Origin of the sequence: Streptomyces sp. NRRL F-5630, from assembly GCF_000719475.1 — a bacterium.
Classification (GTDB): Bacteria; Actinomycetota; Actinomycetes; order Streptomycetales; family Streptomycetaceae; genus Streptomyces.
The window spans coordinates 1-44,026 of the sequence record NZ_JOGO01000077.1; the positions used below are offsets into that span (position 1 = coordinate 1).

At 71.8% G+C, this 44,026-nt stretch carries 43 protein-coding genes, 1 tRNA gene and 1 riboswitch; of the genes, 28 read left to right on the forward strand and 16 right to left on the reverse strand.

Annotated features, from left to right (window positions below):
* The first annotated feature begins 168 nt into the window (after positions 1-168).
* The 5 genes from IF99_RS0125670 to IF99_RS0125685 all read left to right on the forward strand — a co-directional run bounded on the left by IF99_RS0125670 (position 169) and on the right by IF99_RS0125685 (position 3,747).
* Complete coding sequence (locus IF99_RS0125670) at positions 169-1,632, forward strand: amino acid permease (protein ID WP_030999847.1); 1,464 nt, start codon at positions 169-171, stop codon at positions 1,630-1,632.
* A gap of 91 nt (positions 1,633-1,723) precedes the next feature.
* Positions 1,724-2,146, forward strand: a complete 423-nt coding sequence (locus IF99_RS0125675) for a Mov34/MPN/PAD-1 family protein (protein ID WP_030999849.1) — start codon at positions 1,724-1,726, stop codon at positions 2,144-2,146.
* Between the two features lie 148 nt (positions 2,147-2,294).
* Positions 2,295-2,399 carry a putative leader peptide gene (locus IF99_RS35645; RefSeq protein ID WP_010295339.1) on the forward strand — a complete coding sequence of 35 codons (105 nt, stop codon included), beginning with the start codon at positions 2,295-2,297 and terminating at the stop codon, positions 2,397-2,399.
* 119 nt (positions 2,400-2,518) lie between these two features.
* Positions 2,519-2,797: a MoaD/ThiS family protein gene (locus IF99_RS0125680; protein WP_030999851.1), complete on the forward strand. Its 279-nt coding sequence runs from the start codon at positions 2,519-2,521 to the stop codon at positions 2,795-2,797.
* A complete protein-coding gene (locus IF99_RS0125685; RefSeq protein ID WP_030999853.1) occupies positions 2,797-3,747 on the forward strand; it encodes a PLP-dependent cysteine synthase family protein in 951 nt (316 codons plus the stop codon). Before IF99_RS0125680 ends, IF99_RS0125685 begins: the two co-directional genes overlap by 1 nt.
* A 102-nt stretch (positions 3,748-3,849) precedes the next feature.
* On the opposite strand, the gene IF99_RS0125690 is transcribed toward IF99_RS0125685, so the two are convergent.
* Positions 3,850-4,296: a type II toxin-antitoxin system PemK/MazF family toxin gene (locus IF99_RS0125690; protein WP_030999855.1), complete on the reverse strand. Its 447-nt coding sequence runs from the start codon at positions 4,294-4,296 to the stop codon at positions 3,850-3,852.
* Positions 4,297-4,510: 214 nt separating this feature from the next.
* Here IF99_RS0125690 and IF99_RS0125695 point away from each other — a divergent pair, with 214 nt between their 5' ends.
* On the forward strand, positions 4,511-5,263 hold the full coding sequence (locus IF99_RS0125695) for an MBL fold metallo-hydrolase (RefSeq protein WP_030999857.1): 753 nt from the start codon (positions 4,511-4,513) through the stop codon (positions 5,261-5,263).
* Positions 5,264-5,447: 184 nt separating this feature from the next.
* Here the strand turns inward: IF99_RS0125695 and IF99_RS0125700 are convergent, their stop codons facing one another.
* The gene (locus IF99_RS0125700; protein WP_030999859.1) at positions 5,448-6,740 is read right to left on the reverse strand and encodes a PTS transporter subunit EIIC; all 1,293 of its coding nucleotides are present in this window, start codon (positions 6,738-6,740) and stop codon (positions 5,448-5,450) included.
* Between the two features lie 147 nt (positions 6,741-6,887).
* Between IF99_RS0125700 and IF99_RS0125705 the strand changes: the two genes are divergently transcribed.
* The 4 genes from IF99_RS0125705 to rdgB all read left to right on the forward strand — a co-directional run bounded on the left by IF99_RS0125705 (position 6,888) and on the right by rdgB (position 9,093).
* The gene (locus tag IF99_RS0125705; protein WP_008745947.1) at positions 6,888-7,121 is read left to right on the forward strand and encodes a glucose PTS transporter subunit EIIB; all 234 of its coding nucleotides are present in this window, start codon (positions 6,888-6,890) and stop codon (positions 7,119-7,121) included.
* A 66-nt stretch (positions 7,122-7,187) separates the two neighbouring features.
* Positions 7,188-7,913: a ribonuclease PH gene (gene rph / locus IF99_RS0125710; RefSeq protein ID WP_030999862.1), complete on the forward strand. Its 726-nt coding sequence runs from the start codon at positions 7,188-7,190 to the stop codon at positions 7,911-7,913.
* Positions 7,914-8,063: 150 nt separating this feature from the next.
* Entirely contained in the window at positions 8,064-8,456 is a 393-nt protein-coding gene (locus tag IF99_RS0125715; protein WP_030999864.1) for a hypothetical protein, read from the forward strand.
* Positions 8,457-8,490: 34 nt separating this feature from the next.
* On the forward strand, positions 8,491-9,093 hold the full coding sequence (gene rdgB / locus IF99_RS0125720) for an RdgB/HAM1 family non-canonical purine NTP pyrophosphatase (RefSeq protein WP_030999866.1): 603 nt from the start codon (positions 8,491-8,493) through the stop codon (positions 9,091-9,093).
* Between the two features lie 54 nt (positions 9,094-9,147).
* On the opposite strand, the gene IF99_RS0125725 is transcribed toward rdgB, so the two are convergent.
* From IF99_RS0125725 to bcp, 5 genes are all read right to left on the reverse strand, one after another.
* Positions 9,148-9,222 (reverse strand) — tRNA-Leu (locus IF99_RS0125725).
* Positions 9,223-9,237: 15 nt separating this feature from the next.
* Positions 9,238-10,062 (reverse strand): HNH endonuclease signature motif containing protein, encoded by an 825-nt coding sequence (locus IF99_RS0125730; RefSeq protein ID WP_030999868.1) that lies wholly within the window; start codon positions 10,060-10,062, stop codon positions 9,238-9,240.
* Positions 10,059-10,697, reverse strand: a complete 639-nt coding sequence (locus IF99_RS0125735) for an HNH endonuclease signature motif containing protein (RefSeq protein WP_030999870.1) — start codon at positions 10,695-10,697, stop codon at positions 10,059-10,061. The genes IF99_RS0125730 and IF99_RS0125735 overlap by 4 nt, the downstream gene beginning before the upstream one ends.
* Before the next feature lie 135 nt (positions 10,698-10,832).
* Positions 10,833-12,332 carry a glycine betaine/L-proline transporter ProP gene (proP, locus tag IF99_RS0125740; protein ID WP_030999872.1) on the reverse strand — a complete coding sequence of 500 codons (1,500 nt, stop codon included), beginning with the start codon at positions 12,330-12,332 and terminating at the stop codon, positions 10,833-10,835.
* 121 nt (positions 12,333-12,453) lie between these two features.
* Positions 12,454-12,933 carry a thioredoxin-dependent thiol peroxidase gene (bcp, locus tag IF99_RS0125745; protein WP_030999873.1) on the reverse strand — a complete coding sequence of 160 codons (480 nt, stop codon included), beginning with the start codon at positions 12,931-12,933 and terminating at the stop codon, positions 12,454-12,456.
* Positions 12,934-13,165: 232 nt separating this feature from the next.
* Here bcp and IF99_RS0125750 point away from each other — a divergent pair, with 232 nt between their 5' ends.
* The 3 genes from IF99_RS0125750 (at position 13,166) to sugE (ending at position 14,431) form a co-directional block, all read left to right on the forward strand.
* Positions 13,166-13,495: a DUF3618 domain-containing protein gene (locus IF99_RS0125750; RefSeq protein WP_030999875.1), complete on the forward strand. Its 330-nt coding sequence runs from the start codon at positions 13,166-13,168 to the stop codon at positions 13,493-13,495.
* Between the two features lie 157 nt (positions 13,496-13,652).
* A complete protein-coding gene (locus tag IF99_RS0125755) occupies positions 13,653-13,955 on the forward strand; it encodes a GroES family chaperonin (RefSeq protein ID WP_051703689.1) in 303 nt (100 codons plus the stop codon).
* 55 nt (positions 13,956-14,010) lie between these two features.
* Positions 14,011-14,075, forward strand: a riboswitch (guanidine-III (ykkC-III) riboswitch).
* A gap of 35 nt (positions 14,076-14,110) precedes the next feature.
* Positions 14,111-14,431 (forward strand): quaternary ammonium compound efflux SMR transporter SugE, encoded by a 321-nt coding sequence (gene sugE, locus IF99_RS0125760; RefSeq protein ID WP_030999879.1) that lies wholly within the window; start codon positions 14,111-14,113, stop codon positions 14,429-14,431.
* Positions 14,432-14,480: 49 nt separating this feature from the next.
* Here sugE and IF99_RS31165 read toward each other — a convergent pair whose 3' ends face one another.
* Complete coding sequence (locus IF99_RS31165; protein WP_324604393.1) at positions 14,481-17,699, reverse strand: transglycosylase domain-containing protein; 3,219 nt, start codon at positions 17,697-17,699, stop codon at positions 14,481-14,483.
* 219 nt (positions 17,700-17,918) lie between these two features.
* Here IF99_RS31165 and IF99_RS0125770 point away from each other — a divergent pair, with 219 nt between their 5' ends.
* From IF99_RS0125770 to IF99_RS0125785, 4 genes are all read left to right on the forward strand, one after another.
* Positions 17,919-18,728, forward strand: a complete 810-nt coding sequence (locus IF99_RS0125770) for an ABC transporter permease (protein ID WP_030999883.1) — start codon at positions 17,919-17,921, stop codon at positions 18,726-18,728.
* Positions 18,721-19,569, forward strand: coding sequence for an ABC transporter permease (locus IF99_RS0125775; protein WP_030999885.1), 849 nt, complete (start codon positions 18,721-18,723; stop codon positions 19,567-19,569). Before IF99_RS0125770 ends, IF99_RS0125775 begins: the two co-directional genes overlap by 8 nt.
* Before the next feature lie 143 nt (positions 19,570-19,712).
* Positions 19,713-20,702, forward strand: coding sequence for an ABC transporter ATP-binding protein (locus tag IF99_RS0125780; protein ID WP_030999887.1), 990 nt, complete (start codon positions 19,713-19,715; stop codon positions 20,700-20,702).
* Between the two features lie 51 nt (positions 20,703-20,753).
* Positions 20,754-21,425, forward strand: a complete 672-nt coding sequence (locus tag IF99_RS0125785; protein WP_030999889.1) for a DUF1707 SHOCT-like domain-containing protein — start codon at positions 20,754-20,756, stop codon at positions 21,423-21,425.
* 94 nt (positions 21,426-21,519) lie between these two features.
* Here the strand turns inward: IF99_RS0125785 and IF99_RS0125790 are convergent, their stop codons facing one another.
* On the reverse strand, positions 21,520-22,845 hold the full coding sequence (locus IF99_RS0125790; protein ID WP_030999891.1) for an SGNH/GDSL hydrolase family protein: 1,326 nt from the start codon (positions 22,843-22,845) through the stop codon (positions 21,520-21,522).
* Between the two features lie 364 nt (positions 22,846-23,209).
* Between IF99_RS0125790 and IF99_RS0125795 the strand changes: the two genes are divergently transcribed.
* Together IF99_RS0125795 and IF99_RS0125800 are read left to right on the forward strand one after the other, a co-directional pair.
* Positions 23,210-24,781: a DUF445 domain-containing protein gene (locus IF99_RS0125795; RefSeq protein WP_030999893.1), complete on the forward strand. Its 1,572-nt coding sequence runs from the start codon at positions 23,210-23,212 to the stop codon at positions 24,779-24,781.
* Positions 24,782-25,142: 361 nt separating this feature from the next.
* Entirely contained in the window at positions 25,143-26,645 is a 1,503-nt protein-coding gene (locus IF99_RS0125800) for an MFS transporter (protein WP_030999895.1), read from the forward strand.
* Here the strand turns inward: IF99_RS0125800 and IF99_RS0125805 are convergent.
* On the reverse strand, positions 26,624-28,453 hold the full coding sequence (locus tag IF99_RS0125805) for a discoidin domain-containing protein (RefSeq protein ID WP_234340852.1): 1,830 nt from the start codon (positions 28,451-28,453) through the stop codon (positions 26,624-26,626). The genes IF99_RS0125800 and IF99_RS0125805 overlap by 22 nt on opposite strands.
* 366 nt (positions 28,454-28,819) lie before the next feature.
* On the opposite strand from IF99_RS0125805, the gene IF99_RS0125810 reads away from it, so the two are divergent.
* Positions 28,820-29,128, forward strand: a complete 309-nt coding sequence (locus IF99_RS0125810) for a hypothetical protein (RefSeq protein WP_030999899.1) — start codon at positions 28,820-28,822, stop codon at positions 29,126-29,128.
* 82 nt (positions 29,129-29,210) lie between these two features.
* Here the strand turns inward: IF99_RS0125810 and IF99_RS34145 are convergent, their stop codons facing one another.
* The gene (locus IF99_RS34145) at positions 29,211-29,354 is read right to left on the reverse strand and encodes a hypothetical protein (RefSeq protein ID WP_158716656.1); all 144 of its coding nucleotides are present in this window, start codon (positions 29,352-29,354) and stop codon (positions 29,211-29,213) included.
* Positions 29,355-29,550: 196 nt separating this feature from the next.
* Positions 29,551-29,937 carry a hypothetical protein gene (locus tag IF99_RS34150; protein WP_158716657.1) on the reverse strand — a complete coding sequence of 129 codons (387 nt, stop codon included), beginning with the start codon at positions 29,935-29,937 and terminating at the stop codon, positions 29,551-29,553.
* 1,259 nt (positions 29,938-31,196) lie between these two features.
* Between IF99_RS34150 and IF99_RS0125825 the strand changes: the two genes are divergently transcribed.
* The 4 genes from IF99_RS0125825 to IF99_RS0125840 all read left to right on the forward strand — a co-directional run bounded on the left by IF99_RS0125825 (position 31,197) and on the right by IF99_RS0125840 (position 36,788).
* Positions 31,197-31,934 carry a hypothetical protein gene (locus IF99_RS0125825; RefSeq protein WP_030999903.1) on the forward strand — a complete coding sequence of 246 codons (738 nt, stop codon included), beginning with the start codon at positions 31,197-31,199 and terminating at the stop codon, positions 31,932-31,934.
* Between the two features lie 114 nt (positions 31,935-32,048).
* The gene (locus IF99_RS0125830; RefSeq protein WP_030999905.1) at positions 32,049-33,482 is read left to right on the forward strand and encodes a hypothetical protein; all 1,434 of its coding nucleotides are present in this window, start codon (positions 32,049-32,051) and stop codon (positions 33,480-33,482) included.
* A complete protein-coding gene (locus IF99_RS0125835; protein ID WP_030999915.1) occupies positions 33,479-35,302 on the forward strand; it encodes a DEAD/DEAH box helicase in 1,824 nt (607 codons plus the stop codon). The genes IF99_RS0125830 and IF99_RS0125835 overlap by 4 nt, the downstream gene beginning before the upstream one ends.
* A gap of 136 nt (positions 35,303-35,438) precedes the next feature.
* A complete protein-coding gene (locus IF99_RS0125840; protein ID WP_030999917.1) occupies positions 35,439-36,788 on the forward strand; it encodes a DNA cytosine methyltransferase in 1,350 nt (449 codons plus the stop codon).
* On the opposite strand, the gene IF99_RS32920 is transcribed toward IF99_RS0125840, so the two are convergent.
* Together IF99_RS32920 and IF99_RS0125845 are read right to left on the reverse strand one after the other, a co-directional pair.
* A complete protein-coding gene (locus IF99_RS32920; RefSeq protein ID WP_078655279.1) occupies positions 36,726-37,205 on the reverse strand; it encodes a very short patch repair endonuclease in 480 nt (159 codons plus the stop codon). The genes IF99_RS0125840 and IF99_RS32920 overlap by 63 nt on opposite strands.
* 20 nt (positions 37,206-37,225) lie before the next feature.
* On the reverse strand, positions 37,226-38,290 hold the full coding sequence (locus tag IF99_RS0125845) for a hypothetical protein (RefSeq protein WP_030999919.1): 1,065 nt from the start codon (positions 38,288-38,290) through the stop codon (positions 37,226-37,228).
* 163 nt (positions 38,291-38,453) lie between these two features.
* Here IF99_RS0125845 and IF99_RS0125850 point away from each other — a divergent pair, with 163 nt between their 5' ends.
* Positions 38,454-38,732, forward strand: a complete 279-nt coding sequence (locus IF99_RS0125850) for a DUF6412 domain-containing protein (protein ID WP_030999921.1) — start codon at positions 38,454-38,456, stop codon at positions 38,730-38,732.
* 169 nt (positions 38,733-38,901) lie between these two features.
* Complete coding sequence (locus IF99_RS0125855) at positions 38,902-39,723, forward strand: YidC/Oxa1 family membrane protein insertase (protein WP_030999923.1); 822 nt, start codon at positions 38,902-38,904, stop codon at positions 39,721-39,723.
* Between the two features lie 172 nt (positions 39,724-39,895).
* Here IF99_RS0125855 and IF99_RS0125860 read toward each other — a convergent pair whose 3' ends face one another.
* On the reverse strand, positions 39,896-40,381 hold the full coding sequence (locus tag IF99_RS0125860; protein ID WP_030999925.1) for a heme-degrading domain-containing protein: 486 nt from the start codon (positions 40,379-40,381) through the stop codon (positions 39,896-39,898).
* A complete protein-coding gene (locus IF99_RS0125865) occupies positions 40,378-41,475 on the reverse strand; it encodes a Gfo/Idh/MocA family oxidoreductase (RefSeq protein WP_030999927.1) in 1,098 nt (365 codons plus the stop codon). Before IF99_RS0125865 ends, IF99_RS0125860 begins: the two co-directional genes overlap by 4 nt.
* A 68-nt stretch (positions 41,476-41,543) precedes the next feature.
* Here IF99_RS0125865 and IF99_RS0125870 point away from each other — a divergent pair, with 68 nt between their 5' ends.
* Both IF99_RS0125870 and IF99_RS0125875 read left to right on the forward strand, forming a co-directional pair.
* The gene (locus IF99_RS0125870) at positions 41,544-42,854 is read left to right on the forward strand and encodes an ROK family transcriptional regulator (RefSeq protein ID WP_051703688.1); all 1,311 of its coding nucleotides are present in this window, start codon (positions 41,544-41,546) and stop codon (positions 42,852-42,854) included.
* Between the two features lie 81 nt (positions 42,855-42,935).
* Positions 42,936-43,997: an alcohol dehydrogenase catalytic domain-containing protein gene (locus tag IF99_RS0125875; RefSeq protein WP_030999931.1), complete on the forward strand. Its 1,062-nt coding sequence runs from the start codon at positions 42,936-42,938 to the stop codon at positions 43,995-43,997.
* Positions 43,998-44,026: the final 29 nt, after the last annotated feature.

Here is a 44,026-nt window from a genome sequence, read left to right on the forward strand (position 1 = left end):
CCGCCCGGCCGTCCCGCCCGCACCCCGCCGGGACTCCCTCCCTCACCCGCCCGGCTCACCTCCTGCGCCGCCCCCTTCACGCGTACGAGTGCCACTCCTCACGCCCTGTCACCCTTTATCCGCATAAAGTGGTTATCTGATCTCCTCACCGGGAGAGAGGCGCGACACATGACGTCCACACAGGTCGGCACACCCGGCGAAGAGCCGGCGGAGCCGGTGGAGGCGGCGGGGAAGACGGAGAGCGCCGAGGGGTACCGCCGGGCGCTCGGCGCGCGGCAGATCCAGATGATCGCCATCGGCGGCGCGATCGGCACCGGGCTCTTCCTCGGCGCGGGGACCGCCATCTCCAAGGCGGGCCCGAGCCTGATCCTCGCCTACGCGGCGGCCGGGCTCGTCATCTACCTCATCATGCGGGCGCTCGGCGAACTCCTCCTCTACCGCCCCGTCTCCGGCGCCTTCGCCGAGTACGCGCGGGAGTTCCTCGGCCCCTTCTTCGGCTTCGTCACGGGCTGGACCTACTGGCTCGGCTGGGTCATCACCGGCATCACCGAGGTCACCGCCGCCGCCAAGTACATGACCTTCTGGTGGGCCATCCCGCAGTGGGCCTCCTCGCTCGCCTTCACCGTCCTCCTCTTCGGCGTGAACCTGATCTCCGTGAAGCTCTTCGGCGAGCTGGAGTTCTGGTTCTCGATGGTCAAGGTCACCGCGATCGTCGGCATGATCCTCATCTGCCTCGGCATCCTGACCCTCGGCTTCTCCGACGCGGGGCGGAGCGCGAGCGTCGCCCACCTGTGGGACGACGGCGGCCTCTTCCCGCACGGGCCGGGCGGCACCCTCATGACGCTCCAGATCGTCATGTTCGCCTTCTTCGCCGTCGAACTCGTCGGCGTCACGGCGGGCGAGTCCGAGAACCCGGAGAAGAACCTCCCGAAGGCGATCAACACCGTCCCCTGGCGCATCGCCGTCTTCTACATCGGCGCGCTGATCATGATCCTCTCCGTCGTCCCCTGGAGGAACTTCCAGCCGAACGTCTCGCCGTTCGTCGCCGCCTTCGAGCGGATGGGACTCGGCATCGGCGCGGCCGTCGTCAACTTCGTCGTCCTCACCGCCGCGCTCTCCTCCTGCAACTCCGGCATGTACTCGACGGGCCGCATGCTCCGCGACCTCTCCCTCAACCGCCAGGGCCCCACCCTCTTCGCCCGCCTCACCCGCACCGGGACCCCGCTCCTCGGCACCGCCTTCTCCGCGGCCCTCATGCTCCTCGGCGTGTGGGTCAACTACCAGTGGCCCGGCAAGGCGTTCCAGTACGTCATGTCCCTCGCCACCGTCTGCGCCGTGTGGGCCTGGATCATGATCCTGCTCTGCCAGCTCCGCTACCGCCGCAAGGTCCAGCGCGGCGAACTCCCCGCCTCCTCCTTCCCCGCCCCCGGCGCCCCCTTCACGAGCCTGTTCGCGCTCGCCTTCCTCCTCCTCGTCCTCGTCCTCATGGGCTTCGACAAGGACGCCCGCATCGCCCTCTACGCGGCCCCCCTCTGGGGCGCGCTCCTCATCGGCGCCTACCGCGTCCACCTCGCCCGCGCCCCGTACGTCCGGCCCCCGGACCCGGAGGAGACGGCCCCCGCCGAGGTCTGAGCACCGGCACGTCCCAGGTGGCGAGCGGGCCCGTCCAGCATCCGGGAAGGGCCCACCCGTACGCGCGTACGGTCCGTCTAGGCTGGCCCCCATGCTGACCCTGACCCAGGAGCTGTACGACCGGATCGTCGCCCACGCGCGCGCCGACCACCCCGACGAGGCGTGCGGCATCGTCGCGGGACCCGCGGGCAGCGACCGCCCCGAGCGCTTCGTCCCCATGCTCAACGCGGCCCGCTCGCCCACCTTCTACGAATTCGACTCCGGCGATCTGCTCCGCCTCTACCGCGATCTCGACGACCGCGACGAGGAGCCCGTGATCGTCTACCACTCGCACACCGCGACCGAGGCGTACCCCTCGCGCACGGACATCTCCTACGCGAACGAGCCGGGCGCCCACTACGTCCTCGTCTCCACCGCCGACACCGACGGGGCGGGCCCCTTCCAGTTCCGCTCGTACCGCATCGTGGACGGCGTGGTCACCGAGGAGGACGTGAAGGTCGTCGCGGGGTACTGAGACGCGGCACGGTACAGGGGCGTCCGGCGTACGCGACGCCCCTCGGCCGCACGGGCCGCAGGCGCCACGCGCCAGCATGTGAACGCCGGGCGTCCGCGCCTCGGGACACCCCTCGGGGAACCGGGCCGGGAATCGTTACGATGCCCCCATGGTTGACCTCGACGTGCGTACCCAGGAGCCGGGCACCCCGCTGCTCACGGCGCGTCGCCACGTCGATCTCTGTCGCGTCGCCGGCGCCCTCTGTCCGCGCTGAGCGCTGATCTCCCGCGCGCGGTGCCGGTCCCGGCGCGCGCACGCACCACGGCGCCCCACCCCGTACCACCGCAACGAGGCGCCCCCGCGCGCCCACGACCTCCCGAAAAGGAGACCGCCATGGCCATCGAGGTCCGCATCCCGACCATCCTCCGCACCTACACCGACGGCGCCAAGGCCGTCGAGGGCAGCGGGGACACGCTCGCCGAGCTCTTCGCCGACCTCGACAGCCGCTACGCCGGCATCCAGGAGCGCATCGTCGACGGCGGCAAGCTCCGACGCTTCGTCAACGTCTACCTCAACGACGAGGACGTCCGCTTCCTCGACGGCATCAGCACCAAGCTCAGCGACGGCGACAGCGTCACGATCCTGCCCGCCGTCGCCGGCGGCGCCCGCTGATGCGGTACGAGAACGCTCTCGCCGCTGTCGGCAGCACCCCGCTCGTCCAGCTCCCCCGGCTCTCGCCGGGGGAGGGCGTGCGACTGTGGGCCAAGCTGGAGGACCGCAACCCCACGGGGTCCGTCAAGGACCGGCCCGCGCTCCACATGGTCGAGCGGGCCGAGAAGGACGGGCGGCTCACGCCGGGCTGCACGATCCTGGAGCCCACGAGCGGCAACACCGGCATCTCGCTCGCCATGGCCGCCAAGCTCAAGGGCTACCGCATGGTCTGCGTCATGCCCGAGAACACCAGCCAGGAGCGGCGCGACCTCCTCGCCATGTGGGGCGCCGAGATCATCTCCAGTCCCGCCGCGGGCGGCTCCAACACAGCCGTACGGGTCGCCAAGGACCTCGCCGCGGAGCACCCCGACTGGGTCATGCTCTACCAGTACGGGAACCCGGACAACGCGGGCGCCCACTACGCCACGACGGGCCCCGAACTGCTCGCCGACCTGCCCTCGGTCACCCACTTCGTCGCCGGGCTCGGCACCACCGGCACCCTCATGGGCGTCGGCCGCTACCTGCGCGAGCGGAAGCCGGACGTCAGGATCGTCGCCGCCGAACCCCGCTACGACGACATCGTCTACGGCCTCCGCAACCTCGACCAGGGCTTCGTCCCCGAGCTGTACGACGAGAGCGTCCTCACCACCCGCTTCTCCGTCGGCTCCGCCGACGCCGTCACCCGCACCCGCCAACTCCTCCAGGAGGAAGGCATCTTCGCGGGCATCTCCACCGGCGCCGTCCTCCACGCGGCCATCGGCGTGGGCAAGAAGGCCGTCAACGCGGGCGAAGAGGCCGACATCGCCTTCGTCGTGGCGGACGGCGGCTGGAAGTACCTCTCGACCGGCGTCTACACGGCCCCGACGACGGAAGAGGCGATCGCGACGCTCCAGGGCCAGCTCTGGGCCTGAGCCCGGCTCCGGGGCCGAGCGGTCCCCCCGCCGAGGGCGCTCGCCGCAGCGGGGCCACGCAGGAGGGTGGGTGCGGAGGGGAGGAGCGGGCGGCCGCCCCCTTCAGCCCTTCCGCACCCGCTCCCACACCCCCGCGTCCACCGCACCCGCCCGGCGCCGGAAATCGCGCAGCGGCACCTTCCGCCGCTCCCGCGTCTCCAGGTAGCTGCGCCGCCCCTCGCGGTCGTCCACCGCACCGGGCGGCAGCGCCACCACCCCGTCCCGCTCCGGATGCTGACGGCTCGTTATCTTCATGACCCGCGCCGCGCGCGGCCCCACCGACAGCACCAGGCAGGGCCGGTCCTTCGCTCCGGGCCCGTCCTCGAAGGGCACGAGCGCCCACCAGATCTCGCCCGGCCGCGGCTCCCGCACCCGCGCCCCGCCGGGCCCCCGAGGCGGACGCCGCCGCCCGCGCGGCCCCCGGCCACCGCGCCCCCACGCGTCGACGAGCGACACGAGCAGCCCGAGCACCACCACACCGGCCAGCAGCCACCACCACGACACACCCATACCGCGACGGTACCCGCGCCCCAGCCCCCTACCCGGACCCCGCCCGGGAACCGGGTCAGCCTCAGGGGATCACCCGCACCCCTCACGGGTGGACTTGCCGGTGACTTCTCCCACAACCCGCCGCAGGCGTGAAGCCGCCCACCGGCACTCCCCGTACGCTCGACGGATCGCACCCGCACCCCGCTCACCCCGTCCGCGCGGAGGTTCCCGCTTCATGAAGCTCACCGTCGTCGGCTGCTCGGGATCGATCCCGTCCGTGGACTCGCCCTGTTCCAGCTACCTCGTAGAGGCCGACGGCTTCCGGCTGCTCCTCGACATGGGCAACGGCGCCCTCGGCGAGCTGCAGCGCCACATCGGCCTGAACGAACTCGACGCCGTCGTCCTCAGCCACCTGCACGCCGATCACTGCATCGACATGTGCGCGTACTTCGTCGTGCGCTACTACAACGCCGACCCCCTCACCACTACGCCGCTGCCGGTGTACGGCCCCGACGGCACCGAGGAACGCCTCACCGCCGCGCACGGCGACACCCCCACGCGCTCCGCGATGGCCGAGGTCTTCGACTTCCACACCCTCAAACCCGGCAGTTTCCGCATCGGCCCCTTCACCGTCCACGCCGAGCAGGTCCGCCACCCCGTGGAGGCGTACGGGTTCCGCGTCGAGCACGAGGGCCGCTCCCTCACGTACTCCGGGGACACGGGGCCGTCCGCCGCGCTCGACCAACTCGCCGCCGACAGCGACCTGTTCCTGTGCGAAGCCGCCTTCACGGACGGCAAGGAGGAGATCCCCGACCTCCACCTCAACGGCCGCGAGGCCGGCGAGAGCGCTCAGCGCGCGAGCGCCCGCCGCCTCGTCCTCACCCACATCCCCCCGTGGACCGACCCCCAGCTCAACCTGACGGCCGCGCGCGAGGTCTACCAAGGCCCGCTCGAACTGGCCCACACGGGCGCGGTGTACGAGATCTGAGCGGTACGAGCCCACCGCCGGGACGGGCGCGGGTACGGGGCAGCTCCCAGCAGCCGCGCCCGCACCGGCCGCCCGCGCCCGCACCGGCCGCCCGCGCCCGCACCGGCCGCCCGCGCCCGTCGCCCCCGCCCGCCCGCACTCGCCGCCCCGGCCCGTACCGCCCCCGGCCCGTACCGCCCCCGCCTCACGCCCGCGTCTCGTCCTCCAGCTCCTCCTCCGGCTCCCGCCCCGGCGTCTTCAGGTCGAACCGCGTGATCGCGAAGCGGAACACGGCGTAGTACACGACCGCCGCACACGCCCCGATGATCAACAACAGCCATGGTTTCGTCGCGAGCGACCAGTTGATGACGTAGTCGATCAACCCCGCCGAGAAGCTGAAACCGTCCTTCGCGCCCAGCGCCCACGACACCGCCATCGAGACACCCGTCAGCACCGCGTGCACCGCGTACAACAACGGCGCCACGAACAGGAACGAGTACTCGATGGGCTCGGTGATACCGGTGACGAACGAGGTCAGCGCGACCGACAGCATCAGCCCGCCCACCTCCTTGCGCCGGTGCGGCTTCGCGCAGTGCGTGATCGCCAGCGCGGCGGCCGGCAGCGCGAACATCATGATCGGGAAGAACCCGGTCAGGAACTGCCCCGCGCTCGGGTCGCCCGCCAGGAAGCGGTTGATGTCCCCGTGCACGACGTCCCCGTCCGGCGCCTTGTACTCCCCGAACTGGAACCACACGAACGTGTTCAGGAACTGGTGCAGCCCCACCACGAGCAGCGCCCGGTTCGCCACCCCGAACACCCCCGACCCCCACGCCCCCGCGTCCGACAGCCACTGCCCGAAGCTCGTCAGCCCGTCCCCGATCGGCTGCCACGCCCACGCCGCGAGCCCTCCGAGCAGCAGCCCGATGAACGCCATCAGGATCGGCACGAGCCGCCGCCCGTTGAAGAACCCCAGCCAGTCCACGAGCTTCGTCCGGTAGAACCGCCGCCACACGTACGCCGAGATCAGCCCGATCACGATCCCGCCGAAGACCCCCGGGTTCTGGTACGTCGCCGCCGTGAACGCCCTCCCGGAGTAGTCGACGCAGCCGCCGTCCACCGCCACCTGCCCCCTCGGGCAGGCCACCGGGAACGCCTGGAGCACCGCGTAGAAGACCAGGAACCCCGTCACCGCCGCCAGCGCCGTCGAACCGTCCGACTTCTTCGCCATCCCGATCGCGACACCCACACAGAACAGCAAGGGCAGCCCCAGCGTGGAGTCGAGCAGCGCCCCGCCCGCCGCGTCGATCACCTTCGCGACGTTCGTCCACCCCAGCCCGTCCTGGCCGAAGACGTCCGGCTGACCCAGCCGGTTGAGAATCCCCGCCGCGGGCAGCACCGCGATCGGCAACTGGAGCGAACGCCCCATCTTCTGCAAGCCCTGGAAGAATCTCCCCCAGGGCCCCGGCCCCGCCGTCGCCGCACTCGTCGCCACGCTCATCCACAACCTCCCGTGCCGCCCGGGCCGCGCCCCTGCTGAGCGTCATGATTCGGCACCCCGGCTCCCGCCGCCCATGAAGTTGGGCCAATGGTGAGTTAACGTGACAAAACCCCCAACACGGAGCACCGGGCACAAGGAGCGTGGCGCATGGCCAGCAAGGCGGAGAAGATCGTCGCCGGACTCGGCGGCCTCGACAACATCAGCGACATCGAGGGCTGCATCACCCGGCTGCGCACCGAGGTCTACGACGCCTCCAAGGTCGACGAAGCCGCGCTCAAGGCCGCCGGCGCCCACGGCGTCGTCAAGATGGGCACCGCCATCCAGGTCGTCATCGGCACCGACGCCGACCCCATCGCGGCGGACATCGAAGACATGATGTGACCAGCCCTCCCGGTGACGTGGGGGACGCGGAACAGGCGTCCCCCGCGACCAACTAGGCTCAGCCGCATGTCACGCATCGACGGCCGCACCCCCGACCAGCTCCGCCCCGTCTCCATCGAACGCGGCTGGAGCAAGCACGCCGAAGGCTCCGTCCTCGTCTCCTTCGGCGACACCCGCGTCCTGTGCACCGCCTCCTTCACCGAAGGCGTGCCCCGCTGGCGCAAGGGCAGCGGCGAGGGCTGGGTCACCGCCGAGTACGCGATGCTCCCGCGCGCCACCAACACCCGCGGCGACCGCGAGTCCGTCCGCGGCAAGATCGGCGGCCGCACCCACGAGATCTCCCGCCTCATCGGCCGCAGCCTGCGCGCCGTCGTCGACACCCGCGCCCTCGGCGAGAACACCGTCGTCCTCGACTGCGACGTCCTCCAGGCCGACGGCGGCACCCGCACCGCCGCCATCACCGGCGCGTACGTCGCCCTCGCCGACGCCGTCCGCTGGGCGCAGGGAAAGAAGCTCGTCAAGGCCGGACGCGTCCCGCTGCGCGACACCGTCTCGGCCGTCTCCGTCGGCATCATCGACTCCGTCCCCTACCTCGACCTGCGGTACGAGGAGGACGTGCGCGCCGAGACCGACATGAACGTCGTCCGCACCGGCGACGGCCGCTTCGTCGAGGTCCAGGGCACCGCCGAGGCCGCGCCCTTCGACCGCGCCGAACTCGACGCGCTCCTCGATCTCGCGAGCGCGGGCTGCGCGGACCTGGCGGCCCTCCAGCGCGAGGCGCTCGAAGCCTGAGCCGACCGCCCAGGTAAAGAGAACACCAAGCGAAGGACGGGCCACGGGCAACCGAACACCCGTCCACGGCGTCATCCCGCATGACGGAGACCCCGGGGGAGCCCACTCCTCCGGGTCTCGACCGCCGTGGACGAAAGGGACCGCCCGCTCATGCCCGCGCACCGCCGAGCCCGCCGCACCGCCGCCGCCCTCCTGCTGGCCGCCCTCCCGCTGCTGGGCCTCACCGCCTGCGACGCGGCGCGGAAGGCGCTCGACTGCGTCCACACCGCCGACACCATCGCGGACCACGTCACCAACCTCCAGCAGTCCGCCGACAGCCTCGGCGACGACCCCCTCGACCCCGACACCGAACTCGCCGCCATCGACAAGGACCTCGGCGCCCTCCGCAAGAAGGCGGAAGACGCGGACCTGAAGCAGGCGCTCGACGGACTCGGCGAGGCCGTCGACACGGTCCGGGCCGATGTCGCGAGCGGCGACGAGACACCCGACCTCGACCCGCTCACCGACGCGGCGGGCGAGCTGACGAAGGTCTGCACCCCGTGACCCGCGCGGTCACCGCTGCGGAATACTGGCGTCCATGACCCGTCTCATCCTCGCCACCCGCAACGCCGGCAAAGTCACCGAACTCCACGCCATCCTCAACGAGGCGGGGCTCGGGCACGAACTCGTGGGAGCCGACGCGTACCCGGAGATCCCCGACGTCAAGGAGACGGGCGTCACCTTCGCCGAGAACGCCCTCCTGAAGGCGCACGCCCTGGCCCGGGCGACGGGCCTCCCGGCGGTGGCGGACGACTCGGGCCTGTGCGTCGACGTCCTGAACGGCGCCCCCAGCATCTTCTCCGCCCGCTGGTCCGGCCGCCACGGCGACGACGAGGCCAACCTCCGCCTCCTCCTGGCCCAGCTCTCCGACATCGCCCCCGAACACCGCGCCGCCGGCTTCGCCTGCGCGGCGGCCCTGGCCCTCCCGGACGGCACGGAACGCGTGGTCGAGGGCCACCTCCGCGGCACCCTCCGCCTCGAACCGGCGGGCACGAACGGCTTCGGCTACGACCCGATCCTCCAGCCGGAGGGCCTCGACCGCACCTGCGCCGAACTGACCCCGGCCGAGAAGAACGCGATCAGCCACCGGGGCAAGGCGTTCAGGGCACTGGCGCCGGTGGTGCGGGAACTGGTGGGCTGACGCCAGTCGGCGGTACGACGAAGGGGCGCCTCGTTGAGGCGCCCCTTACGTATGTGAACCCGATGGGATTCGAACCCATGACACCTGGGACCTAAACCCAGTCCCTCTAGCCAGCTGGGGTACGGGTCCAGCGTCAGACTTGTATCACCTCCTGGCCCTACCGGCAAAAGTGGCGGTCTGGCTGTGGCAGTTGGGACACAGGTACCGCAGGTTCTCCGCCCGGTTGTCCCGCCAGTCGCCGTTGACGTGGTCGATCTCGCACACCAGCGGGCGACCCCGGTACCGCTTCCCCAGCCCGCACTTCTCACAGACGTGCGGACGGCCGATCTCGCTCAGGGCGCGGCGGAGCATCTCGCCCGAGGTACGTCCTGCCGTCGGCGGTTTGACGACGAGCACGGCCGATGCGGGGGTGCGCCGGCGGGGCACGCCTCTCCGGCTTGCCTGGCCCAGGAAGTGGGCCGTGGAGATGCCGTTCCGCTCACATGCCTCCCGCAGGCGTCGGCGCGTACCCGCGTGAGGCTCCAGGCCGAGCAGACGGAGCGCTTCGGCCGCGGACCGGGCCCCGGAAACCGCCGTGCGCACGCTGTCCGGCGAGAGATCCGCCGTGGACGCGTTCTTGCGCGGGAGGTGCGAGATGTCGATGCCGAACTGTTCGAGGCGCTTGCGGACGAGGCTGTAGGGGATGTCGCCCTCCGGGAGTCCCAGCCGGGTGCCGACTTCCCGCAGGCTTCTCGCCCCCTTGACGGCTTCGGCCAGGGCTTCGCGGGTGTACGCCACGGGTTCTCTCGCCGGAAGACCGCTCGGGCGGAAGTGGCTGGTGTCGATCCCGTAGTGGCGCAGCCGCCGCTCCACGTACCGCATCACCGTCTTGGACGCCGGTGCCCCGATCCGGTCCAGCAGGTCCAGCAGACTGCCGCTGGCCGGAGCCGCGTCGGCAAGGAGGGACCGGGGGTACTTCGGGATGCTCATCGGGCGCGCTGCCTACGGCGGAAGGTGTCCGTCATCGAGTGGCAGTTCGGGCAGAGCAGCCGCAGATTCCCGATCCGGTTGTCCCGCCAGTCGCCGTTGATGTGGTCGACCTCCAGGCGCAACGGCTCGCCCATCCATTCGGGGCCGGTTCCGCAGTCGGCGCACACCTCCGCCCGGCCAGTGGCCAGGAGCGCCTGTTTGAGCCGCTGCCCGGGGACGCGGCGCGTCCTGTCCGCCTCGAAGACGAGGAGTTCTGCCGCCGTTCGCCTGCGGCCGCCCTGGCGCGGCACGCTGCCCCTGACCCGCACGAAGTGCGACGTATCGATACCGAGCTTCGCGACCCGGCGGCTGAGGTGGCTGTGCCAGCCGCCGACCTGGTCGACGCCCAGGCGGAGCAGCACCTCGTTCATGGTGCGCGAGGCCGCGACCGCCTCCGCGAGTTCCGCTCGTGTCCACCGCCCGCGTTCGTCCTCCAGCCGGTTCAGGTCGAGACCCATCACCTTCATGCGCTGCCGCAAGTACCTGCGCCGCTCCCGGTTCTCCAGGTCAACCCCCAGCCGTTCCATCACCTCCCCCAGCGTCCCCGCCCCCGTGAAGGCCCGCCGCAGCTCCTCGTCCGTGTACCTGACCGCCATCCCGCACCCCGTTCGATCGAGCGTCCGACCGGTTCAACGACGCCTGTTCGGGCCGGGTCACCCCGAACGGCGGAACGCCCCGTACCTTCACCGGTACGGGGCGTTCCGCTTGGTGCGGATCGGATCGTCGGGTCGTCAGAACTTGGGTTCCGGGGTCTGGGCGTGGACGATCTCGGCCGCCTCTTCCTCCGTCTCGACCGACGGTGGCGAGCCCGCCAGGGGCAGGTTGGCCGTCTCCTTCAGGCAGAGGACCGCGATCACGCCCACCACGGCCGCCGCCGTCGCGTAGTACGCGGGCATCAGGTTCGTGTCGAAGGCGCTGATCAGGGCGGTGATCACGAGGGGGGTCGTGCCGCCGAAGATCGAGGTGGCCAGGTTGTAGGAGACCGAGAGGGAGCCGTAGCGGACCTGCGTCGGGAAGATCGCCGGGAGTGCCGCCGACATCGTGCCGAGGAGGCAGACCAGGGAGAGGCCCAGGAGGAGCAGGCCCAGGGCGATCAGGACGACGCTGCCCTGGCGGATGAGGAGGAAGGAGGGGACGGAGAGGACCAGGAAGCCGATCATCCCGGCCATCAGGAGCGGCTTCCGGCCGAGGCGGTCCGAGAGGCGGCCCACCTGCTGGAGCAGGCACATCTGCACGACCATCACGAGGAGCAGGATCAGCAGCCCCTTGTTGGTCCCGTAGCCGAGTTCGTCGGAGAGGTACGTCGGCATGTAGGAGAGCAGCATGTAGTCGGTGATGTTGTACGCCGCGACGAGCGCGAGGCACAGCAGCAGCGGGCGCCAGTACTTCGTGAAGATCTTGCCGAGGTCGCCTGCGGCCGAGGTCTCGACCGCGTCGGCGGCCTCGCTCGCCCGTACCTGGCCGCCCTCCAGTTTCTGGAAGGCCGGGGTCTCGTCGAGTTTGACCCGCAGCCACAGGCCGATGAAGCCGAGCGGGGCGGCGACGAGGAAGGGGATGCGCCAGCCCCAGTGGAGCATCTGCTCGTCGTTGAAGAAGGTCGTCAGCAGGACGACGAGGCCGGAGGCGCCGACGTAGCCCGCGAGGGTGCCGAATTCGAGGAAGCTGCCGAAGAAGCCGCGCCGCTTGTCGGGCGCGTACTCGGCGATGAACGTCGAGGCGCCCCCGTACTCGCCGCCGGTCGAGAAGCCCTGAACGAGGCGGAAGAAGATCAGCAGGATCGGGGCCCAGATGCCGATCGTGTCGTGCGAGGGGATGAGGCCGATCGCAAGGGTGCCGACCGACATCATGATCATCGTGATGGCGAGGATCGACTTGCGGCCGATCTTGTCGCCGAGGGGGCCGAAGACGGCACCGCCGATGGGGCGGACGAGGAAGGCGACGGCGAAGGTCGCGAAGGACGAGAGGAGCTGGGCGGTGTCGTTCCCGGAGGGGAAGAACACCTTGCCCAGCGTCGCCGCGAGATAGCTGTAGATCCCGAAGTCGTACCACTCCATGGCGTTGCCGAGCATGGCCGCCTTGGTGGCCCGCTTGACCGCCGCCTCGTCGGTCACGGTGATGTCGCTGCGGCGCAGCCTGGGGTTGCGCCGTTTGTCGATCGCGCGGAAGAGCACCCGGTGGCGTCTGACCGCGGCGGGGTCCATCACCGGCTCGTCGTTGTCGGTCGCCGCCATCAGGGTGTTCCTTTCTCCGGTCCTGTTGCCAAGCTGAACACCTGCGCGCTTCCGCCGCGCTCAAACAAACTCGTTCAGGGGGCACCGATCTGGCTACGGAGAGTGAATGATGTGCCCGTTTTCAGGCGGTTTCGCTGAGACCCAGATCACGGATGATCTTCGCGACGTGCCCGGTGGCCTTGACGTTGTAGAGGGCCCGCTCGACCTTGCCCTCCTCGTCCACGACGATCGTGGAGCGGATGACGCCGGTGACGGTCTTGCCGTAGAGCTTCTTCTCGCCGAAGGCGCCGTACTCCTCCATGACCGCCTTCGACGGGTCGGAGACGAGCGTGACGCGCAGGTCCTCCTTCTCGCGGAACTTGGCGAGCTTCTCGGGCTTGTCGGGAGAGACGCCGATGACGTCGTAGCCCTCGCGGGCGAGGAGGTCCAGGTTGTCGGTGAAGTCGCACGCCTGCTTGGTGCAGCCGGGGGTGAGCGCGGCGGGGTAGAAGTACACGATCACTTTCCGTCCGCGATGGGCGGAGAGCGAGATCTCCTCGCCGTCGGCGTCCGGAAGGGTGAAGTCGGGCGCGGGGTCGCCGGGCTGAAGGCGCTCGCTCATGGGGTGGCTCCTGTTTCCGGGGTGGTTTTCGGGGTACGCCGCCGAGCCTAAGCCAGCGCACGGGCCGGCCCGGACGCGCTCGTACGGTCCCTACAGGGGGTGCCGAGGGGTGCGCGGGCGGTACAACTGACAGACTGTCGTGCGACGGGCCCCGAGCGGGGCGCGGAGAGTGCACAGGAGCGACGGGTGTCCCCGATCAAGGGCCCCGGGACACGACGACGGAGGCAACGCGGTGTCGGAAGCGGATGCCAGGACCCCTGCGGAGATCGAGGCGGACATCAAGCGCCGGCGTGTGCTGCTGGCCGAGACCCTCGACGAGATCGGGGTGCGTGTGCACCCGAAGACGATCGTGGGCGATGCGAAGGCGAAGGCGACGGCGAAGGTCGATCAGACCCTCGGACGGGCGTACGTGGAGGTGAACCGCACGCTGAGCGGAGTGCGGGCGAAGTTCGTCGACGAGGAGGGCAGCCCGCGCCTGGGGCGGATCGTGCCGGTCGCGGTGCTCGCCGTGGGCGTGGTCGGGCTCGTGGTGGTCTCCGGGCGCAAAAGCGGGAAGAAGTGACCCGCCCCGGGGAGCCGGACGCCGTTCGGTGCCCCGGGTACCGGGGTTCCGTACAGACCGTGCGGGGCCCCGGGTTAGATTTCCTGGCGTGAGCGAGAACCACGGCACGAGCCAGTCCCAGGACGCGCAGGCCCACGACGACAAGCTGCCCATCCGGATGCTGCACGACCGCGTCCTGGTGCGGAGCGACACCCCGGAGGGGGAGCGTCGCTCGGGCGGCGGGATCGTCATTCCGGCGACGGCGGCGGTGGGGCGCCGGCTCGCGTGGGCGCGCGTGGTCGCGGTCGGGCAGAGCGTGCGGACGGTGGAGGCGGGGGACCGGGTGCTCTACGACCCGGAGGACCGCGCGGAGGTGGAGGTGCGCGGGGTCGCGTACGTCCTGATGCGGGAGCGGGACCTGCACGCGGTGGCCGCGGACCGTTTCGAGGGCGCGGAGGACGCGACGGGGCTGTATCTCTGAGGTCCGTCGCGAGGGCCCCGGGGTGGTGACAGGAGTCACCGCCCCGGGGCCCTCGGTGTTGCTAGCCTCGGGAGTACCCCGACGAGACGCGCCGTACCGGGTCACGAAAGACGACGCACCCCTGTTCGCGCTCTTTCGTTCGGAGGTGTCCCGTCATGGCGTGGATCGCTGTGATCATCGCGGGTCTGCTGGAAGTGGCCTGGTCGGTCGGCATGAAGTACACGCACGGTTTCACCCGGCTCGTGCCGAGTCTGTTCACGGGCGCGGGGATCGTGGCTTCGATGCTGCTGCTCGCCCATGCGGCGAAGACGCTGCCGATCGGTACGGCCTACGGGGTGTGGGTCGGGATCGGTGCCGCGGGTGCGGCGGTGCTCGGCATGGTGGTGCTCGGTGAGCCGGCGACGGCGGCGCGGATCTTCTTCGTGTCGCTGCTCGTGGTGGCCGTGGTGGGCCTGAAGGTCACCTCGGGGCACTGAGGTGCGGGGAGCGGGCGCCGTCCATCCGGACGGCGCCCGTTCCGTGCCGTCAGCCGCCGCCCAGGAAGCCGCCCGGGGTGCCGCCGCCGGGCTGTTCCCCGCCGCCGCCCGGGTCGCCGTTGTCGCCGCCCGGGTCGGTGCCGCCGGGGTCGGTGCCGCCGTTGTCGCCGCCCGGGCCGGTGCCGCCGGGCCCGGTGCCGCCGTTGTCGCCGCCCGGGTCCGTGGCGCCGCCGGTCGGCTCACCGCCGCCGGGGGGCGTCACGGGCTCGCCGGGGGAAGTGCCGCCCGTGCCGCCGGTGCCGCCGGTGCCGTTCTGCCCGCCCGCGCCGTTCTGGCCGTCGTCGGCGGGGGAGGACGCCGTCGGGTCGCTCGGGCTCGTCCCCGTACTCGGGCTGTCGCTGCTGCCCGGGGCCTGCGAGACGGGCGGCTTGCGCTTGGCGCCCTTGGCGAGCTTGAGGTCGAAGTCGTGCGACTTCTGGCCCTTGAGCGCCTGCTTGACGTACTGCGACCAGATCTCGGTGGGCGGGCCGCCGCCGTTCATGCGGGCGACGCCGAGCGCTCCGTAGAGCGGGACGTGCTTGGCGGTCTTGGGGTCCTGGCCCATGACCGAGACGACCGTCGCGAGGTCGGGCGTGTACCCGGCGAAGAGCGCGGCGGTGTCCTCTTCGGCGGTGCCCGTCTTGCCCGCCGCCGGGCGGCCGGCGCCCTTGGCCGCCATGGCGGTGCCCTTCTCGACGACGCTCTGGAGGATCGACGTCGTGGTGTCGGCGGCCGTGCGCTTGACCGCCTGGGTGGTGTGGCGCTCGGGCAGGTCCACGCGCTTGCCGTCGCGGTCGGTGATCTTGAGGACGAGCTGGGCGGAGTTGTGCCTGCCGTGGTTGGCGAGCGTCGCGTACGCCTCGGTCATGCGCAGCACGCTCGGGGTGGCGGTGCCGAGTGCGATCGAGGGGTACGGGGCCAGGGACGGGGTGCCCTTGGCGAGGCCGAGGGCTTCGGCGGTCTTCTTGACCTTCGCGGGGCCGACGTCGACGGCCATCTGCGCGTACACCGAGTTGACGGACTTGTCGGTGGCGACGCTGACGGGGATGCGGCCGTAGTCGCGCTCGTCCTCGTTCTCGGGGCTGAAGGGGATGGAGCTGCCCTTCACGGGGCGTTTGCTGGTGCCGTCGTACACCGTGGCGGGCGTGATCGTCTCGCCGTCCTGCGTCGTGGAGTGGTTCTCCAGCGCGGAGGTGAAGACGAAGGGCTTGAACGTCGAGCCGACCTGGAAGTCGGCGCGGGTCGCGTTGTTCGTGTACTGCTTCACCCAGTCGATGCCGCCGTACATCGCGACGACCTGGCCGGTCTTCGGGTCGATCGAGGCGGCGCCCGCGCGGACGTTGCGGTCGGCGCGGCGGTTCTTCTTGTCGAGCTTGTCGATGAGCTGGTCGTCCACCGCCTTGACCAGGGCGTCCTGGTTCTTCTTCTTGAAGGTCGTGGTGATGCGGTAGCCCTGGTTGGTGAGGTGGTTCTTGTCGATGCCGTTCTCGGAGAGGTAGTTCTTGACGGCCTCGACGAGGTAGCCGCGCTGGCCGGAGAGCGAGGAGTTGGTGCTCGTGGGCTCCTTGGGCGTCGGGAACTCCGCCTTCGCGCGGGCGGCCGGGGTCATCCAGTGCTGCTTGACCATGCCGTCGAGCACGTAGGACCAACGGGCCTCGGCGGCGCGCTTGTTCTCGGGGTAGACGACGACGTCGTACGCGGAGGGCGCGTTGAGGAGCGAGGCGAGGTAGGCGCCCTCGGGGACGGTGAGCTGGTCGACGTCCTTGTCGTAGTAGGCGCGCGCGGCGGCCTGGATGCCGTAGGCGTTGCGGCCGAAGTAGCTCGTGTTGAGGTAGCCCTCCAGGATCTCGTCCTTGCTCTTCTCGCGGTCGAGCTTGAGCGAGATGAAGAACTCCTTGGCCTTCCGGGTGACCGTCTGGTCCTGGTCCAGGTAGTAGTTCTTCACGTACTGCTGCGTGATGGTCGAGCCGGACTGCTTGCCCTTGCCGGTCGCGGTGTTCCACGCGGCGCGGAGCATGGCCTGCGGGTCGACGGCGGACTCCGTGTAGAAGTCGCGGTCCTCGGCGGCGAGCACGGTGCGCTGGACGGACTTGGGGATCTCGGAGAGCTTCACGTTGACGCGGTTGACGGTGCCGTCGCGTGCGAGGAGGGTGCCGTCCGCGTAGTAGTAGACGTTGCTCTGGAGCTGGGCGTCCTGGTTGCCCTCGGGGATGTCGGTGGTCGCGTAGCCGATGGCGAAGGCGCCGCCGAGGAGCAGGATCAGCAGGACGAGGCCGCCGAGCGTCATGCGCCAGGTCGGGAAGAGGCGGCGCCAGCCCTTGCGCTTGCGGGACTTGCGGCCCTTCTTCTTGGGCTGCCCGGGCCCGTCGCCGTCGTCGGCGGCCATGGCGGCGGCGCCGGTGTCGCCGGGGGGCGGAGGCGTGCCGGGAGGGCTCGCGGGGGTGCCGGCCGCGGGCCCCGCCTTCGCCGGAGTGCCCTTACCGGCCTTCGAGGGGGTGCCCTTCCCGGTCTTGCCGGGACGGGCGGCGTCCTCGCCGCCGGGGACGCGCAGCTGAGTCGTCCGTTCGGCGGGGAACTCTTTCGGGGGGTCGGCGGGGGAGGGCGCGGCGGGGGCGGGCTTGTCACCGGCGGCGGGCTTGTCACCGGCGGCGGGCTTGGCCGCCGGGGTGGGCTTGGTGTCCGCAGTCGGCTTGGCGTCCGCCTTGACGCCTCCTGGTGCGGGCGCGGTGCCCGGCGCCGCCTCGTCGGGCTTGGCGGCGTCGGCGGTCTTCGCGCTTCCGGCGGCCTTCGCGTCACGTGCGGCCTTCGGGGCACCTGCGGCCTTCGGGGCACCTGCGGTCGTCGCGGCACCCGCGGGCTTCTCGCTCGCCGAGGCGTCGGCCATTCCGCCGTCGGCCTTCGCGGTCCCGGGCGCGGCGGCCCCGGCGCTCCGCGCCGTCGGGGCGTCAGACCTCGCTCCCGGTACGGGCTTCGCGGCGCGGGAGGCCCCCGCCCGCGGCTTCGCCTCCGGCTTGGCGCCCGGCTTCGTTTCCGGCTTCGCGTCCCGCTCCGTGCCCGCCGTCCCTCCCGGCGCGTCCCCCGCCGTCTTCCGCGCCCGCGCCTGTCCCTCGCGTGACTCCTTCCGCTCGTTCCCTTCGTCGCGCCGGGGTGTCCCGGCCTCTTCCGGCCGGGATGTCGTGCCGTCCCCGGTGTGGTCGCCGTCGCCGTGCTGCTGCGGCTCGTCGGTCATGTTGTGCGGAACTCCTGCTTCGCTTCGTGCACCCGGTGCCCACGTACGCACCGAGGCGCGGGGCGGTCGGAACACAGTGCCCGCCTCGGCGGCTCGTGATCCTCCCCCGTGTAAAACGCGTGGCGCGCGCGTACGGCTCCCCTCTAGGCTCGTGACTTTGGCCCGAGGGGCCGAATCCACACCATTCGCGCGGAAAATCCGCACCGAAAGAGAGGTGTCGTGCGCACCGTCCGGCTCTACGCGGCAGTCGCCGCCGGTGGTTTCCGCCGCTATGCGACGTACCGCTGGGCGACTCTCGCGGGGGTGTTCACCAACACGGTGTTCGGCGTCATTCTCGCCTATACGTATCAGGCGTTGTGGCAGGAGCGTCCCCACCTCGGCGACTACACGCTTTCACAGGCACTCACCTACGTCTGGATCGGGCAGGCGATCCTCATGACCTCCATGGTCATGGGGAACGGATTCGAGGTCGAGCTGATCGAGCGCATCCGCAGCGGCGCCATCTCCGTCGACCTCTACCGGCCGGTCGATCTCCAGTCGTGGTGGCTCGCCGGAGACCTCGGGCGGGCGGTGTTCCACCTGCTCGGGCGAGGCGTCGCGCCCTTCACGGCGGGCGCGCTGCTCTTCGACCTCGCGGTCCCGGCCGATCCGCTGCGCTGGCTCTCCTTCCTCGTCGCGGTCGCGCTCGGGGTCGTGGTGAGCTTCGCGCTGCGCTACCTCGTGGCGCTCTCCGCCTTCTGGCTGCTCCACGGCGACGGGATCACCGGGCTCCACGTCTTCGTGGCGACCTTCCTGTCCGGGGTCTCGCTGCCGCTCAACGTCTTCCCCGGCCTGCTCGGCGAGGTGGCCCGCGCGCTGCCGTGGGCCTCGCTCGTGCAGGTCCCCGCCGACGTCCTGCTCGGTACGTACGAGGGCGGCGGGCTTCTCGGCGTGTACGGCTTCCAGGCGGGCTGGGCCGTGCTGCTGCTCGCCCTCGGCCGCCTCGTCCAGTCCGCCGCGACACGCAGGGTGGTGGTCCAGGGTGGCTGAATCCGTCCAACCCGCGGCGGTTCGGGAGCGGAGCGCGCTGCGCACCGGGCTGCGTGCCTACCGGCTCGTGAGCCTCATGTGGATGCGCTCGCTGCTCGCGTATCCCCTCTCCTTCGCGCTGAACGTCTTCGCGCAGGCGGCGATCACGGGCCTCGACTTCGTCGTGGTCCTGCTGATGTTCTCGCACGTCGACGCCCTCGGCGGCTACGGCCTCGCCGACTTCGCCGTCCTGTACGGGCTCTCCTCGGTCTCCTTCGGGCTGTGCAACCTCTTCCTCGGCTCGACGCAGCGGCTCGGCCAGCGCGTGCGCGACGGCACGCTCGACGCGCTGCTCGTGCGCCCCGCCCCCGTGTTCGCGCAGGTCGCCGCCGACCGCTTCTCGCTCAACCGGCTCGGGCGCACCTTCCAGGGCCTCGCGGTGCTGGTGTACGGGCTGAGCGCGGCGGAGATCGACTGGGACCCGGGGCGGGTCCTGCTGATCCCGTACGCGGTGGTGAGCGGCGCGGCGATCTTCGGGGCCGTGTACGTGGCGGGGGCGGCCTTCCAGTTCGTGGCGACCGACGCGGCCGAGGTCGAGAACGCGTTCACCTACGGCGGGCAGACGATGCTCCAGTACCCGCCGACGGTCTTCGCCAGGGAAGTGGTGCGCGCGGTGACCTTCGTGCTGCCGCTCTCCTTCGTGAACTGGGTCCCGGGCGCGTACCTCCTGGGGCGGCCCGCGCCGCTCGGCCTGCCGGCCTGGTGCGCCCTGCTGCCGCCGCTCGTCGCCGTCGCGGCGCTCGCCCTGGCGGGTCTCGCCTGGCGCGCGGGGCTGCGGGGCTACCGCTCGACAGGGAGCTGAGGGGCGCGGCGCCGGGGCCCGGCACGCCGCGCCCTGCCGGGACGGACACAACCGTGCCGCACCGAAACCGACCCCAACCGTGCCGCACCGAGACCGACACACCGTGCCGCGCCGAGTCCGGCGCGAGAGGAAGGAAAGAGCTGGTGGAGAGCGAGCACGGGGACGACGTCATCGTCCTCGAAGACCTGCAGAAGGAGTTCACGGTCCGGCGGAAGACCGCGTTCCTGCGGTACGAGAAGCGGGCGGTGCGGGCCGTGGACGGCATCTCGTTCCGGGTGCGGCGCGGCGAGATGGTCGGGTACATCGGGCCGAACGGCGCGGGCAAGTCGACGACGATCAAGATGCTCACCGGCATCCTCACGCCCTCGGGCGGCCGGCTGCGGGTCGCGGGCTTCGACCCCTCGCGGCAGCGGCTCTCGCTGACGCGGCGGATCGGGGTCGTCTTCGGGCAGCGCACGACGCTGTGGTGGGACCTGCCGCTCATCGACTCGTACCGCCTCATGCGGCACCTGTACGACGTGCCGCTCGGGCGGTACCGCGAGACGCTCGACCGCTGCGTGGAGCAACTGGAGCTGGCGGACCTGCTGGACGTGCCGGTCCGGCAGCTGTCGCTGGGGCAGCGGATGCGCGGCGACATCGGCGCGGCGCTGCTGCACTCGCCCGAGGTGCTGTACCTCGACGAGCCGACGATCGGGCTCGACGTCTTCTCGAAGGCGCGGGTGCGCGAGTTCCTGCGCGAGCTGAACGCGGAGCAGGGCACGACCGTGCTCCTCACGACGCACGACCTCACCGACATCGAGCAGGTGTGCTCGCGGGTGATGGTCATCGACCACGGGCGGCTCGTGCACGACGGGGACCTGGCGGGGCTGCACGCGCTGGGCGAGAGCGAGCGGATGCTCGTCCTCGACCTGGAGCGCGAGCTGCCCGCGGTCTCGGTGCCCGGCGCTCGTACCGTACGCGTTGAGGGGCCCCGCCAGTGGCTCGCCTTCCCCGCCGGGGCCTCGGCCGCGCCGCTGGTGGCGCGGATCGCGGCCGACTACCCGCTCGTCGACCTCTCGGTGCGGGAGCCCGACATCGAGGCCGTCATCGCGCGGATGTACGCGCGCGGGAGGAGCGACGCCGTCACCTCGTAGGGTGGGCGCATGACTGACGAGCGGGCCGAACCACCGCCCAGGACAAAGGACATGACCACAGCGCGAGCGGACGCCCCGCTCGCCGAGGGGGAGTTGCGCGCTTCGGACGCCGACCGGGAGCGGGTGGCCGAGCGCTTGCGCGAGGCGGTCGCCGAGGGGCGCCTCGACATGGAGGAGTTCGACGTACGGCTCGGGGCGGCCTACGCGGCCCGGACGTACGGCGAACTGGTGCCGCTCACGCGCGACCTGCCGGAGAGCGGCACGAGCGTGGCACCGGCTCCCGCGGCGGCGGGGGGCCGCGTGGGGCGGGTCGGCGCGGAGGCGACCTCGCGCGGGGCGTTCGCTCTCTTCGGCGGCTTCGCGCGCCGGGGCCGCTGGGCGGTCGGGAAGGTCTTCACCGCGTTCGCGATGTGGGGCGGCGGCGAGATCGACCTCCGCGAGGCCGATTTCGAGGACCGCGAGACGGTTCTGCGCTGCCTCACGATCTGGGGCGGGATCTCGGTCGTGGTCCCGCCCGAGCTGCGCGTACGGGTCTCGGGCGTCGGGATCATGGGCGGTTTCGGCGGCGACCAGCTCTTCGACGGCCCGCCCGGCTCGCCGCAGGTCACGGTGACGGGCTTCGCGCTGATGGGCGGGGTGAACGTGCAGCGCAAGCAGCGCAAGGGCGAGAAGCGCAGGCTCAAGGAGGAGCGGAAGCGGAGGGAACTGGACGCGGAGGACTGAGAGCGGGGACGTTCCGCTCAGCGGGGCGGGACTTCCCGGCGGCTCCGCCCCGGCCCCGGCCGTCGAGCGCGGGACGGGGTGGACGCGGCGTCCCTCAGAGCTGCGCCGGCGCCGCGCCCCTCAGGTCCGCCAGGTTCACCGTCTCGGCCATCCGCTGGTATCCGGCGTCGTTGAGGTGGAGGTGGTCGCCGGAGTCGTGGGCGGGGGCCAGACGGCTGGGGCGGGCCTGGTCCCGCAGCGTCCGGTCGAAGTCGGCGTACGCGTCGAAGACGCGCCCCGAGCGGATCTGTGCGTTGACCGCCTGCCGGGTCTGCTCGCCGCGGAGCGTGAAGCCCCGGTGCCCCTCGAAGGGCATGAGCGTCGCGCCGATGACGTGCAGGCCCTTGGCGTGCGCCCGCGCGGTCAGCTCGCGCAGCCCGGCGACGATCCGCCCGGCGTCGTACTGCTGCGGGGCCCGGAGGATGTCGTTGATGCCGAGGTCGACGAAGACGGCCTTCACACCGGAGCGGCCGAGGACGTCGCGGTCGAAGCGGTCGAGCGCGGCCGGGTTGTCGGCGGGGCGGCCCGCACCGGCGAGCAGGACGCGGTTGCCGCTGATCCCCGCGTTGACGACGCTGTAGCGCGGGGCGCCCTGCTCGTTCGCGAGGCGGCGGGCGAGGCGGTCGGGCCAGCGGTGGTTGGCGCCGGAGGTGGAGCGGAGCCCGTCGGTGAGCGAGTCGCCGAGCGTGACGAGGGTCCCGGCGAGGCGGTGGCTGAGGACGTCCACGGCGGTGACGTACCGCCAGTAGGAGGACTGCGCGGTGTACGCGGCGCCGTCCGGGTCCCTCGTGCGGTCGCCCTCGGCGAGGTAGCTGGTCTGGCGGGCCTGCGCGTGGAAGGTGACGGGGCCGCTCGCGAGCGGCGAGTACGTCGTGACGAGGAGGTCCGCGTCGCCGGGGACGCTCATCCGCACCGCGTCGCTCACCCGCTGGCCGCCCGCTGGGATGACGACGGTGGTGGTGCCGCCGAAGGTGAGGCGGCGCAGTGTGCCCGCCGCGGCCGTGGGGTTTCCCGGCGCGGCGGCGAGGGCGACGGTCGCGCTCGTGATCGAGAGGGGCTGCTGCCCGTACAGGTTGGAGAGGGTGACGCGCGTCGCCTCGCCGGCGACGGAGGTGTGCACGACGTTGCGCACCGAGCGGCCCGCGAAGCCCTCCATCAGGGTGCCGGGTTCGGCCCCGCTCGGCGGCGCCGACCACGTACCGACCCAGTTCCCCGACGAGGCCGGGGCGGCCGAGCCGCGCGCGGCGGGCGGGGCCGCCGTGACCGTGTCCTCGTCCTTGCTCCGCCCGGAGCCGGTCACGAGCAGGAAGATCGCGGTCGAGCACAGCACCACGAGGGCTGTGACGGCGGCGAGCACGCCATAACCGTGACGCTTGGTCATGTGCGGGGTTTCTCCTCGGACAGCGGGAGCCCGAGGCTCCGGTCGGACGATCCCATGATGCGACATGGGTGGGGGTGGCGCTGAGCACCCCCTTCGCCCCGAGAGACGCCGGAAATCGCAGATCCGTTCCCCTGGCGCACGGGAGAGGGAGAATGAGAACGGCCCCCACCGCCCCCGAAGCCCAGCTCCGGGCGGTGCGCCGGGGGCCGCGACAGCGGGCCGGGACCGGTCACGAGGGCGAGGGAAGGGCGGCGGGGCGAGGGGGACGCAGGGGGAGGGTGAGGCGAAAATCACGGGGGCGGGACCGGCGTCCGGAACGGAACCGGGCCCCGGATCGGGAACGGCATCGGGAGCGGAGGACGGCATGGGCGGAGCTGCTGGGGGGCCGACGGGCGACGGCGGCACGGGGCCGGCGGGGAGCCGGGGGTCCGGGGACGGGACGGAGCCCGGCGGCGGGACGGGGGTGGGTGGCCGTACGGGGGCGGGCGGGCCTGTGCGGCCGGACGCGCCTGCGGGACCGGACGCTCCGTCACCCGAGGTCACTTCCTCGCCCGATGCCGCCCCGTCCCCTGACGGCGCCCCCTCACGCACAGGCTCCGCGACGGCCACCGGCGGCCCGTCCCGCAAGGGCTCCGTGGGCTCCGTCGCACGCGCGCTCGGCGGTGCCCGCAGCCCCGTCGATCTCACCCCCGCCGACCTGGAGAAGCGCCGCGGCGTGCGGCGCATGAAGTCCTTCGCGCTCGGGCTGCTGCTCTTCGTCGCGGTCGTCTACGCGCTCGCGACGTGGCTCGGACACCGGAACGCGGGCGCCTGGACCGGATACGTCGCCGCGGCGGCCGAGGCGGGGATGGTCGGCGCGCTCGCCGACTGGTTCGCCGTTACCGCGCTCTTCCGGCACCCGCTCGGGCTGCCGATCCCGCACACCGCGATCATCCCGCAGAAGAAGGACCAGCTCGGGGCCGCGCTCGGCGGCTTCGTCGGCGAGAACTTCCTCTCCGGTGATGTCGTACGGGACCGGCTGCGCGGTATCGGCATCGGGCACCGCCTCGGCGAGTGGCTCGCCGAGCCCGCGCACGCCGACCGCGTGACGGCCGAGGCGGCGACGGCGCTGCGCGGGGCCCTCACGGTGCTGCGGGACAGCGACGTGCAGGCCGTCGTCGGCGAGGCGATCACGCGGCGCGCGAAGAACGCGGAGGTCGCGCCCTCGCTCGGGCGGCTCCTGGAGCGGCTGGTGGCCGACGGCGGGCACCGCAAGCTCGTGGACCTCGTGTGCGTGCACGCGCACGACTGGCTCGTGACCCACCGGGACTCCGTCATGGACGCGGTGCAGGGCGGGGCGCCCGGCTGGACCCCCCGCTTCGTGGACAAGCGCATCGGGGAGCGCGTGTACAAGGAACTCCTCCGCTTCGTCACCGAGATGCGCGACATGCCGGACCACCCCGCGCGCGGCGCCGTCGACCGCTTCCTCGCGGACTTCGCCGGCGACCTCCAGGCCGACGGCCCGACCCGCGCCCGCGTCGAGCGCCTCAAGAACGACATCCTGGGCCGCGCCGAGGTGCAGGACCTCATCGCGACGGTGTGGGGCACGGTGCGCGGCATGATGGTCGCCGCCGCCGAGGACGAGCGCAGCGAACTGCGCCTGCGCGCCCGTACCGCGCTCCTCTCGCTCGGCAGCCGCCTGAGCGCCGACGACCGGCTGCGCGCCAAGGTCGACGGCTGGGTCGAGGGCGCCGCGGTCTACATCGTCTCGACGTACCGCACCGAGATCACCTCGCTCATCACCGACACGGTCGCGGGCTGGGACGCCGAGCACACCTCGCGCAAGATCGAGGCGAACATCGGTCGCGACCTGCAGTTCATCCGCATCAACGGCACGGTGGTCGGCTCGCTCGCCGGCCTCGTGATCTACACGGTCTCGCACGCCCTCGGCGCCTGACCGGCCGCCGCGGTGAGGGGCGGAGCCGCTCCCTCCGCCCCTCACCGCCCTGTGTTCGGACGTCCCGGTGACCGGTGAGTCCCTGTCCGCCCCTGCCCCAACGACCCGCCGCCGCCCGCGCGCCCCATCGCCTGCCCGGCCCCGTCGCTGTCGCCCCCCCGCCGTCCCCCCCCCCGCCGCAGTCCCCACCCCGCCGCTGCCCCCGCGCGCCACGCGCCCCCGTCGTCCCGTGCGCCCACCCGGTCCCCCTCACCACCCGGTCGGCCGTCCCCGGCCCGTATGAGCGCGCGCCGCCAGGGCATCCGGCGAATAGTGCACCGCACACCCGTCGCGGTCGCCACTCACGAGGAGGTACCGGACCATGGCTCAGCCTTCCGAAGAGCCGGACGACGCGGGCGACGTCGCGGCCCCCGGGCACTCCGGGACCGGCACGATCACCACCTCGGTGCCCGCCCGTCTCGACCGCCTGCCCTGGTCCCGCTGGCACTGGATGATCGTCATCGGCCTCGGGACGGTGTGGATTCTCGACGGCCTCGAAGTGACGACCGTCGGCAACATCGCGAGCCGTCTCTCCGAGTCCGGCTCGGGCCTGCCGATCACGTCCGCGCAGGTCACCGGTCTCGCCGCGGCACTGTACGTCGCGGGCGCCTGCTCGGGCGCGCTCTTCTTCGGCTGGCTGACGGACAAGTTCGGCCGTAAGAAGCTCTTCATGGTGACGCTCGCGGTCTACCTCGGAGCGACCGCGATGACCGCGCTGTCCTTCTCGCCGTGGTGGTTCTTCCTCTTCCGCTTCCTGACGGGCTTCGGCATCGGCGGCGAGTACGCGGCGATCAACTCGGCGATCGACGAGCTGATCCCCTCGAAGTACCGGGGCCGCGTGGACCTCATCATCAACGGCAGCTACTGGCTCGGCGCGATCGGCGGCGCGCTGCTCTCGATCCTCGCGCTCAACACGAACATCTTCCCGAAGGACATCGGCTGGCGCCTCACCTTCGCGCTCGGCGTCGTGCTCGGCTTCGTGATCCTCCTCGTCCGGCGGCACGTCCCCGAGAGCCCGCGCTGGCAGTTCATCCACGGCCGCGGGGACGAGGCGGAGGGCCTCGTCTCGGACGTCGAGAAGGGCGTCGAGGCCGAGAAGGACGAGAAGCTGCCGCCCCCGGCGGGCGAGATCACGATCCACCAGCGCAAGAGCGTCGGCTTCGGCCTCATCGCCAAGACGGTCTTCGCGCACTACCGCAAGCGCGCCGTGCTCGGCCTCTCCCTCTTCATCGGGCAGGCGTTCCTCTACAACGCGATCACCTTCGGCTTCGGCGCGATCCTCACGAAGTTCTACGACGTGCAGAGCGGCCACACCGGCTACTACTTCGCCGTCATCGCCGCGGGCAACTTCATCGGCCCGCTCGTCCTCGGACGCCTCTTCGACACCGTCGGCCGCCGCGTCATGATCACGGGCACCTACCTCCTGCCGGGCATCCTGCTCTTCATCACCGCGTGGCTCTTCGACCGCGGCTCGCTCAACGCGACGACCCTGACGGCCTGCTGGTGCGTGGTCCTCTTCTTCGCCTCGGCGGGCGCGTCGAGCGCCTACCTCACCGTCTCCGAGGTCTTCCCGATGGAGACCCGCGCGATGGCGATCGCCTTCTTCTACGCGATCGGCACGGCCGCCGGCGGTATCTCGGGCCCGCTGATCTTCGCCGACCTCACCGAGTCCGGCGTCCCCGGCGACACGGCACTCGCCTTCTCGATCGGCGCGGGCCTCATGTGCGCGGCGGGCCTCGTCGCGGCCTTCCTCGCGGTCGACGCGGAGGGCCGGGGCCTGGAGGACATCGCGAAGCCCCTCTCTCAGACGGAGCAGGCGGCGTAGGGGGAAGGGGGACTGGTCCGGGGGCGGTGCTCATGGGGCGGGGCGGGGGGGGGGGGGGGGGGGGCCCCCCCCCCCCCCCCCCCCCCCCCCCCCCCCCCCCCCCCCCCCCCCCCCCCCCCCCCCCGCACCCGCACGTAGCGCGTCTGCGCCGTCGAGGCGAGCATGATCGTGACGCTGTTGGCGTCCTTGGCCGGGTCGAACACGCGGCCGGCGGGGGCGGAGAGCGAGGTGAAGGCGGCACCGCCGGCGGAGCCGAGCACCTCGACGGTCTGGGTCCGCCTCGCCCAGGCCGCGTCGGGCGGCAGGGAGAGTACGAGCCTGCGCACGGGCCTGCTCTGCCCGAGATCGACCTGAATCCACTGGGGGAAGCTGTTGTTGGGGCTCTCCCAGTACGAACGCGCGTCACCGTCCACGGCGTTGCCCGGCGCGTAGTCCTGCGTCTGGCCGCTGGCCGTCGCCGTGCGGCGCAGGGCGAGGTCACCGGTGGGGAGTCCGGGCTCGCCGCCGTCCCCGACGACGGTCGGCGTGGGCCGCTTCTCGGTGAGCGGGATCTCTCCCCTGAGCAGCTTCCCGCCGTCGCCCGTGAGCCGCAGGTAGTAGTCCGAGGAGCACGGCGTGCCGTCCTCGTCGAGCGCCTTGATCCCGGACCCGGCCGGTACGTCCGCGGCCGTGGCGGCGGTCTTCGCGATCTGGTTGGCCTCGTTGTACTCGTCGAACATCGAGACGTAGATGCCCTGCACCCCGACGCGCTTCATGTTGTAGAACTGCCGCCACATGAAGTCCCCGTGGGACCGTGCCCCGCCCTGGAGGTCGCCCGGCAGGACGCACGGCTGGTAGTCCACGCCGTGCGCGGTGCAGTCGGCCTGGTCGGGGGTGTTGACGTTCGCGTAGAAGTTGTCGGCGTCGGCGACCGAGCCGATGCGTCCCACCATCCACGGCGAGAGCATGTCGAAGGCGTGGTACACGTCCATGTACCCGGCGCGCGAGTCCTCGACGCCGCGCCGCCAGTGCGTCGGCACGCCTCCCATCACGTAACAACCCTGCGCCTTGAACCAGTTCACGACGTCGAGGCAGGCCTCGGCCGACCACGTCTTGTTGGGCTCGTTGAAGCCGAAGCCCCAAATCCCCACGACCGGCTTGCCGTTCTGGTGCGCGTATGCCGAAGACGCCGTGTGCGCCCTCATCTTGTCCAGCCAGTCGGCCTTCATCTCCGGCTGCATGTTCGTCCAGCCGGTGGCGTCGTACATGACATAGAACTTGCGCCCGTGCTTCTCGGCCGCGAGCCGCACCTTCTGCGCCATCGCGTCGCGCGTCGCGCCCTCGCCCCCGTTGGGGTTGAAGCGCTGGAGCGCGGCGGTGTCGATCCCGTACTCGCGCATCCACCGGAAGTGCGTGTCCACGGTCTGCTGGTCGTACGAGGAGAAGAGGTGCGCGGGCCTGCCGTTGCCGAGCGCGGGATACGCGCTGCGGTAGGTGTGCTCGTACTCGCTCACGTCGGGCCAGCTGACGATCGCCGTGTTGGCCGGGGACGGCGGCTGTCCCCAGTTCTGCGACCAGTGCCACCAGCCGTTGATGGGCGCGCCGTCGCCCGAGCAGGCGAACCAGCCCTGGTAGCCGACGGTGATCTTCCCGACGACGTCCCCGGGAGGCGAGGCCGCGGGCACGGCGGCAGGCGCCTCCTCGGCGGCACGCGCTGTACCGCCGACGGCGGTGACGGCCCCGGCGACGAGCGAGCCGGCGACGAAGGTGCGGCGGCGGAGGCCGGGGGAGGGAGCGGAAGGGTTTGCGTCCATGTCCATGTCAGCCATGTGGGTCCTCGCGGTGCGGCTCGGTGGTGGGGGAGGAGGTGCGGCGAGAGCACGCGGCGGCTCGGGCTCCGCGGGCGACCGTACGGCCGCCGGTGACCCGCCGACAAGACGGCGGCACGCAAATTCATGACGGCGCGCCACAAGTTACTGAGGAGCGATCGCAAAATCCCCGCGCGAACCGACCTCTGAGGGCCGCGCAAGCCCCGCCCGCCCGAGAGGCGCGCCCCATGTCCGGCTGCGGGCGCGCTCGGGCGAGCCGGCGGACGTAGGACGTACCGGGCCACCTTCGGCGCCGCGCCGCCCCCGGACTAATCTCGGACACTGAACAAAGCCGACATCCCCACCCACCGACCTGGAGGTCGCCCGATGCCCACCCTCCCCTCCGCCCCCATAGCCGCCGCCGGCCTCCTCGGCGGCTACGCCACGGCCCGCTTCACCAAGAACCGCCGCCTCGGCGGCGCGGTCCTCGCCGCCGCCGGCACGATCACCCACCTCCAGTGGCGCCGCACCACCACCCCCCGCACCGCCACCGCCCTCACCGCCACCTACCTCACCGCCTTCGGCGCCTCCCACCCCCTCGCCGAAAAGCTCGGCGCCTGGCCCTCGGTAGCCCTCGTCACCGCAACCACAGCGGGAGCGGCCTGGGCCCTCTCCGACAGGAGGCGCAAGGGCTGAGCGCTTCGGGGCGCACGCGGACGGGCGGGAGACCAGACGGTCTTCTGCCCGTCCGCGTGCCCCGGCACCCCGTCTCCGCGTGTCAGACGTCCGGGGGTGCGATGAAGCGCTGAGTGAACTCGATGGTCTCGCCGCGCAGTTCGACCGTCGTGATGATCGAATGGGAGCTCTGGACGATCGTCGCGGCGCAGTGTTCCCCCTGGGGCAGCGTTACGCCGTATTCCACGGTGCCCCTCCGTTTCTCTCCCTGGCTGGCGTTGCTGGCAACCCGCGCGGAATCGGACATTTTAGCCTTTCAGGATTCAGGTCGGTCTCGTGCTTTTCGCTTGGGGAGCGGGGTGTGAATTCCCTCGCCCTGGGGTCCTCTGCTTTTCCGTGCGGCTCCTCTCGGGAGAGATTTCGTGTGTCCGCCCGTACTTGCGCTAGCGGCGGCCCGCAGCGGTGGTGAGGAGCAGCCTGAGGCTGTCCTCTTCGCTGGCACCCTGCAAGGCCAGGGCGGCGAGGATGACGTCAGGGCCTTCGCGTTTCCGGGCGAAGGCCATGACGAGGCTGTCGGCCAGGGTTCCCTGGCCGATGGAGTTCAGCAGGCCCGTCGTCTCGCACAACTCCCCCGGCGTCAGGGCTTCCGCCGTGTCAAGGGCCAGACTGAGTGCCGCCGACTCGGAATACGCGGCTTCTTCGGTCGTCCCCTCGTCTCCCCTCCGGCTGAGCAGGCGGCGGACCAGGTGCCCAGTCGTCTGGTCCGCCGGGGGGAGCGTCGCCACCGACAGTGGATGGATTCCATCCTTCCGCTCTTTGCCCGCCGTCATGGTGGGGGGATTTGCGGGTGCTCGCGGGGCGGGGTCATGTTGCCGGTCCCTCCCGTGCGCGCCGACCGGCAACGCGGGTTGTTGCCCGGCTCGGGCAACGGGGCCGGGAGCGGTGGTCCGTGCGACTGCCGTCTGGGGTGCTGTGGTCTCCTCCTTGTCGGCCGCAGGACTGGGAGTGCCCTCCTCTCGGGGCGGGATGTCGAGGCCGGCCTGCCTGCATCGCTCCCGGAGTAGCCGGTTCTCCTCTTCGAGGCGGGCGCATTCCTGCTCCAGTCTCTCCTCCGCGACGGTCGCGGTAGCGGCCTTGTCGCGCATGCCGAGCAACTCGGTGAGGGAGGGGAGGGGGGTGCCCGGTCGGCAGCGTTGTTCCGCCAGGCTGTGCAGGGCCTCAACGAAGGGGGCGGAGGGAACGTGCTCGCCACTCATGTACCGCGAGTACTGGCCCTTCCCCACTGTCCCGTACGTCGCGCTCAGTGCCGCACACACCGCGAGGTCCTTGGTCAGTCCTGTGGCGTCGCTGAGTCCCCGCAGGGTGCGAGCGAGGAGCTGACGAGCCCGCGTGCGGGGTCTGGTGCGCTTCGTGCCCTTTCCCTTGCCTCTCTGTGCCGGTTCCCCGGGCTGTCGCCCGCTGGCGGCGGACGCATCCCGGCCTGGCGGGGACATGCGGCCTGCCCGCGCATGCGCCCTTTCCAGGGATGCGCGAGAAGGGGATGGGCTGCCCGAAGTGTGTGAGTGGGCTTTTCCTGGGGTTTCGTCCATGAATCCTCCCGAGCTGCAAGGCAATTGCGGGCACACGACTCCTGCTGAAGTAAGGCGCAAGCGTAACGCGCCGGGCCCGGGGCAAGTCACCTTTCGCCTCGGCTGTTTGTTGCCGAGGATCAGCCAACTCTTTCATTCAGCTAAATAGTTGCTACCTGGCGCGCAACCTCGTTTGCGGGTAGACGGGCAGTGCCTCTTTGGTGCATGGTGCTGTTTGTTCCGTAGTGCATGGTGCTGTTTGTCCCCCTGGCGCCGCGATCCGGCGGAATGAGCGGAAGGTGGCAGAGCATCCAGGATTGCTGCGGTCTGCGCGGGTGCTCACATCTTTATCCAGTGTCTGCACGTAAATGCACGTCCATTCGCCGGATGCGGAATTGATGGGAGCCCTGGGTGCCTCACGCTTGCGAATCCCGGGAAGACGGCCCGCGCTCTGCCTGTCTGGCCGAGGGTGTTTCCGTTCTGGCAGACGCACGTCCGAACTACCGGAGGAGAAGAGCAGGATGCTGTGCGGCAATGGAGTTCTTGGAGAGCTTCCCGACTGGCGTAACCCCGTGATCCCCGGGATGAGCCGGCCCGGCGGCCGGGTGCGGGTCGCGTTGTGGCTCATCTCGGTCGTGGGGGAGGGGCGTACTTTCACGAAGACTGAGTTGCGGTCGGCCTTTCCTGAGGAGTCCCAGATCGACCGCCGCTTGCGCGATCTGCGGGACTGGGGGTGGGTGATCCACAACAGCAGGGACGACGTGTCGCTGCGGCCGGAGGAGCAGCGGCTGGTGAAGTGCGGTGTCCCGGTGTGGATTCCGCACCAGGAGCGCCCGCGCGAGGTCGGTGCCAAGAGCACGCTGAACGCGGCTGAGCGCACCCGCATCATCAGTGCCGACGACCACATGTGCCGCAGCTGCGGCATCGCGGCCGGCGAGGAGTACGAGGACGGGTTCGCCACCGCGAAGCTGGTCCTCTCTCGTCGCGACATCGTGCACAGGGAGGGGCCAGTCACCACTACGCGGGTGACGCTGTGCGAGCGTTGCGCTAAAGGAGGTCTCTCGCAGACGGCGGACGTGGCCGGCTTCCTCGCGGCCGTGGAGCAGCTTTCCCCCCTGGAGCGGCGCGCCTTCTCCCGCTGGGTGGAATCCGGCAAGCGGGTCAGGGGCGAGATGGAACGCCTGTGGGGCTACTACGGCACCTTGCCGGCCGACGCGCGTCAGGAGATCCTGCACGATCTCACGAGCGGCACTGAGTAGAGCGGGCCCGAACCCCCGCTCGCGGGCGGCGAGAAGAAGCGCTCACCGTGAGCCCACGCCACCCACGAGCCGTATCCCCCTTCCCCTACGAACTGTGAGCAGAGAAGAGTGACCGTGCAGAAGGCATCCCAGCTCCCGCCGCGCGCCGAGGAGATCAGCCAGCTGATCAGGGAACGGCTCGCTGATGTGCGCACCAGCGGTGGCACGCGGGAAACCGTGACCCTCGAGTGGGGCAGCCAGCCCCTTCACGTGGAAGTCATCGATCTGCCCCTCGCCGACGTGTACTACAACCCGGATACCCACCGGATCAGGGCGCAGCGCGGTCACAAGCCGGAGCTGGACGCAAAGCTTGAGGCGGATCCGTACGGTGACGACGGGCAGCGGTATCTTGGCGAACTGCTCCGGGCCCTTCCCTCGGACCCGCAGAAGGAAGACCCGGCGTTCGAAAACCTGAAAAGGGATCTCGCGGAGTTCGGCCAGAACGACCCGGGCCTCGTCACCCACCATGGCGTCCTCGTCAACGGCAACACCCGGGCTGCCGCGCTGCGCGAGCTCAAAGCGTCGTCTATCCGCGTCGGCGTGCTGCCTGCCTCCTTCACGAGCGCCGACGTCAGCGCCGTCGAGCTCGCTCTCCAGCTTCGCAAGGACAACAAGCGGGACTACTCCTACATCAACCGGCTGCTCGCGATGGAGGAGCAGGCGGCCATGGGCCGCACTCCGGCGCAGATCGCCCGGGAGTTCCGGATCCAGGAGAAGACGTACTACCAGGAACGGTGGATCCTCAGCACGATCCGGGAGCTGATCGACCGCAGCACTACAGCCGAGGGCGCAAGCCTGCGGCTGGTCGACTTCGAGTTCGACCAGGAGAAGCTGAAGGAGCTGGAGCGGCTCTACAAGAAGATCTCGTCGGCCGAACCGGACGAGGCAGAGCTGATCAAGGAGCTGCGGCTCGCTGGCATCTTGCTGGACTTCTCGAAGACCGACGTACGTCACATCGACCAGAACTTCGTCAAGCAGCAGTATCTCGCGAAGACGCTGCCCCCCGTTCTGCGTGATCTGACCGGGGACAGCACGCCGGCCGAGGTCGCGATTCCCGGCCTCGGGGTCAGCGTCTCCGCGGCCTCCAGCCGGGTAGTCGAGGCGCGTGCGCTCAACGACCGGATCATCCAGTCCCTGGCCGCCCGCAAGGGCACGGTCCAGGTCAGCGAGGAACGGAAGACCGAAGTCGAGGCGGTGCTCACGGGTGCCAAGGCCGCCTTCGACGCCGCGATCGACAGGGCCGGCCGCGACGCCCGTATCCGCAAGCGCAAGCAGCTCGCTCCCGCCCGGCTCGCCGAGGCCAGCGCGTTCATCGACCAGACCACGGACGAACTGGTGAAGGCGCGTACGAGTCACAGCCTCGATGAGGAGGCGTTCGACGACGCGCTCGTCCATCTCCGCAAGTCGCTGACCAAGCTGGCCCGTCAGGCCGGCCGGGTGCCCGGGGAACCGGGCGACGGCGTCGCCTGGCTGCTCAGCGCGGTGACCGCTGAGGGCGGCCGTCCGTGACGGAGCACGCATCCCTGCACCTGGGCTTCGACGCGCAGCGGACGGGTGTGCTGCTACGGGTCCCTGAGCAGCGCCAGCGCGATCTCGTGCAGCTCTCTGGCCTGTTCGCCACGGGCAGTCAGCTGGATCTCTCGACGGCCCGGGTGGAACTGGACGACTTTCTCGGCCGCGTCCAGCACCTGGCCACCTGGCCCGATCCCGCCGGCGTGCGGTGGGCCGATGACCTCAAAGCGCTCTTTCTGGGCAATCATGCGGACGCGCAGCGCGTGCGGGAGCGCCTTGATGGCCAGGAGACTCCTGGCGAGACGACCGCCGACGAGGTGCCCGCCGTGCTCGGGCCCGACTGGGTTGCCGATGTCACGCCCTTCCAGCGACGTGACATCGCCAAGCTGCTCTCCCTCCACCACGGCGCCAATTTCAGTGTTCCTGGCGCCGGCAAGACGCGGGTAGGGCTCGCCGTCTACGCGGCCCAGCGCGAGCGCAAGAAAGCGGCGCGTCTCCTCGTGGTATGCCCCAAGTCGGCCTACGAGTCCTGGCGCTTCGAGACCGGCGTCTGCTTCCGTCAGAGCCTGCGTGTCCACACCGTGGGCGAAGGCGCGATGGACCCCTGGGCCGAGGTAGTCATGGTCAACTACGAACGCCTTGAGCGTTCGCTGCCTCTGCTCTCCGCCTGGCTCTCCGCCGAACCCTCGATGATCGTCCTCGACGAGGCGCATCGCATGAAGCTCGGTGTGCGCGGGACTTACGGGGCCGCCTGCATGGCGCTCGGCCCGCTCGCCCGCCACCGCCTCATCCTCACCGGGACCCCCGCCCCCAACGGCCGCAGGGACCTGGAGAACCTGATGGGCTTCGTCTGGCCAGGCCACGGGCAGCGTGCGGTGGAGGCCGCCGTCGCCGGGGGCGACCTGGCCCAGGCCAGCCAGGCGCTCCAGCCCCTCTTCACCCGTACGACGAAACGGGAACTCGGGCTGCCGCCCATGGACGTGCGGCTGCGTCTCGTGGACATGCCGCCGCTGCACAAAGAGATCTACGAAGCGCTGCTCGACAGCGGGACAGAGGCCAGGGAAGACCTGAGCGCCCTTGGCCGGACCGCGCTGCGCCTGCTCATGGCGGCGACCAGCCCGGCGCTGCTCCTTGAGGGCAGCAGCAGATACGAGCCGCTTGCCTACCAGCTGCCCCCGCTGGACATCCCCCGGCACAGTTCCCTGTACCGCCTGCTCCAGCAACTGCCGGATTACGAGCTGTCGCCGAAGTACGCGGAGGCCGTGGCGATCGTCGCCGAAAACGCCCGGCAGGGGAAGAAGACGCTGATCTGGACGACTTTCGTGCGCAGCCTCACCACACTGGAGCGCTTGCTCGCCACGTTCGGGCCGGCCTCGGTCTACGGTGGCACTCCCGACCGTGAGGAACAGCTGCGCAGGTTCCGCGAAGATCCCTCGTGCATGGTCCTGATCTCCAACCCGGCGACTCTCGGGGAAGGGATCAGCTTGCACCACACCGTGCACGATGCCCTCTACGTGGACAGGGACTTCATGGCCGGCCGCTTTTTGCAGAGCCTCGACCGCATCCACCGGCTCGGACTCGCACCCGGCACGGAGACTTCCGTGACCGTGCTGGCGGCGCGGGAGACCGTCGACGAGGTCGTCGCCGCACGGCTTGACCAGAAACTTGAGTTCATGGGTGCGATCCTCGACGACCCCGGAGTCCAGGAGCTCTCGGATCTGGAGGAGGAGCCCTCGGTCGCCGCCGGGCTGGACTCGGGGGACATGGCGGCGCTGCTGAGCCACATGAGCAGGGGGACGGGAGCAGAGGTGGGGTGAGCGGTAGGCTGCGGTGTGGTCTGCCGTCTGAGGCCGGCCACACCGCCTGGAGCTGGAGATTCCTCTGCTGTCGTGATCACCTTGTGCAGTCGCCCCTCCAGGCGGCTGCTCTGTGCCCCCGACGAGGAGTTCAGCCATGGCTGGCGGTTATCCGCGCCCGCAGTTCGAGGCGCCGCTCACTTCTGTGGAGATCTGCGCCGGCGCGGGCGGGCAGGCGCTGGGGCTGCACAATGCCGGTTTCGGGCACGCGGCTCTCGTGGAATGGGACGCGAACGCGGTCAAGACGCTCAGGACGAACTCCGTCAAGACCTTTGGATGGTCGCCTGAAAAGGCGGACGGGCTCCGTGCTATGGATGTCCGCGATTTCAAGGAAGAAGAAGAGTTCAAATCCCTGAAAAAGGCGGCTGACGCCGGGCGGCACATCGACCTCTTCGCCGGGGGCGTTCCCTGCCCGCCCTTCTCCCTCGCGGGCCGCCAGCTAGGACCGGACGACGAGCGAGACCTTTTTCCTGATGCCCTGGAGCTGATCGGCCTGCTCAGGCCGAAGGCCGTCATGCTGGAGAACGTTCGCGGCATCCTTGAGCCGCCGGAAGTATTTATTGAATACCGGCGAGAAATCCTCGAAAAGCTGAAGGGCCACGGCTATAGCGTCCCGGATATCCCTGCCGAGGCTTCACCCCGGATGCAGTCCAGGGCGATGCACCCGGTATGGCGCCGTCTGGACGCCAATAAGTTCGGTGTGCCCCAGCTCAGGCCGCGAGCAATCCTTGTCGTCTTCAGGGAAGATGTCGCCCACTTTGCTGATTTTCGCTGGCCCGTGCAGTCGGCAGAGGAAGCGCGGAGTGTCTTCGATGTCCTCCGTGAGGGGATGCGGAAGCGTTACGAGCCCTACTGGAACACGCGGCCGCTCGGAGCCGGAAGCCTCACGGGGCGGCAGGCGTTCGAGCGGTGGGAGGCGGCGGCGAGCAAGGCTGACGCGCGTGAGCTCAAAGTGGCCCCGACCCTCGTCGGCGGATCGCGCAAGCACGGCGGTGCCGACCTCGGCCCGACTCGTGCTAAGAGGGCATGGCAGGTCTGGGGGGTCAACGGGGAGGGGCTGGCCAACGACCCGTTGGACTGCGTCCCGGAGCGCGACCTCTTCCGTGACAAGGGCCCCATGCTGACCGTGCAACAAGCCGCCGCCATTCAGGGGTTCCCGGCGCACTGGACCTTCGAAGGCAAGAAGACCACCCGCTACCGGCAGGTCGGCAACGCCTTCCCGCCGCCCGTGGCGGAAGCGGTCGGCCGCGCGATCGCCGCGGTGCTCCGGCCAGGCGAGGGCGGGGAGGAACTGCTCAAGCCCTATGCGACCGACGGGGGCGCGGTGTTCCAGGTGCAGGCCACGGAAACCATCCCGGTGACCATGGACCCGGACGCGCAGGAATCACTTCTCGACGCCGCGGCGGGCAACAACCGTCGCCGCGATCCGGTCAGCGCACTCTTCTGAGGTCTCGTGCTCCCAGAACCGGAGCACGAGCCAACCCGCTTCGCGAAGCCTCTGGTCGGTGTCCCGGTCGCGCGTCACGTTGCGCACGACCTTCTCCGACCAGTAGCCCGCGTTCTTCTTCGGTGCCTGGTAGTGCTCAGGGCAGCCATGCCAGTAGCAACCGTCGATGAAGACCGCGACACGCGCCGGGCGGAAGACGAGGTCAGCGGTACGCCGCAACTCAGGGAGCGGGCGGGCGCACACCCGGTAACGCAGACCACGGGCGTGCACCAGCCGCCGGATCAGGAACTCCGGCTTCGTGTCCCGGCTGCGGATGGCCTGCATATTGCGGCGGCGGCCGGGAGACGAAGCCCACGAGCTGGCTGGCCGGCCTGGCCAGCCCTCGTCGTCCTCTCCGGCCCTGGCTTCTTCTGGCATGGCATCGAGGCTAACGCCCCTCACCCCGCCCCGTGGCACTCCTCGTAGCCCGCTTCGGCGCCGCACCAGCAGGGGGCTCCGGGGTGAGGGGGCCAGGGGGTTGCGAGGGCTCGGGTGGCGAGGGTGGTGGTGTAGAGGGGGAGGAGGGCCGGGGTGGTGGGGGTGGTGGATTCGGCGGCGGCGAAGGCCTCGTAGGAGGGGACCGTGGCGCGGACGATGCCGAGGTTCGGGATGCCCGAGGCGGCGAGGTCGCGGAGGGCCGATTCGATCGACGCCGTGTGGGCCTCGTAGGAGGGGTACTCCGTGGCGAGGGCCGGGTAGGAGGCGAGGAGTTCGGTCAGTTCCGGCTCCGGCCAGTGCAGGACCGCCACCGGGAAGGGGCGGGACAGGGCCGCGCGGTACGTGGCGAGTTCGGCCTGCAGGCGGGTGATCTCGGCGCGGAGTTCCTCCGGGCTGTCCGAGCCCAGGACCCACGTGCGGTTGGGGTCGTGCAGTTCGTCCAGCGGGACCGACGCGGGGTTCAGGGCGTCCGCCATCGTGTCCCACGCGTCGTGCTCCAGGCCCAGCAGGCGGCGGACGCGGTGCCTGCCGATGAGGAGCGGGCGTGCCTCGTACGGGGGCGGGGCGGAGCCGTCGAGGAGCAGCGCGACCGCCTCCTGGTACGTGGCGTGCGCCTCCTCCAGCTCGTCGTGCGCCTCCAGCGCCTGCGTCACCACGATCCACGGGCCCGGCGTGCCGGGCGCCGCCGCGCGCACGCCCGAGACGATCGCCTGGGCCTCCGCCTCGTGCCCGTACTCCCACAGGTTCGCCGCCTTCAGCGCGCGGATCAGCGCCGGGTCCTCCGGCGCGCCCGCGAGCAGACCGTCGTACAAGGCGCTCGCGCGGGAGCGGTCGTCCGCCAGCTCGAAGTGCGCCGCCGCGCGCAGGAGCAACTGCTCGGCGTCCTCCGGGTGGCGCTCAGCCACGCGTTCCAGGCGCTGGGCCTGCTCCAGGTGGGCTTCGCGGTCGCCTTCGCCCTGCCGCGCCGCGGGGACGGGAGCGACGGGCGGGGCCTGGGTGGTCTCGGCGGGGGTTTCGGGGCGCATGGCAACACGGTAGCGTCGGGCACGCCCCGAATGGAGTATCAACCGGCCGGGAACCTTTCCCGGCCCTCGTGCGTCTGGAGGGGTGCCGGGCACCGTCCGGCTCAGTTCCGGGGCCTGTCGCACGAACCGGGACCTGTCGCACGAAGGGGAGAGGGGGATAGGCGTGCCGCGTCTGCTCGCGCTCGTCCTGCTCGTCCTCGCGGGTTCCCTCGGCGCGGAGTCCGGGCTGCTGCCCGCCGCCGTCGCCGTCACCGCGGCGGCCCTCACCGTGTGCCTGCTGAGCGCCGCGCTCCGCGTGCCGCTCGTCGCGCCCACCGCGGTACGCACCACGATCCGCGAGCGCGCCCGCCGCACCGCGTTCCTGCCCCAGCGGGACCCCGACGCCTCCGGGCGGCCACGTCCCCGGGCCCCCGGCCGCCGCCTCACCGCGCCGGCCGGCTGACCCGGGCCCCTGCGCCCCGGGCCTCCTCGTCCCCCGTGCCTCTGGGCACCGGGTCCGCATCCCCGCCCGTATCCGTACGCCACCACGCGTACGAGGGTCCGCCGCGCCGCCGCACAGGTCCGCTCATCCCACCTGTGAGGTCCCCGGAGGACTCGTGTCCCTGTCTGCTTTGGCCCTGCCTGCTTTCCACTCGTCCGGCTCCGGCTTCTTCGGCCTGTGCGCCGGAGTGGTCGACTACCTCGCCGACCTGCTCCAGCCCCTCGCGGGCACCGCCGCCACCGCCGCCGCGATCATTGTCCTCACCGTCTGCGTACGGCTCGTCCTCCTGCCGCTCTCGCGCACCGCCGCGCGCGGCCAGCGGGAGCGTGCCGCGCTCGCGCCGGAGATCGCCGCGCTGCGCCGCGAGTACGCCAAGGACCCCGAGCGCATGGGGCGCGCGCTCATGGAACTGCACGCCACGCACGGCGTCTCACCGCTCGGCGGCGTCCTGCCGATGCTGTGCCAGCTCCCGTTCTTCTTCGTGCTCTACCACGTCTTCTCCAGCTCCCGCATCGGGGGCGAGCCCAACCACCTGCTCCCGCACCGCCTCCTCGCCGCCCCGCTCGGCGACCGCTGGGGCGACGCGCTCGCGCACGGCGGGCTCCTCGGCGAGCGCGGGCTCGTGTACATGGGGCTCTTCGCCCTCGTCGCCGTCGTCGCGACCTTCACCCTCCGCAGGAACAAGCGGCAGCTCGCCGGGGCGGACGCGCCCCTCGCCGCGGCCGGTGGGCAGGAGGTGCCCGGCGTCGGCGCGCTCACGCGGTTCATGCCGTACATGGCCTACTTCACGCTGATCAGCGTCGCCGTCGTCCCGCTCGCCGGGGCGCTCTACATCGTCACGAGCACGACGTGGAGCGCCCTGGAGCGGGCGGTGCTGTACCGGGAGCGGGGGACGGCGGCGGAGAAGGCGGGCGAGGAGGGCGGGGGCAAGGCGAAGGCGGTGGCCGCCTGAGCCGCCGTCCGCGCGGGGGGCCTGTGCGGGGCTCCGGGCACGCCGTACGGGGCTTGCGGACTCCCTCCAGCGCCACCACCCCGCCCGCTCCAGCGGCCTCCCGCCCCGCCGGGCCGCTCCCGCCCCTCACGCAGGCCCACGACGACCACCCGGCCCGCTCCCGGCCCGCCGCCTACCGCCGCGCCACGTACTCCTCCAGCGCCACCACCACCAGCGCGTGGTCCTCCACCTGCGGCAGGCCCGAGACGCCGATGGTGCCCACGGGGCCCGAGACGCCCCGGACCAGGACCGGGAGGACCCCGCCGTGGGCCGCGTAGCGGGAGGGGTCGAGGCGTGAGGCAGCCTCGAAGGTCGTGCCCTTGGCGCGGAAGCGCGTGCCGACGAGCAGGGAGCTCTCGCCGTACCGCTCGACGACCCTCCGCTTGCGCGCGAGCCAGTAGTCGTTGTCCGCCGTCGACCCCGGCAGCGCCGCGTGGAAGACCTGCTGGAGGCCGCGCCGCAGGTCGATCGCGACCGGGGCGCCGCTCTCGCGCGCGAGGCGGACGAGGGTGCTGCCCAGCTCCCAGGCGTCGTCGTGCGTGTACGTGGGCAGTTCGAGGCGGTTCTGCTGGGCGAGGAGGTCCGTGATCTCCTCGGCCGTGGCGGGGAGGGCGCTCATCGGGCCACCTCCACCGTGACGCCTTCGGCGGCCGAGCGGCGGGCCGCCTCGATGACGTCGAGCGCCGCGGCGGCCTGCCGGGCGGTGACCGGGTTCGGGGCGCCCTCGCGCAGGGCCGCGGCGATCGCCGCGTAGAAGGCCGGGTAGTCGCCCGGCTCGGTCGGGACGGGCTCGCCGCCGCCGGTCAGCGGGGACTCGCCCGCGCCGAGCCTGCCGAACAGCTCGGCCGGCTCCGTCCCCCAGGGCCGCCCGTCCCCGGGGCGTTCGCCGGAGCGGAGCGCGGCCTCCTGCGGGTCGAGCCCGTACTTCACGTACCCCGCCTGGGAGCCGAGGACCCGGAAACGGGGGCCGAGCTGCGCCGTTGTCGCGGAGACCCACAGGTGGGAGCGGGTGCCCGAGGCGTGCGTGAGCGCGAGGAAGGTGTCGTCGTCGGCCGCCGCCCCCGGCCGCCGGACGTCCGACTCGGCGTACACGCGCGTCACCGGGCCGAAGAGGGCGAGCGCCTGGTCGACGACGTGGCTGCCGAGGTCGTAGAGGAGGCCTCCGAACTCGGCCGGGTCGCCCGACTCGCGCCAGCCGCCCTTGAGCTGCGGCCGCCAGCGCTCGAAGCGCGACTCGAAGCGGTACACGTCGCCGAGCGCGCCCGTCTCCACGAGCTTCGCCAGCGTGCGGAAGTCGTTGTCCCAGCGGCGGTTCTGGAAGACGGAGAGGAGCAGTTCGCGCCGCTCGGCGAGGCTCGCGAGCTCGCGCGCCTCTGCCGCCGTGCCCGCCACCGGCTTGTCGACGACGACGGGGAGACCGGCTTCGAGCGCGGCGCGGGCCAGCGGGACGTGCGTCTTGTTGGGCGAGGCGATGACGACGAGCCCGTACTCACTCGCGCGGGCGAAGACGTCCTCGGGCGTGTCCGCGCACCGCACACCGGCGAACTCGGCCCGCGCCCGTGCGCGGCGTTCCTCGTCGCGGGTGACGACCGTGTCGAGACGCAGCCCCGGGGTCGCGTCGACCAGGGGGGCGTGGAAGACGGAACCCGCGAGGCCGTAGCCGATCAGGGCGACGGGGAGGGGTTCGCTGGGAGAAGAGGTCGGGGCAGTCATGCCGGTTACTTTCGCAACAGTGTTCAATAAGTGCAAGCACGCAGGGGGCACGGCACTAGAGGCGAGGGGTGAGCGGCGTGGCCGAGGGACCGCGGCGAACGGAGGGGCGGGGTGGCGTCCGGCTCGCCGACCTGCGCGGGCACAACACCGCGCTGGTGCTCGACCTCGCGCGCGGCGCCGGGAGGGAGGGGATCAGCCGTCCGGAACTCGCGCTGCGCACCGGGCTCACTGTGCAGGCCGTCAGCAAGATCACCGGACGGCTGCGGGAGGCGGGCCTGCTCACCGCCGCCGGGCGGCGGGAGTCCACGGGCGGCAAGCCGGCCACCGCGCTGCGGCTTGTGCGCGAGGCCGTGCAGGCACTCGGGGTGCACCTCGACAGGGACGGCGTGCTCGTCGTGCGGACCGACCTCACGGGCCGCGCCCTCGCGCGTCGGCGCGTCCGGCTCGACCTGGGCCGGGGGGCCGGGGAGGTGGTGGACCTCGTGGCGGGGGCGATGGCGGACGTGCTGGCGGGGGCGGGCGGGGGCGGCGAGGCGGGCGGGGGCGGCCCGTTCCGCACGGGTGGCGCGGACGGGGACGGATGGGCGGGCGGGGTGCCGGAGACGGGAGCGCGTCCGGCCGGGGGAGCCGGGGTCCGTCCCGCCCGCGAAGCCGGGGCCCGTCCCGCCGGGGAGACGGGCGGGGCGCCTCTTGTCCTCGGAGCCGGGCTCGCCGCGCCCGGCCCGCTCGATCACCGTACGGGCGTGTTGCACAAGGTCAGCGGCTTTCCCGGGCTCGACGGACTGCCGCTCGCCGCCGCGCTCGCGGAGCGGCTCGGGCTGCCCGTCGTGCTCGACAAGGACACCAACGCGGCGGCGCTCGGGCGCGCCCTCGCGGGCGACGCGCGCGCCTTCGCCTACCTCCATCTCGGTACGGGGCTCGGCGCGGGGCTCGTCCTCGACGGGCGCCTGTACCGGGGGCCGCGCACGGGGGCGGGCGAACTGGGGCACCAGGTCGTACGGCTCGACGGGCCGCCGTGCGTGTGCGGGAACCGCGGCTGCGTCGAGGCGCTGTGCCTCGCGGCGCTGGCGGCGGGGGACACGGGTGAGGCGGCCCGGGTGCTGGGCACGGCGGCGGCGAACCTCGTCGGACTGCTCGACGTCGAGCTGATCCTGCTCGGCGGTCACCGGATCGCGGCGGCTCCCGAGGCGTTCCTACGGGGCGTGACGGTGGCCCTCGACGCGCGCGCGAGCCGGACGGGGACGGAGCCGGTACGGGTGCGCGTGGCGGAGGGGGCGGGCGCGGCGGAGGCGGCGGGAGGCGGTGACCAGGTGATCGCGGAGGGGGCCGCCCAGCTCGTACTGGCCCCGCTGTTCGGGCGGCTCCCCGCCGAGGAGTGAGGGCGCGGGCCCTGACGTACGGTGGCTCCCACCACCACACAAAGGCGGTCGAAACGGGCGGGGGAGAGCGGAGCGTCCCCCATGCGTGCCCTGCGGCTGTACGGAGCACACGACGCGCGGATCGACGAGATCCCCGAGCCCGCACCGCGGCCCGGGACCGTCAAGGTCAAGGTCGCGTGGTCCGGGATCTGCGGCTCCGATCTGCACCAGTACGCGCGTCCCGCCTTCCCCGCCGACTTCGTGCACCCGCTCTTCGGCGAGCCGGGGCCCTTCGTGCTCGGGCACGAGTTCTCGGGGCGCGTCGTCGAGGTGGCCCCGGACGTGGAGGACGTGCCGCTCGGGGCGCTCGTCGCCGTGGAGCCGCTCCTCGCGGACGGGACGTGCGCGGCGTGCCTGCGCGGGGACTACAACCTCTGCGCGCGCTTCGGGTTCATCGGGCTGATGGGCGGGGGCGGCGGGATGTCGGAGTACGTCGTCGTGCCGGCCGCGAAGGCGCACGTCCTGCCCCCGGGCGTGGACGCCGGGACGGGCGCGCTCGTCGAACCGCTCTCCGTCGCCTGGCACGCGGTGCGCCGCGGCGGGCTCGGCACCGGCGGCACGGCGCTCGTGGTGGGCGCGGGCCCGGCGGGGCTCGGGCTGCTGCTCACCGCGCGGGCGCGGGGGGCGGGCTTCGTGGCGGTGAGCGAGACGAGCCCGAGACGCAGGCGGCTCGCCGCCGAACTGGGCGCCGACCTGGTGCTCGACCCGGGCCGGGAGGACGTCGTCGCACGGGTACGGGCCACGGTACCGGGCGGCGTGGACGCGGGCTTCGAGGCGAGCGGGGCCGGGCGCCCGGCGGTCGCCGCGCTGCTCGGCTCGGTCCGCAAGGGCGGTACGGCGGTGACGGTCACCCAGGGCCGCGCGACCGCGTTCGACCCGAACCTGCTGATGCTCGCCGAGATCGACTACACCGGCAGCTTCGCGTACAACGGCCCCGACTTCCCGGCGGTCATCGCGGCGCTCGCGGACGGACGGCTGCGCACGGAGGGCCTCGTCTCGGACCGGCTGCGCCTCGACGAGGTGCGGGAGAAGGGGTACGAGGAACTGCTCGCGAACGCGGAGGGGCACGTGAAGATCCTGGCGGGGGTCGACCCGGGTGCGTGAGCGGGGCGGGGGTGTGCCGGGGCGGGGGG

Bases quoted from the DNA above. Each gene is read 5' to 3' on its own strand.
- IF99_RS0125670 (WP_030999847.1), top strand. From the start codon at position 169: ATGACGTCCACACAGGTCGGCACACCCGGCGAAGAGCCGGCGGAGCCG.
- IF99_RS0125675 (WP_030999849.1), top strand. From the start codon at position 1,724: ATGCTGACCCTGACCCAGGAGCTGTACGACCGGATCGTCGCCCACGCG.
- IF99_RS35645 (WP_010295339.1), top strand. From the start codon at position 2,295: ATGGTTGACCTCGACGTGCGTACCCAGGAGCCGGGCACCCCGCTGCTC.
- IF99_RS0125680 (WP_030999851.1), top strand. From the start codon at position 2,519: ATGGCCATCGAGGTCCGCATCCCGACCATCCTCCGCACCTACACCGAC.
- IF99_RS0125685 (WP_030999853.1), top strand. From the start codon at position 2,797: ATGCGGTACGAGAACGCTCTCGCCGCTGTCGGCAGCACCCCGCTCGTC.
- IF99_RS0125690 (WP_030999855.1), bottom strand. From the start codon at position 4,296: ATGGGTGTGTCGTGGTGGTGGCTGCTGGCCGGTGTGGTGGTGCTCGGG.
- IF99_RS0125695 (WP_030999857.1), top strand. From the start codon at position 4,511: ATGAAGCTCACCGTCGTCGGCTGCTCGGGATCGATCCCGTCCGTGGAC.
- IF99_RS0125700 (WP_030999859.1), bottom strand. From the start codon at position 6,740: ATGAGCGTGGCGACGAGTGCGGCGACGGCGGGGCCGGGGCCCTGGGGG.
- IF99_RS0125705 (WP_008745947.1), top strand. From the start codon at position 6,888: ATGGCCAGCAAGGCGGAGAAGATCGTCGCCGGACTCGGCGGCCTCGAC.
- rph (WP_030999862.1), top strand. From the start codon at position 7,188: ATGTCACGCATCGACGGCCGCACCCCCGACCAGCTCCGCCCCGTCTCC.
- IF99_RS0125715 (WP_030999864.1), top strand. From the start codon at position 8,064: ATGCCCGCGCACCGCCGAGCCCGCCGCACCGCCGCCGCCCTCCTGCTG.
- rdgB (WP_030999866.1), top strand. From the start codon at position 8,491: ATGACCCGTCTCATCCTCGCCACCCGCAACGCCGGCAAAGTCACCGAA.
- IF99_RS0125730 (WP_030999868.1), bottom strand. From the start codon at position 10,062: ATGAGCATCCCGAAGTACCCCCGGTCCCTCCTTGCCGACGCGGCTCCG.
- IF99_RS0125735 (WP_030999870.1), bottom strand. From the start codon at position 10,697: ATGGCGGTCAGGTACACGGACGAGGAGCTGCGGCGGGCCTTCACGGGG.
- proP (WP_030999872.1), bottom strand. From the start codon at position 12,332: ATGGCGGCGACCGACAACGACGAGCCGGTGATGGACCCCGCCGCGGTC.
- bcp (WP_030999873.1), bottom strand. From the start codon at position 12,933: ATGAGCGAGCGCCTTCAGCCCGGCGACCCCGCGCCCGACTTCACCCTT.
- IF99_RS0125755 (WP_051703689.1), top strand. From the start codon at position 13,653: ATGCTGCACGACCGCGTCCTGGTGCGGAGCGACACCCCGGAGGGGGAG.
- sugE (WP_030999879.1), top strand. From the start codon at position 14,111: ATGGCGTGGATCGCTGTGATCATCGCGGGTCTGCTGGAAGTGGCCTGG.
- IF99_RS31165 (WP_324604393.1), bottom strand. From the start codon at position 17,699: ATGACCGACGAGCCGCAGCAGCACGGCGACGGCGACCACACCGGGGAC.
- IF99_RS0125785 (WP_030999889.1), top strand. From the start codon at position 20,754: ATGACCACAGCGCGAGCGGACGCCCCGCTCGCCGAGGGGGAGTTGCGC.
- IF99_RS0125790 (WP_030999891.1), bottom strand. From the start codon at position 22,845: ATGACCAAGCGTCACGGTTATGGCGTGCTCGCCGCCGTCACAGCCCTC.
- IF99_RS0125795 (WP_030999893.1), top strand. From the start codon at position 23,210: ATGGGCGGAGCTGCTGGGGGGCCGACGGGCGACGGCGGCACGGGGCCG.
- IF99_RS0125800 (WP_030999895.1), top strand. From the start codon at position 25,143: ATGGCTCAGCCTTCCGAAGAGCCGGACGACGCGGGCGACGTCGCGGCC.
- IF99_RS0125805 (WP_234340852.1), bottom strand. From the start codon at position 28,453: ATGGCTGACATGGACATGGACGCAAACCCTTCCGCTCCCTCCCCCGGC.
- IF99_RS0125810 (WP_030999899.1), top strand. From the start codon at position 28,820: ATGCCCACCCTCCCCTCCGCCCCCATAGCCGCCGCCGGCCTCCTCGGC.
- IF99_RS34150 (WP_158716657.1), bottom strand. From the start codon at position 29,937: ATGACGGCGGGCAAAGAGCGGAAGGATGGAATCCATCCACTGTCGGTG.
- IF99_RS0125825 (WP_030999903.1), top strand. From the start codon at position 31,197: ATGCTGTGCGGCAATGGAGTTCTTGGAGAGCTTCCCGACTGGCGTAAC.
- IF99_RS0125840 (WP_030999917.1), top strand. From the start codon at position 35,439: ATGGCTGGCGGTTATCCGCGCCCGCAGTTCGAGGCGCCGCTCACTTCT.
- IF99_RS32920 (WP_078655279.1), bottom strand. From the start codon at position 37,205: ATGCCAGAAGAAGCCAGGGCCGGAGAGGACGACGAGGGCTGGCCAGGC.
- IF99_RS0125845 (WP_030999919.1), bottom strand. From the start codon at position 38,290: ATGCGCCCCGAAACCCCCGCCGAGACCACCCAGGCCCCGCCCGTCGCT.
- IF99_RS0125860 (WP_030999925.1), bottom strand. From the start codon at position 40,381: ATGAGCGCCCTCCCCGCCACGGCCGAGGAGATCACGGACCTCCTCGCC.
- IF99_RS0125865 (WP_030999927.1), bottom strand. From the start codon at position 41,475: ATGACTGCCCCGACCTCTTCTCCCAGCGAACCCCTCCCCGTCGCCCTG.
- IF99_RS0125875 (WP_030999931.1), top strand. From the start codon at position 42,936: ATGCGTGCCCTGCGGCTGTACGGAGCACACGACGCGCGGATCGACGAG.